General features: G+C 62.3%; 52 protein-coding genes, 1 tRNA gene and 1 pseudogene (2 of these 54 only partly in view). 16 read left to right on the forward strand and 38 right to left on the reverse strand.

The window, feature by feature from the left end; translation table 11 throughout:
• Positions 1-231: the final stretch of a SprT family zinc-dependent metalloprotease gene (locus tag AC19YR_RS06185; protein ID WP_500597585.1), read on the forward strand. The gene continues 264 nt to the left of window position 1, outside the view; only the last 231 of its 495 coding nucleotides appear in the window; its start codon lies off the left edge, out of view; it ends in the stop codon at positions 229-231.
• A 130-nt stretch (positions 232-361) separates the two neighbouring features.
• Here the strand turns inward: AC19YR_RS06185 and AC19YR_RS06190 are convergent, their stop codons facing one another.
• Together AC19YR_RS06190 and AC19YR_RS06195 are read right to left on the reverse strand one after the other, a co-directional pair.
• Positions 362-1543, reverse strand: a complete 1182-nt coding sequence (locus AC19YR_RS06190; protein ID WP_500597587.1) for a CaiB/BaiF CoA transferase family protein — start codon at positions 1541-1543, stop codon at positions 362-364.
• Between the two features lie 147 nt (positions 1544-1690).
• Positions 1691-3025, reverse strand: a complete 1335-nt coding sequence (locus AC19YR_RS06195; RefSeq protein WP_095106858.1) for a dicarboxylate/amino acid:cation symporter — start codon at positions 3023-3025, stop codon at positions 1691-1693.
• Positions 3026-3362: 337 nt separating this feature from the next.
• Between AC19YR_RS06195 and AC19YR_RS06200 the strand changes: the two genes are divergently transcribed.
• Entirely contained in the window at positions 3363-4358 is a 996-nt protein-coding gene (locus tag AC19YR_RS06200) for an AraC family transcriptional regulator (protein ID WP_500597589.1), read from the forward strand.
• A gap of 280 nt (positions 4359-4638) precedes the next feature.
• Here AC19YR_RS06200 and AC19YR_RS06205 read toward each other — a convergent pair whose 3' ends face one another.
• From AC19YR_RS06205 to AC19YR_RS06215, 3 genes are all read right to left on the reverse strand, one after another.
• Positions 4639-5985 (reverse strand): ATP-binding protein, encoded by a 1347-nt coding sequence (locus AC19YR_RS06205; RefSeq protein ID WP_095106854.1) that lies wholly within the window; start codon positions 5983-5985, stop codon positions 4639-4641.
• Positions 5982-6659 (reverse strand): response regulator, encoded by a 678-nt coding sequence (locus AC19YR_RS06210; RefSeq protein WP_095106852.1) that lies wholly within the window; start codon positions 6657-6659, stop codon positions 5982-5984. Before AC19YR_RS06210 ends, AC19YR_RS06205 begins: the two co-directional genes overlap by 4 nt.
• 75 nt (positions 6660-6734) lie before the next feature.
• Positions 6735-7337, reverse strand: coding sequence for a hypothetical protein (locus tag AC19YR_RS06215; protein ID WP_095106850.1), 603 nt, complete (start codon positions 7335-7337; stop codon positions 6735-6737).
• Positions 7338-7483: 146 nt separating this feature from the next.
• On the opposite strand from AC19YR_RS06215, the gene AC19YR_RS06220 reads away from it, so the two are divergent.
• Positions 7484-8209 carry a 4'-phosphopantetheinyl transferase family protein gene (locus AC19YR_RS06220; RefSeq protein WP_500597592.1) on the forward strand — a complete coding sequence of 242 codons (726 nt, stop codon included), beginning with the start codon at positions 7484-7486 and terminating at the stop codon, positions 8207-8209.
• A gap of 143 nt (positions 8210-8352) precedes the next feature.
• On the opposite strand, the gene AC19YR_RS06225 is transcribed toward AC19YR_RS06220, so the two are convergent.
• Positions 8353-9960: an ATP-binding protein gene (locus tag AC19YR_RS06225; protein WP_095106846.1), complete on the reverse strand. Its 1608-nt coding sequence runs from the start codon at positions 9958-9960 to the stop codon at positions 8353-8355.
• On the reverse strand, positions 9957-10682 hold the full coding sequence (locus tag AC19YR_RS06230; RefSeq protein ID WP_095106844.1) for a response regulator: 726 nt from the start codon (positions 10680-10682) through the stop codon (positions 9957-9959). The genes AC19YR_RS06225 and AC19YR_RS06230 overlap by 4 nt, the downstream gene beginning before the upstream one ends.
• A gap of 735 nt (positions 10683-11417) precedes the next feature.
• Between AC19YR_RS06230 and AC19YR_RS06235 the strand changes: the two genes are divergently transcribed.
• Positions 11418-14312 carry a ribonucleoside-diphosphate reductase subunit alpha gene (locus tag AC19YR_RS06235; RefSeq protein ID WP_500597594.1) on the forward strand — a complete coding sequence of 965 codons (2895 nt, stop codon included), beginning with the start codon at positions 11418-11420 and terminating at the stop codon, positions 14310-14312.
• A gap of 259 nt (positions 14313-14571) precedes the next feature.
• Here AC19YR_RS06235 and flgE read toward each other — a convergent pair whose 3' ends face one another.
• The 6 genes from flgE to AC19YR_RS06265 form a co-directional block, all read right to left on the reverse strand.
• Entirely contained in the window at positions 14572-15900 is a 1329-nt protein-coding gene (flgE, locus tag AC19YR_RS06240) for a flagellar hook protein FlgE (protein ID WP_095106840.1), read from the reverse strand.
• Between the two features lie 30 nt (positions 15901-15930).
• Positions 15931-16644, reverse strand: coding sequence for a flagellar hook assembly protein FlgD (gene flgD, locus AC19YR_RS06245; protein ID WP_095106838.1), 714 nt, complete (start codon positions 16642-16644; stop codon positions 15931-15933).
• Positions 16645-16659: 15 nt separating this feature from the next.
• A complete protein-coding gene (flgC, locus tag AC19YR_RS06250; RefSeq protein WP_095106836.1) occupies positions 16660-17103 on the reverse strand; it encodes a flagellar basal body rod protein FlgC in 444 nt (147 codons plus the stop codon).
• 2 nt (positions 17104-17105) lie between these two features.
• Positions 17106-17513 carry a flagellar basal body rod protein FlgB gene (gene flgB, locus AC19YR_RS06255; RefSeq protein WP_095107034.1) on the reverse strand — a complete coding sequence of 136 codons (408 nt, stop codon included), beginning with the start codon at positions 17511-17513 and terminating at the stop codon, positions 17106-17108.
• A gap of 313 nt (positions 17514-17826) precedes the next feature.
• Positions 17827-18654, reverse strand: a complete 828-nt coding sequence (gene cheR / locus AC19YR_RS06260) for a protein-glutamate O-methyltransferase CheR (RefSeq protein ID WP_095106835.1) — start codon at positions 18652-18654, stop codon at positions 17827-17829.
• 44 nt (positions 18655-18698) lie between these two features.
• On the reverse strand, positions 18699-19631 hold the full coding sequence (locus AC19YR_RS06265; protein ID WP_500597598.1) for a chemotaxis protein CheV: 933 nt from the start codon (positions 19629-19631) through the stop codon (positions 18699-18701).
• Positions 19632-19716: 85 nt separating this feature from the next.
• Between AC19YR_RS06265 and flgA the strand changes: the two genes are divergently transcribed.
• From flgA to AC19YR_RS06285, 4 genes are all read left to right on the forward strand, one after another.
• Positions 19717-20478, forward strand: coding sequence for a flagellar basal body P-ring formation chaperone FlgA (gene flgA / locus AC19YR_RS06270; protein WP_095106832.1), 762 nt, complete (start codon positions 19717-19719; stop codon positions 20476-20478).
• Between the two features lie 150 nt (positions 20479-20628).
• On the forward strand, positions 20629-20952 hold the full coding sequence (gene flgM / locus AC19YR_RS06275) for a flagellar biosynthesis anti-sigma factor FlgM (protein WP_095106831.1): 324 nt from the start codon (positions 20629-20631) through the stop codon (positions 20950-20952).
• A 48-nt stretch (positions 20953-21000) separates the two neighbouring features.
• Positions 21001-21468 (forward strand): flagella synthesis protein FlgN, encoded by a 468-nt coding sequence (locus tag AC19YR_RS06280; protein ID WP_095106830.1) that lies wholly within the window; start codon positions 21001-21003, stop codon positions 21466-21468.
• 93 nt (positions 21469-21561) lie between these two features.
• The gene (locus AC19YR_RS06285; protein WP_095106828.1) at positions 21562-22308 is read left to right on the forward strand and encodes a flagellar brake protein; all 747 of its coding nucleotides are present in this window, start codon (positions 21562-21564) and stop codon (positions 22306-22308) included.
• A gap of 54 nt (positions 22309-22362) precedes the next feature.
• On the opposite strand, the gene AC19YR_RS06290 is transcribed toward AC19YR_RS06285, so the two are convergent.
• The 5 genes from AC19YR_RS06290 to AC19YR_RS06310 all read right to left on the reverse strand — a co-directional run bounded on the left by AC19YR_RS06290 (position 22363) and on the right by AC19YR_RS06310 (position 28037).
• Positions 22363-23748: an MFS transporter gene (locus AC19YR_RS06290; RefSeq protein ID WP_095106827.1), complete on the reverse strand. Its 1386-nt coding sequence runs from the start codon at positions 23746-23748 to the stop codon at positions 22363-22365.
• 70 nt (positions 23749-23818) lie between these two features.
• Positions 23819-25060: a glutamine synthetase family protein gene (locus AC19YR_RS06295; protein ID WP_500597654.1), complete on the reverse strand. Its 1242-nt coding sequence runs from the start codon at positions 25058-25060 to the stop codon at positions 23819-23821.
• Between the two features lie 267 nt (positions 25061-25327).
• Positions 25328-26020, reverse strand: coding sequence for a sensor histidine kinase (locus AC19YR_RS06300; RefSeq protein ID WP_500597601.1), 693 nt, complete (start codon positions 26018-26020; stop codon positions 25328-25330).
• Positions 26017-27621 (reverse strand): response regulator, encoded by a 1605-nt coding sequence (locus AC19YR_RS06305; protein WP_500597603.1) that lies wholly within the window; start codon positions 27619-27621, stop codon positions 26017-26019. Before AC19YR_RS06305 ends, AC19YR_RS06300 begins: the two co-directional genes overlap by 4 nt.
• Positions 27622-27960: 339 nt before the next feature.
• Positions 27961-28037 (reverse strand) — tRNA-Arg (locus AC19YR_RS06310).
• A 120-nt stretch (positions 28038-28157) separates the two neighbouring features.
• On the opposite strand from AC19YR_RS06310, the gene AC19YR_RS06315 reads away from it, so the two are divergent.
• Both AC19YR_RS06315 and AC19YR_RS06320 read left to right on the forward strand, forming a co-directional pair.
• Complete coding sequence (locus AC19YR_RS06315) at positions 28158-28478, forward strand: hypothetical protein (protein ID WP_500597605.1); 321 nt, start codon at positions 28158-28160, stop codon at positions 28476-28478.
• 107 nt (positions 28479-28585) lie between these two features.
• Positions 28586-28765, forward strand: coding sequence for a PA3371 family protein (locus tag AC19YR_RS06320; RefSeq protein WP_095106796.1), 180 nt, complete (start codon positions 28586-28588; stop codon positions 28763-28765).
• On the opposite strand, the gene phnN is transcribed toward AC19YR_RS06320, so the two are convergent.
• On the reverse strand, positions 28740-29327 hold the full coding sequence (phnN, locus tag AC19YR_RS06325; RefSeq protein ID WP_500597656.1) for a phosphonate metabolism protein/1,5-bisphosphokinase (PRPP-forming) PhnN: 588 nt from the start codon (positions 29325-29327) through the stop codon (positions 28740-28742). The two genes, AC19YR_RS06320 and phnN, sit on opposite strands and share 26 nt — an antisense overlap.
• Before the next feature lie 379 nt (positions 29328-29706).
• On the opposite strand from phnN, the gene AC19YR_RS06330 reads away from it, so the two are divergent.
• Positions 29707-30033, forward strand: coding sequence for an Arc family DNA-binding protein (locus tag AC19YR_RS06330; RefSeq protein WP_095106787.1), 327 nt, complete (start codon positions 29707-29709; stop codon positions 30031-30033).
• Positions 30034-30155: 122 nt separating this feature from the next.
• On the opposite strand, the gene mgtE is transcribed toward AC19YR_RS06330, so the two are convergent.
• The 3 genes from mgtE to fadD2 all read right to left on the reverse strand — a co-directional run bounded on the left by mgtE (position 30156) and on the right by fadD2 (position 35644).
• Positions 30156-31598, reverse strand: coding sequence for a magnesium transporter (gene mgtE / locus AC19YR_RS06335; protein WP_095106784.1), 1443 nt, complete (start codon positions 31596-31598; stop codon positions 30156-30158).
• Positions 31599-31931: 333 nt separating this feature from the next.
• The gene (fadD1, locus tag AC19YR_RS06340) at positions 31932-33623 is read right to left on the reverse strand and encodes a long-chain-fatty-acid--CoA ligase FadD1 (protein ID WP_095106782.1); all 1692 of its coding nucleotides are present in this window, start codon (positions 33621-33623) and stop codon (positions 31932-31934) included.
• A 332-nt stretch (positions 33624-33955) separates the two neighbouring features.
• Entirely contained in the window at positions 33956-35644 is a 1689-nt protein-coding gene (gene fadD2, locus AC19YR_RS06345) for a long-chain-fatty-acid--CoA ligase FadD2 (RefSeq protein WP_095106781.1), read from the reverse strand.
• Between the two features lie 213 nt (positions 35645-35857).
• Between fadD2 and AC19YR_RS06350 the strand changes: the two genes are divergently transcribed.
• Both AC19YR_RS06350 and AC19YR_RS06355 read left to right on the forward strand, forming a co-directional pair.
• Positions 35858-36805 (forward strand): alpha/beta hydrolase, encoded by a 948-nt coding sequence (locus AC19YR_RS06350; RefSeq protein ID WP_500597606.1) that lies wholly within the window; start codon positions 35858-35860, stop codon positions 36803-36805.
• A 32-nt stretch (positions 36806-36837) separates the two neighbouring features.
• Positions 36838-37308 carry a MaoC family dehydratase gene (locus AC19YR_RS06355; protein ID WP_095106777.1) on the forward strand — a complete coding sequence of 157 codons (471 nt, stop codon included), beginning with the start codon at positions 36838-36840 and terminating at the stop codon, positions 37306-37308.
• Between the two features lie 18 nt (positions 37309-37326).
• Here the strand turns inward: AC19YR_RS06355 and AC19YR_RS06360 are convergent, their stop codons facing one another.
• The 4 genes from AC19YR_RS06360 to AC19YR_RS06375 all read right to left on the reverse strand — a co-directional run bounded on the left by AC19YR_RS06360 (position 37327) and on the right by AC19YR_RS06375 (position 41015).
• Positions 37327-38187: an efflux RND transporter periplasmic adaptor subunit gene (locus AC19YR_RS06360; RefSeq protein WP_095106775.1), complete on the reverse strand. Its 861-nt coding sequence runs from the start codon at positions 38185-38187 to the stop codon at positions 37327-37329.
• 10 nt (positions 38188-38197) lie between these two features.
• Complete coding sequence (locus AC19YR_RS06365) at positions 38198-38404, reverse strand: DUF1656 domain-containing protein (RefSeq protein WP_095106773.1); 207 nt, start codon at positions 38402-38404, stop codon at positions 38198-38200.
• On the reverse strand, positions 38391-40379 hold the full coding sequence (locus AC19YR_RS06370; protein WP_095106771.1) for an FUSC family protein: 1989 nt from the start codon (positions 40377-40379) through the stop codon (positions 38391-38393). Before AC19YR_RS06370 ends, AC19YR_RS06365 begins: the two co-directional genes overlap by 14 nt.
• 168 nt (positions 40380-40547) lie before the next feature.
• Positions 40548-41015 (reverse strand): ferritin-like domain-containing protein, encoded by a 468-nt coding sequence (locus tag AC19YR_RS06375; protein WP_095106769.1) that lies wholly within the window; start codon positions 41013-41015, stop codon positions 40548-40550.
• 201 nt (positions 41016-41216) lie between these two features.
• On the opposite strand from AC19YR_RS06375, the gene AC19YR_RS06380 reads away from it, so the two are divergent.
• On the forward strand, positions 41217-41453 hold the full coding sequence (locus tag AC19YR_RS06380; RefSeq protein ID WP_095106767.1) for a DUF3820 family protein: 237 nt from the start codon (positions 41217-41219) through the stop codon (positions 41451-41453).
• An 11-nt stretch (positions 41454-41464) separates the two neighbouring features.
• Complete coding sequence (locus AC19YR_RS06385; protein ID WP_500597607.1) at positions 41465-42646, forward strand: aminotransferase class V-fold PLP-dependent enzyme; 1182 nt, start codon at positions 41465-41467, stop codon at positions 42644-42646.
• A gap of 177 nt (positions 42647-42823) precedes the next feature.
• Here the strand turns inward: AC19YR_RS06385 and AC19YR_RS06390 are convergent, their stop codons facing one another.
• The 4 genes from AC19YR_RS06390 to zwf all read right to left on the reverse strand — a co-directional run bounded on the left by AC19YR_RS06390 (position 42824) and on the right by zwf (position 46614).
• Positions 42824-43567, reverse strand: a complete 744-nt coding sequence (locus AC19YR_RS06390; protein ID WP_500597608.1) for an intradiol ring-cleavage dioxygenase — start codon at positions 43565-43567, stop codon at positions 42824-42826.
• Positions 43568-43761: 194 nt separating this feature from the next.
• Complete coding sequence (locus AC19YR_RS06395) at positions 43762-44427, reverse strand: bifunctional 4-hydroxy-2-oxoglutarate aldolase/2-dehydro-3-deoxy-phosphogluconate aldolase (RefSeq protein WP_095106763.1); 666 nt, start codon at positions 44425-44427, stop codon at positions 43762-43764.
• Between the two features lie 17 nt (positions 44428-44444).
• Positions 44445-45158 carry a 6-phosphogluconolactonase gene (gene pgl, locus AC19YR_RS06400; RefSeq protein WP_095106761.1) on the reverse strand — a complete coding sequence of 238 codons (714 nt, stop codon included), beginning with the start codon at positions 45156-45158 and terminating at the stop codon, positions 44445-44447.
• Positions 45145-46614: a glucose-6-phosphate dehydrogenase gene (gene zwf, locus AC19YR_RS06405; protein ID WP_095106759.1), complete on the reverse strand. Its 1470-nt coding sequence runs from the start codon at positions 46612-46614 to the stop codon at positions 45145-45147. Before zwf ends, pgl begins: the two co-directional genes overlap by 14 nt.
• 209 nt (positions 46615-46823) lie before the next feature.
• On the opposite strand from zwf, the gene AC19YR_RS06410 reads away from it, so the two are divergent.
• Positions 46824-47684 carry a MurR/RpiR family transcriptional regulator gene (locus AC19YR_RS06410; RefSeq protein ID WP_176465039.1) on the forward strand — a complete coding sequence of 287 codons (861 nt, stop codon included), beginning with the start codon at positions 46824-46826 and terminating at the stop codon, positions 47682-47684.
• Positions 47685-47828: 144 nt separating this feature from the next.
• Here AC19YR_RS06410 and AC19YR_RS06415 read toward each other — a convergent pair.
• From AC19YR_RS06415 to AC19YR_RS06450, 8 genes and pseudogenes are all read right to left on the reverse strand, one after another.
• Positions 47829-48677: pseudogene (locus AC19YR_RS06415) on the reverse strand (D-hexose-6-phosphate mutarotase); the annotation flags it as partial.
• A gap of 157 nt (positions 48678-48834) precedes the next feature.
• Positions 48835-50190: a carbohydrate porin gene (locus AC19YR_RS06420; RefSeq protein WP_500597609.1), complete on the reverse strand. Its 1356-nt coding sequence runs from the start codon at positions 50188-50190 to the stop codon at positions 48835-48837.
• A 66-nt stretch (positions 50191-50256) separates the two neighbouring features.
• The gene (locus AC19YR_RS06425) at positions 50257-51408 is read right to left on the reverse strand and encodes an ABC transporter ATP-binding protein (protein WP_095106744.1); all 1152 of its coding nucleotides are present in this window, start codon (positions 51406-51408) and stop codon (positions 50257-50259) included.
• A 3-nt stretch (positions 51409-51411) separates the two neighbouring features.
• On the reverse strand, positions 51412-52248 hold the full coding sequence (locus AC19YR_RS06430) for a carbohydrate ABC transporter permease (RefSeq protein WP_095106742.1): 837 nt from the start codon (positions 52246-52248) through the stop codon (positions 51412-51414).
• Entirely contained in the window at positions 52241-53149 is a 909-nt protein-coding gene (locus AC19YR_RS06435) for a carbohydrate ABC transporter permease (protein WP_095106740.1), read from the reverse strand. The genes AC19YR_RS06430 and AC19YR_RS06435 overlap by 8 nt, the downstream gene beginning before the upstream one ends.
• Before the next feature lie 179 nt (positions 53150-53328).
• Complete coding sequence (locus AC19YR_RS06440) at positions 53329-54621, reverse strand: ABC transporter substrate-binding protein (RefSeq protein ID WP_500597611.1); 1293 nt, start codon at positions 54619-54621, stop codon at positions 53329-53331.
• A 105-nt stretch (positions 54622-54726) separates the two neighbouring features.
• Complete coding sequence (locus tag AC19YR_RS06445) at positions 54727-55995, reverse strand: D-mannose isomerase (protein WP_500597613.1); 1269 nt, start codon at positions 55993-55995, stop codon at positions 54727-54729.
• Between the two features lie 127 nt (positions 55996-56122).
• A protein-coding gene (locus AC19YR_RS06450; RefSeq protein WP_218192044.1) for an ATP-binding protein crosses the window boundary here: on the reverse strand, positions 56123-56572 show its end. It continues 978 nt past the right edge of the window; only the last 450 of its 1428 coding nucleotides appear in the window; the start codon falls outside the window, past its right edge; the stop codon is at positions 56123-56125.

Raw genomic sequence — 56572 nt, forward strand, 5'->3', positions numbered from 1 at the left:
GAGGAATGGCAGCTCATCATGCGCGGCGTGTATGAACTGCCGCCCAACCGTTGCCACACCTATGCCATCAAGCGCCGCAGCGCAACCCGCTACATCTACCGCTGCCCATGCGCCGACAGCGACTTCCCCTTCTCCGCCCAGCGCCACAGCCTGGTGCGCCAGGGCCGGCGCTATTTGTGCCGGCAGTGCCGGCAGACGTTGGTGTTCAGCGGGGAAACGCGGGTGGAGTGAAGCCCGCCCCCACCCTTGAAGGGTGGTGTGGGGGGCATTTTTCCGCTGTGGGAGCGCGCCTGCTCGCGATGGCGGCACTGAGTGGCGGTGGCCAATGGTTAGGGGTAAGACAGTTGCTCCTATATAGGCCCTACCCCACCACGTTGGCGGCCCTTAGCTGGGCGATGCGCTGTTCGCTCAGGCCCAGTTCCGCCAGCACTTGATCGCTATGGGCGCCCACTGCCACGCCGATGTGGCGGGGTTCGGGCAGGGGTTGGGAGAATTTCAGCGGGCAAGCCATTTGGGTTTGGGTGGTGCCATCGGCCCGGGGCACTTCGCAGGTCATTTGCCGGGCGCTGAATTGTGGGTGGGCGAAGGCTTCGCCCAGGCTCAGCACCGGTTCGACACAGGCGTCCACCGCGGCGAACCTTTCACACAACGCGGCGAAGTCGTGTTTTTCGAACTCGATCTGCAATTCGGCTTTCAGCGCCTGCTGCTGTTGCGGCTCGGGCGACAGGCCTCGGGCGGCCAGTTCCGGGCGCCCGAGGGCCACGCACAGTTGCTGCATAAAGGCCGGTTCCAGGCTGCCCACCGACAGCCAGCGGCCATCGCGGCTGCGGTAGTAGTCGTAGAAACTGCCGCCGTTAAGCATCTGCTGCTCCGGGCCCGGCTCCACGCCGCAGGCCAGGTAACCGGCGCCGGCCATGGCATTCAGGCTCATGGCGCAGTCACTCATGCTCACGTCCAGGTACTGGCCCACGCCGCTGTGCTGGCGCGCCACCACCGCCGCCAGCAGGCCAATCACCGCGTGCAGGGAGCCGCCGCCCACATCCGCCAGTTGCACCCCCAACGGCAGCGGCCCGCTGTCGCGCCGCCCGGTGTGGCTAGCGACACCGGCCAGGGCCAGGTAGTTGATGTCGTGGCCGGCGCGATCGCGGTACGGGCCGGTCTGGCCGTAGCCGGTGATCGACACGTAGATCAGCCGTGGGTTGAGGGCCTTCAACGCTTCGTAGCCCAGGCCCAGGCGTTCCATCACGCCGGGGCGGAACTGCTCGATCAGGATGTCGTGCTCGGCCACCAGTTGCCGCACCAGCTCCAGCGCCTCGGGTTGCTTGAGGTCCAGGGCCAGGCTGCGCTTGTTGCGGTTGAGATAGGCGTGGCTGGCAGAGACGCCGCGATCGTGAGGCGGCAGCACCCGCACCAGGTCAACGCGGCTGGGGGACTCGATGCGCAGCACCTGCGCGCCCATGTCCGCCAGCAGCAGCGAGGCGAACGGCCCCGGTAGCAGGGTCGAAAAATCCAGAACCTTGAGGGTTGCCAATGGGCCGGGCATAAGCGTTCTCCTTGAGCGATGCCCCCAAGCCTAGGCAGGCCCGGGCGCGGCGGCAATCACCGTTAACGTCAAGGGCGCTGACCTTTGCGCTCAATGGGCGGCCATGAAAAAACCCGCCGAAGCGGGTTTTTCATACAACCGGTGGGCTTATTTCACGCCACTTGGGGTTGGGCCTTCGGCCACGCCCAGGTCGTCTTCTTCACGGGTGTCGGAGATACCGCGGCCGCCACTAGCCAGTTCGGTTTGCAGCTTGTCGGTGTCCAGCTCCTTGACCCACTTGGCCACCACCAGGGTTGCCACGGCATTGCCCACCAGGTTGGTCAGGGCGCGGGCTTCGGACATGAAGCGGTCGATACCCAGGATCAGCGCCAGGCCCGCCACCGGCAGGTGGCCGACCGCCGACAGGGTGGCGGCCAATACGATGAAGCCGCTACCCGTCACGCCCGCAGCGCCTTTGGAGGACAGCAACAGCACCGCCAGCAGGGTGATCTGGTGGGTGATGTCCATGTGGGTGTCGGTCGCCTGGGCGATGAACACGGCCGCCATGGTCAGGTAGATCGAGGTGCCGTCGAGGTTGAACGAGTAACCGGTCGGAATGACCAGGCCCACCACCGACTTCTTGGCGCCCAGGCGTTCCATCTTGATGAGCATGCGCGGCAGCGCGGACTCGGAGGACGACGTACCCAGCACGATCAGCAGTTCTTCACGGATGTAGCGGATCAGTTTCAGCACGCTGAAGCCGTGGGCGCGGCAAATGGCGCCCAGCACCACTACCACGAACAGCACGCAGGTGATGTAGAAGCAGATCATCAACTGGCCCAGTTGCACCAGCGAGCCCACGCCGTAGGCGCCGATGGTGAACGCCATGGCGCCCAGGGCACCGATGGGGGCGAGCTTCATAATCATGTTGATGATGTTGAACATCACGTGGGCGAAGCGATCGATGAAGTCCAGCACCGGTTTGCCGTAGGCACCCAGGCGATGCAGGGCGAAACCGAAGATTACCGAGAACATCAACACTTGCAGGATGTCGCCGGTGGCGAAGGCGCCGACGATGGTCGATGGGATCACGTTGAGGATAAAGCCGACGATGCTCTGGTCAGCGCCTGCGGTCACGTAGGCCGCGACTTTGGAGGCATCCAGGGTCGAGGCATCGATGTGCATGCCGGCGCCCGGTTGCACCACGTTGACCACCACCAGGCCGATCAGCAGGGCGATGGTGGAGACGATCTCGAAGTACAGCAGCGCGTAGCCGCCGGTCTTGCCGACCGATTTCATGTTCTGCATGCCGGCGATACCGCTGACCACCGTACAGAAGATGATCGGGGCAATGACCATCTTGATGAGCTTGATGAACCCGTCGCCCAGCGGCTTGAGGGCGACGCCGGTCTGCGGATAGAAGTGACCCAGCAAAATACCGATGGTGATGGCTACGATCACCTGTACATACAGGGATTTGTAAAACGGCTGACGAGTCGTCATGGGAAAGATCCTCAACAGCGCCGCCCGGCAGTCATCCAACTGACGGCCACGACACCTAAAGTGCGAACCCTCCTGCACTGGAGGGATTTGTTTTGTCGAGCTGCGCGAAAGCAGACCTCTCACCCTTATCGCAAGCACCGTGCCACTATCGGTAAAACCACTGTAAGCCTTTTCCCACAAGGGTTTCAGGCTCTGAACCTTGACAAAATGCGCAGGCGACAATGGCGGATTTCCGCCCGCCACCCGGTTCTCGCCCTACAATTTGGCGGATTTCCGCCTTGTTCCTCGCGCCATGAGCTGGCTACTATCCGCCCCTCAATGGACGGACCTGCCCCCCATGCGCGAACGCACTATCGCCAGCCATTTCGCCCGCGCCGCCCTGTCCGGCGCACGCCGCCAGGGCCTGGACTGCAACGACCTGCTCCAGGAACTGGGCATCCACCCACAGTGGCTCGACGAGCCACGCGCGCGCATTGCCCCCCAACAGTTCACCGACCTGATCCAACGCCTGTGGCAACGCCTGGACGACGAATACCTGGGGTTCGCCCAGGTGCCGAGCAAACGCGGCACCTTCGCCATGATGTGCCACGCGCTGATCCACTGCCGTAACCTGGAAAAAGCCCTGCAACGTGGCCTGCTGTTCTACAGCCTGTTCCCCGCCGCGCCGCGCCTGCGGCTTGAGCGCGAGGGCGAATGGGTGTGCCTGAGCCTGGATGACCGCGACCTGCGCGACCCGGACCACTTCTTGAGCGAGTCGCTGCTGCTGATCTGGCACCGCTTGAGCAGTTGGCTGATCGGCCAGCGCATTCGCCTGGAACACACCACCTTCAGCTACCCGGCACCCGCCCACGCCAGCGAGTATGAGTTGCTGTTCCCCTGCCCCCACCGGTTCGCCAGCGGCTCCACCCGCCTGGTGTTCCACGGCCGCTACCTGGCGATGCCGCTGTTGCAGGACGAGCGCACCCTCAAGCATTTTCTCGAACGCTCGCCCGCCGACCTGCTGTCGCGCCCCGACGACGGTGACAGCCTGAGCAGCCAGTTGCGGCGCCTGCTCAGCCAGGACAGCCGCCGCTGGCCAGACCTTGAAGCCGTGGCCGCGCACCTGCACATCAGCCCACAGACCCTGCGCCGGCACCTGCGCGAAGAGGGTTCGAGTTTCCAGGCGTTGAAGGATCAGTTGCGCCGCGATATCGCCATCCACCACCTGCGCCGCGCCGACCTGTCGTTGCAACAGATCGCCGAGCATTTGGGGTTTTCCGAGCCGTCGGCGTTTCACCGGGCGTTCAAGAAATGGACCGGCCTGACCCCAGGCGCGTATCGCGAGCAGATGTAGCCAGCGGGTTCGCCCGCGCCGGGGTACGCAGCGGTCCTATCCGGCCGTGCCAGAGGCTTCGCCGCCGAGCGCCGGATCGCCATCGCGGGCAGGCCCGCTCCCACAGTTGAACGGTGGTGTGGGAGGGATGTTCTTTTTGCCTCTTCGGGCCTGCTCGCGATGGCGGCACGCAGTGGCGGTGGCGAGTGGTCGGGGTAAGACCGTTGCGCCTACAGGGAGGAGAGTTGTAACCCAGTTCTGTGCAGGCTGGCCCGCAATGAGGCCCGAAAGCCCCAGCCAATCAACCAACCGCAAAATGAACCCGAAACGCCGCCCCGCCCAGGGGCGAATCGTCCAGGGTCAGGCGCGCGCCGTAGCTTTGGATGATGTCCTGCACCACCGCCAGGCCAATGCCTTGGCCGGGGTGCTGGCGGTCCAGGCGTTCGCCGCGCTGGATCACCCGCGCGCGTTGGTTGGGCGGCACGCCGGGGCCGTCGTCTTCGACCCACAGCTCGGTGCCCGCGTGGGTGTGGCGCACGCTCACCCGCACCTGCGCCACGCAGAGGCGATAGGCGTTTTCCAGCAGGTTGCCGAGCATTTCCAGCAGCGCGCCCTCCTCGATAGGCATGAAACAGCGCTGCGGCAAATCGAAGGTGACGCGCACCGGTTTGTCGCGGTAGACCTTGGCCAGGGTGTCGCACAGGCTTTGCAGCACCGGGCGCAGGCGCACCTGATGGCGCACCAGGCCGCTTTTGCGCAGGCTGGCCCGTTGCAGTTGGTAGCTGATCTGCTGGCTCATGCGTTCGATCTGGCCTTGCAGCACCCGGGCCTGTTCGCGGTTTTGCGGGTGGCGGGCCAGGTCTTCGCTGACGCCTTGCAGCACCGCCAACGGGGTTTTCAGGCTATGGGCCAGGTCGTCGAGGGAATCGCGGTAACGGCTGCGTTGCTCGCGCTCGCTGTCCAGCAAACGGTTGAGGGAGCCGGTCAGGCGCAGCAATTCGCGGGGGTGTTCTTCGCTGAGGCTGTCGCGGGTGCCGCCCTCGATTTCGTCCAGTTCCTGGCTGAGCCGGCGCAGAGCCTTGAGGCCCCAGGTCAGGCCGATCCATAGCAGCGCCAGGAGCACCAGCAAAGCCGCGCCGAAACCCAGGTAGAGGTTCTCACGCAGGCCTTGCAGGGTCAGTTGGTATTCGCGCACCGGTTGCAGGGCAACGATGCTGAACGCCGCGCTCTTGCCGCCGAGCAACTGCACCTCGACGTCATAGACGAAGAATTCCTGGCCGCTGCTTTCGCGGATGCGCTCGAACTCGTTACCGCGCCCGTCGTAGCGCGGGGTGTAGTTGATGTTTTCTTCCTGGGTGGCCCGCGAGCGCCACACCAGGTGCCCCTCGCGGTCGTAGATGTAGCCCAGCAAGCGGCTGTCGGCCAGGTTGAAGCGCTCGTCGGGCAGTTGCGCAGGCATTTGCAGGTGGTTGTTTTCCACCCGCGCGGCGGAGATGAGCGTGGTCACGTCCGAGGCCAGGCGTTGTTCGATGGAGTCCTGCAAGGCCAGGCTGAACGCGCCCTGCATCGCCGGCAGCAAGGCCAGCATGAACAACACGGCCAGGGTGGTGGCCGCCAGCATCAGGCGCAGGCGTAGCGAGCGGATCATCGGCAGCGCTCGGTGAACAGGTAGCCCAGGCCGCGCACGGTGTCGATGGGTTTAAAGCCGTTGGGCGCCTCCAGTTTGCGGCGCAGGCGCCCCACCAGCACTTCGATGACATTGGGGTCGCGATCGTCGTCGTCCGGGTAGAGCTGCTCCATCAGGCGATCCTTGGCCACCACTTGCTGATGGTGGCGCATCAGGTATTCGAGGATGCGGTACTCGTAAGCGGTCAGGCCCAGGGGTTGGTCATCGAGGGATGCCTGCTTACGGTTGAGGTCCAGCAGCAGCGGCCCGGCGGTGATGGTGGATTGGGTAAAGCCGCTGGAGCGGCGCAGCAACGCATTGAGACGCGCCTCCAGCTCCTCGAACTGGAACGGCTTGACCAGGTAGTCGTCGGCCCCGGCGGCCAAGCCTTCGACCTTGTCCTGCCAGTTACCGCGGGCGGTGAGGATCAGGATCGGGAAGCTCTTGCCGGCCGCCCGCAACTGGCGGATCAGGTCCAACCCACCCAGGCCCGGCAGGCCGAGGTCGATCACCGCCAGGTCGTGGTTGAACTGCTCGATCTGGTACAGCGCCTCCTCGGCATTGGCCACGGCCTCGACCACATGGCCGCTGTCGCTGAGCCGGGTGTACAAATGATGGCGCAGCAGCGCTTCGTCTTCGACGACCAGCAGTTTCATGGGGGGCCTCACCTCTTGGACCGATGCACGGGCGCCGGGCGCAGGTGGCCCGGCGCCCGGCGTTGCGACCTGTACTTAGAATGCGTAGTTGGCCGACAGGTAGGTCTGCGCGCTGCTGGTCAGGCTCAGGGAGCCTTGTTTGCCCACGCCGCGCTCGCTCACTTCGGTGCTGGCATTGCTGCGCAGGTAACGGTAACCCAGTTCCACCGAGGTGTTTTGCGAAACTTGCTGCAAGACGCCGGCCTGCACGCCCACAGCGTAGCCGATGTCGCTGTCGCGGCTCATGCCGGGGGAATCCTGGGTCAGTTTGGTCAGGCCGGCGGTGGCGCCGCCGAACAATTGGGTGCTGGCGGTGACCGGCAGGAATTTGTCGTAACTGCCCAGCAGGTTTTCCTGGCGCAATTTCAGGCCATTGTGGGAGCCGGAGACGTTGTCGTAGGTGGCGTAGTAGCGGCCTTCGCTGTTCTGCTGACCGAGGCGCAGGCCCCAAGTGGTGTCCTTGCCGATCACGCCATCGGCGTTGGGGCTGCCCAGGTGGCGGTCCAGGGAGCCGGATTTCTTCACTTTGTCGCTGGTCTGGCCCAGGGTCAGGCTGGCGAAATTGCTGTCGCCAGCCTGGACCATGGCGCTGGCGCCCAGAACGGTGAAGGCCAGAATCAACTTCTTGAAAGTCGTCATAGTGGTTTTCCTGTTGCGCGGTGCGCTGTTTGGGGACGTCGCTACAGTAACCAACGGCCCCTGAACTGCCCCTGAACGCCTGCTGAACCTGGGCTGAACCAAACCTGCACTACCCAGCACCGGGGCAACCGGGGCAAAATGCCGCGATGAACGCCACCCACACCCTCCCCGCCTGCTGCTCCCCCCTCGACGACCATTGGCCGCTGCCCGTGCCCCTGGCGCACACCGTGCTGCTGAGCACCCGGTTCGACCCGGCGCACCTGGCCGGCGACGACTTCCAGCGCAGCGCCATCGCCGCGCCGCCGAACATCCAACGCTCGGTGGCCAAGCGCCAGGCCGAATTCCTCGCCGGGCGCCTGTGCGCCCGCGCCGCCCTGCACCGGCTCGACGGCCTCGACTGCGTGCCGGCCATTGGCGAGGACCGTGCCCCGGTGTGGCCGGCGCACCTGTGCGGCTCGATCACCCACGGCACGGGCCGGGCGGCAGCCATCGTCGCGCGCAAGGAACACTGGCAAGGCCTGGGCATGGACCTGGAAAACCTGCTGGACGAGGAACGGGCGCGACGCCTGGCCGGGGAAATCCTCACCGGTGAAGAACTCAAGCGCATGGCCGCCGGCCCCGCCGAGGATATCGCCCTGCTGGTGACCCTGACCTTCTCGGCCAAGGAAAGCCTGTTCAAGGCCCTCTACCCCATCGTGCGCCAGCGCTTCTACTTCGAGCATGCCCAAGTGCTGGCCTGGGACCGCAGCGGCCACGTGCGCCTGCGCCTGCTCACCGACCTGTCCGGCGACTGGCACCACGGCCGCGAACTGGACGGGCAGTTTTGTGTGGCGGATGGGCAGTTGCTGAGTTTGGTGGGGGTTGAGGCCTGACATCAGCCATGTGGTAGTGGGCTGAATGGGGGAACTGCTTTTGTGTGGCCTGAGCTGCGTTTATGGGGTGGAAACTATTTGTGTGGGAGCGGGCTCGCCCGCGAGGGCGATCTTGAGACCGCCATCGCTGGCAGGCCCGCTTGCTACTTCTCCTGATGCCGCGGCCAGCTCAGGCTGAAGCACGCGCCGCCGAGGCTTTTGCTTTTGCTGATTAGCGCCCGGCCGCCGTGCCAATGGATGATCCGGCGCACGATGGACAGGCCCAAGCCATGGCCGCCCGAGGCCCGGGTGCGGCTGTCGTCCAGGCGCAGGAACGGGGTGAAGATCCGCTCCCAGGCACTTTCCGGCACGCCCGGCCCGTCGTCTTCGACGTCGATGCGGCAGCGTTGCTGGCCCACCTGATAGCTGATGGACACCTGCCCCTCGGCATGGCGCATGGCGTTGCCCACCAGGTTCTGCAAGGCGCGGTGCAGGTAGCGCGGCTCGGCCTCGACCCAGGCGTCGTCGCAGTTGGCGGCCGACAGGCACAAGCCACGCCGGACCTTGACGTTGGCCCGCAGCGGCGCCAGTTCTTCGATCACCTGGTTGACCAGGGCATCGAGGTCCACTCGCTGGAAGTCGAGCACCGGCGAGCCCTGCTCCAGGCGCGCGTAGGTGAGCATTTCATCCACCAAGCGGTCCAGGTCCTGGATGTCGTTGTCCATGCCGTCCATGTACTTGTCGCGGGCCGCAGGCGTGGCGGCCGAGGCGATCATCTCCAGGCCGAAGCGCAAGCGCGCCACCGGGGTGCGCAACTCGTGGGACACCGCCCGCACCAGTTCACGCTGAATGGCCAGCAGGCGCTGCAAGTGCTCGGCCATGCCATTGAACGCCGCGGCCAGGCGCCCCACCGAGTCGGCGCCACGGGCCGGCACGCGGGTTTCCAGGCTGCCCTGGGCGATGCGCGTGGCCGCTGACTCCAGGCCACTGAGGCGGCGTTCCAACTGACGCACCAGCAGGTACACGATCAAGCCGATCAAGCTCAGGCCCAGGGCGGCAATCAGCACCAACCACTCCACCGGGTAGGGGTTCATCTGGTACAGCGGGCCGATTTCCAGTACCCAGGGCGTGCCGACCATGCCGGCGAACACGCGGATCGAATCGCCGCCCTTGCCCAGGGCCATCACCGTGTCGCCTTCGGCCACGCGGCGGCGCTGGTCTTCGTCCATGTCGGCCTGTTCCAGGTCAACCAGGTGCATGTCGAAGCCAAAGCCCTTGTCGCGTTTGAGGGCTGCCAGGCGCTGGGGCTGCTCGGCCACGGGGTAGCGCACCAGTTCATCGGCCAGCAGGTAGATGGTGGCCCGCGCCAGTTGCTCGCTGATCTGCAACACCTCGCCGGTGAGCACCAGTTGCTCCTTCTGGCTGACCAGCCGATAAACCCGCGCCGCGTGCGGCCCGGTTTGCTCCACCAGCGCCTGGCCGCGCAGGATACGGTTGCGCTGGCCGAGGTCCAGGTCGGTGTCGGCGAAGGTCTGCAACTTCAGCGGGATGCCCAACAGGCGCTCCCACATGGTCACGGCGCGGCGGCGCTCGAACTCGTTCATCGGTTGCAGGTTGTCGGCCATCAGGGAGAACGTGCCGTGGGCCAGGCGTTCGCGGTACTGCTCGCCGCGGGCCTGGTTGAGCAGGTGCAGCGCCAGCACGCCGAGCACCGCCACCAGGATCAGCGCCGCGCACATGCCGCCGTAGATGCGCAGGAAGATGGAGTTCACAGCGGCATGTCTACGCAGGCTTCGGGAACGAACAAGTAGCCTTTGCTGCGGATGGTCTTAATCAGCCGCGGGTGGATGGGGTCGTCGCCGATCTTGGGGCGGATGCGCGAGATGCGCACGTCGATGGAGCGGTCCTGGCCGTCATAGCCGATGCCGCGCAGGGCGGTGAAGATTTCCTCGCGCGAGAGGATGCGTCCGGCGTTGGCCACCAGCAGCCACAGCAGGTCGAACTCGGCGCTGGTCAATTCGATGCCGGCGTCGCTCAGCCAGGCCTCGCGCAAGGCGTGGTCCACCACCAACGGGCCGAATTGCAGGCGCCGGGGTTTTTCCGGGGCCGCCGGCTCCGGCGCTTCGCTGCGGCGCAGCAACGCCTGGATGCGCGCCAGCAACAAGCGCGGGCGCACGGGTTTGCACACGTAGTCGTCGGCACCCAGGTCCAGGCCCAGCACCTGGTCCATGTCGTCGGCACGGGCGGTGAGCATCAGGATCGGTCCTTCATAGCGGTCGCGCACCTTGCGGCAGATGCTCAGGCCATCCTCGCCGGGCAGCATCAGGTCGAGGATCACCAGGTCCGGTTGCTCGGCGATGATCCGGGCGGCGGCCAGGGCACCGTTGCCCTCGATGGCGACACGCAATCCATTGCTTTCCAGGTAATCACGGGTCAACTCAGCCAGACGCTGGTCGTCCTCGACAATCAATACCTGCCACGCTTCTTGCTCCACGGGGACCTCTGCTTGCCAAAAACACTGATAAAGGAAGGATCCGCCCGTCTTTTTGTAATGTTTGGGGCGGATAAGACAGCGAATCGAACGGGCGATTGTAGCAACGCCTGCGCGGCTAAAGACAAGCGGGCAAATGGGCTCGGTAAGTACCCTTTTTTGTGATAGGGTTCGCGCCCGCAAAAATCCGCCCAAGGCTATTTCCGGCGGTAAAAAACAGTGACAAACGGCGCAGTCCAGCAGCGACGCGGCCTACAGGACGAATACGTCTTTCATACACAATTTACGCACAGCTTTATCCACAGGTATCACGTTGCAATCATCCACCCAAACGCATTATCTTGTAGCTCGCGCGCCGAAAAACCCTACATATGGGGTTTCGAGACAAAAACCAAACACAGTTCAGACAAGAAACTCAAGTGCTTTTCTTGCTTGCGTTTGGTTGAACCAATCGTCATTTCAGAAGACCAAACCGCGTCTGCGGATGGCCACCGCTTTGCAGCCAACCACGGCCAAAGCGGTACGGGTGTTGCAGTAGAGAATCTGTCATCCATCGCAAAACGGTTTCGCGCCTTGCGGCTTGGAACCCAAGACTTCGGCATGGAAGCGACGCCCGCAAGAGCGCCTTCCTCCTGTCCCGAAGTGGTTATGCCCGGCCTCGCCGGTTGTAGTGCTTCAGGACGGAACGGTGGGCACCAAGACGGTGCCCCAACAAACATAGAGAACGTGGAGACACCCATGCAAACCGACACAACTCGCGAGAACCCGCAGGGCAATGTGCCGCAGGCCGCCGATTCCAACCAGGATCTGTCCGCCACCGCACCGGGCCAATTGCGAGTGATTAAGCGTAACGGCACTGTCGTTCCTTACACCGATGACAAGATCACCGTCGCCATCACCAAAGCGTTCCTCGCAGTTGAAGGCGGCACCGCTGCCGCCTCGTCGCGAATCCACGACACCGTGGCCCGCCTGACCGAACAAGTCACCGCGACCTTCAAGCGCCGCATGCCTTCGGGCGGCACCATCCATATCGAAGAAATCCAGGACCAGGTCGAACTGGCCCTGATGCGTGCCGGCGAGCAGAAAGTGGCCCGCGACTACGTGATCTACCGCGACGCCCGTTCCAAGGAACGCGCCACCCGCGCGCCGGCCGCCGACGCCGTGCAGGCTCACCCCTCGATCCGCATCACCCTGGCCGACGGCACCTTCGCGCCGCTGGACATGGGCCGCCTGAACACCATCGTCACCGAAGCCTGCGAAGGCCTGGAAGAAGTCGATGGCGACCTGATCCAGCGCGAAACCCTGAAGAACCTCTACGACGGCGTGGCCCTGAGCGACGTCAACACCGCCCTGGTGATGACCGCCCGTACCCTGGTCGAGCGCGAGCCGAACTACTCGTTCGTCACCGCCCGCCTGCTGATGGACACCCTGCGCGCCGAAGGCCTGGGCTTCCTGCAAGTGGCCCAGAGCGCCACTCACCACGAAATGGCCGAGCTGTACGCCAAGGCCCTGCCGGCCTACATCGCCAAGGGCATCGAGTTTGAGTTGCTGAACCCGGTACTGGCCGACTTCGACCTGGAAAAACTGGGCAAGGCGATCAACCACGAGCGTGACCAGCAGTTCACCTACCTGGGCCTGCAAACCCTGTACGACCGTTACTTCATCCACAAGGACGGTATCCGCTTCGAACTGCCGCAGATCTTCTTCATGCGCGTGGCCATGGGCCTGGCCATCGAAGAAAAGAACAAAGAAGACCGCGCCATCGAGTTCTACAACCTGTTGTCGTCCTTCGACTACATGTCCTCGACCCCGACCCTGTTCAACGCCGGTACCCTGCGCCCACAGCTGTCGAGCTGCTACCTGACCACCGTGCCGGACGACCTGTCGGGCATCTACCACGCGATCCACGACAACGCCATGTTGTCCAAATTCGCCGGCGGCCTGGGCAACGACTGGACCCCGGTGCGCGCACTGGGTTCGTACATCAAGGGCACCAACGGCAAGTCCCAGGGCGTCGTGCCGTTCCTCAAGGTCGTGAACGACACCGCCGTCGCCGTGAACCAGGGTGGCAAGCGCAAGGGCGCGGTCTGCGCCTACCTGGAAACCTGGCACATGGACATCGAAGAGTTCATCGAGCTGCGCAAGAACACCGGTGATGACCGTCGCCGCACCCACGACATGAACACCGCCAACTGGATCCCCGACCTGTTCATGAAGCGCGTCTTCGACGACGGCAAGTGGACCCTGTTCTCGCCATCGGAAGTGCCGGACCTGCACGACCTGACCGGCAAGGCCTTCGAAGAGCGCTACGAGTACTACGAAGCCCTCACCGAGTACCCGGGCAAGGTCAAGCTGTTCAAGACCATCCAGGCCAAAGACCTGTGGCGCAAGATGCTGTCCATGCTGTTTGAAACCGGCCATCCATGGCTGACCTTCAAGGACCCATGCAACCTGCGCAGCCCGCAGCAGCACGTGGGCGTGGTCCACAGCTCGAACCTGTGCACCGAGATCACCCTGAACACCAACAAGGACGAAATCGCGGTCTGCAACCTGGGCTCGATCAACCTGCCGAACCACATCGTGGGCGGCAAGCTCGACACCGCCAAGCTGGAACGCACCGTCAACACTGCGGTACGCATGCTCGACAACGTGATCGACATCAACTACTACTCGGTGCCGCAAGCGAAGAACTCCAACTTCAAGCACCGCCCGGTAGGCCTGGGCATCATGGGCTTCCAGGACGCTCTGTACCTGCAGCACATTCCCTACGGTTCGGATGCCGCGGTCGAGTTCGCCGACAAGTCCATGGAAGCGGTCAGCTACTACGCGATCCAGGCTTCCTGCGACCTGGCCGACGAGCGCGGCGCCTACGAGACGTTCCAGGGCTCGCTGTGGTCCAAAGGCATCCTGCCGCTGGACTCGCAGCAGATCCTGATCGAGCAGCGCGGCCAGAAGTACATCGACGTTGACCTCAACGAATCCCTGGACTGGGCACCGGTTCGTGCCCGCGTGCAGAAAGGCATTCGTAACTCCAACATCATGGCCATCGCACCGACCGCCACCATCGCCAACATCACCGGCGTCTCGCAGTCGATCGAACCGACCTATCAAAACCTCTATGTGAAATCCAACCTGTCGGGTGAGTTCACCGTCATCAACCCGTACCTGGTTCGCGACCTCAAGGCCCGCGACTTGTGGGACTCGGTGATGATTAACGACCTCAAGTACTACGACGGTTCGGTGCAGCAGATCGAGCGCATCCCGCAGGAACTCAAAGAGCTCTACGCCACCGCGTTCGAAGTGGACACCAAGTGGATCGTCGACGCCGCCAGCCGCCGCCAGAAGTGGATCGACCAGGCTCAGTCGCTGAACCTGTACATCGCCGGCGCCTCGGGCAAGAAATTGGACGTGACCTACCGCATGGCTTGGTACCGTGGCCTGAAAACCACTTACTACCTCCGTGCCCTGGCCGCCACCAGCACCGAGAAATCGACCATCAACACCGGCAAGCTGAACGCGGTATCCAGCGGCGGCAACCACGGCGACGACTCGGTCCTCGCCGCCCCTGCCGGCCCGGCCCCCGTGCCAAAAGCCTGCGCCATCGACGAGCCGGATTGCGAAGCCTGCCAATAAGCTGAGCCGTCCAGCCCCGCCAGGCGCTGACTGAAAAACCCCCGACAGACTTTTGGTTTGCCGGGGGTTTTCTTTTGTGTGGAGTAACCCGCTGGGGCCGCGGCAGATGAGCGGCGCAGTCGGGGGGCGCCATTGCGAACAGGCTTGCTCCCACAGAAATGCCCCGGTGAACGTGTTCCCAAAACTGTGCGGGCTTGCTCGCTCCCACACACAAAAAAGCCCCTCTTTCGAGGGGCTTTTGGTAGAGCGCGAACCGCTATCAGGTCATCTGGATGATGGTCTGCATGATGGTGCTCTGGGTGGAGATGGTCTTGGCGTTGGCCTGGTAGTTGCTCTGCGCCTTGATAAGGTCCACCAACTCGTTGGTCAGGTTGACGTTGGAGCCTTCCAGGTTACCGGCCACGATGGTGCCCAGGGTGCCGGTCTGCGGGGTGTCATAGCCTGGCTGGCCCGAGGCGAAGGTTTCTTTCCAGCTTGTGCCACCCGCCGGTTGCAGGCCTTGCTCGTTGTTGAAGCTGGCCAGGGCCAATTGGCCAATGGCCTTGCTTTGCTGGTTGCTGAAGTTGGCGAACATCACGCCATTGCCGTCGATTTTCAGCCCGGTGATTTCGCCGGTGGCGTAGCCGTCGGTGACCGGCGGGTTGCGGTAGGTCACCGAGTTGTACTGGGTGATGCTGGCCATGTTGATGGCAATGCCATCGGGGTTAGCGGCCGCGCCGTTGGGGGTCCACACACCGCCGACCATGACGCTGGGCACCCAGGCGCCGGTACCGGTACCCGGGATGGTCAGGGTGGTATTGGAGGCGGTGCTAGGTGGAGTGACGATGCCCGTCAGTTCGCCAGCGGTGTCGAAGGACATGGTCGAAGCCACCGGTGCCTGGGCGCCTGTGCCGGTCACCGGCGAGCCGTTAGGGTTGCGGCCATCGATCAGGGTGTAGGTCTTCCAGGTGTTGGAGCCGGTCTTGACCACGTACTGGTCCATCGGGTGGGAGTTACCCTGGGTGTCGTAGATGGTGGTGCTGAACTGCTCGGTGAAGGACTTGAGGTTACTCGGATCGAACGGAATGTCGGTCTGGTTGATGACGTCACTGGTGGACTTGAGGTTACTGGTGGAGTCGACTTTGCTCGACGCCTTGGGCGGCAGGTTGGCCTGGTCGATGCGCAGGTCAGTGAGAATACCCTTGACGACCTTGCCTTCGTCGTCCACGGCGTAGCCTTGCAGGCGGCCGGTACCGTCGGAGGTGGTGACGAAGCCTTCCTTGTCACGCTGGAACGTGCCGGCGCGGGTGTAGCTCAGCGAGCCGTTGGTGCTCAGGGTGAAGAAGCCGCCGCCCTGGATCGCCATGTCCAGCATGCCGCCGGAAGTGTTCACGTCGCCCTGGCTGAACTGCTGGGACACGTTAGCCAGGTTCACGCCGTTGCCGATGGTCTTGCTGCCGTTACCCAGGCGCAGGGCCGAGTAGACGTCCTGGAATTCCGCACGAGAGGACTTGAAACCAGTGGTCGCGACGTTGGCGATGTTGTTACCGGTGACGTCCAGTTGCTTGTTGGATGCATAGAGACCGCTGAGGCCAATGTTGAAAGACATATCTCACTCCTTGTGCCGCGTTATTCGGCTCTACAAACCAATCGTTTGGACTTTGGACAGGGCAACGGCGCCCAGGCCAGCGAGGTTAAGCATGATTTCGCCGCCGGTCTGGCTCAGCGTCACGCTGTTGACGGTCGCCGGCAGGGAGGTCAGCAGGGCAACGGTGCCATCGTCGGTCTTGGTGGTGGCTTTGAAGGAGTAGGTGCCCTTCTCGACTTTCTCACCGGCCGTGTTGGTACCGTCCCAGGTAAAGGTCGGGCTGCCAGCGACCTGGCTGCCCATGTCGATGGTCTTGACGACCTTGCCGTCCTTGTCGGTGACGGTGATGGTGGCGTTGCTGATCGGCTTGCTGACGACCAGAGAACCGGTGAGGCCTTTTTCCGGGTCGACCACCGACGTGTCGGTTTGCACGATCACCGAGCGGCCCACCAGCGACGAGGCCTGCAAGGCCTGGGACGACTTGTAGCTGGTGGACAGCGACGACACCGAGTCATTGAGGGTGGTGATGCCTTCCAGGCTGCTGAACTGCGCCAACTGGGCAACGAACGCGCCGTTGTCCTGGGGCTCCAGCGGGTTCTGGTTTTTCAATTGGGTGACCAGCAACTGCAAGAACGCATCCTTGCCCATGACGGTGCCGTCGGCAGCCTTCTTGGTCGTGTTGGCGCCGTCGGTGCCGCCGGTCTTCTTGACGTTGTTGACGACGTCATTGAAGGCGTTGGCGCTGGTGGTGTCCTTAACGCTCATAGGAGTAGCCCCTTATCACTGACCCAGGGTCAGGACCTTCTGCATCATGGTTTTGGCGGTATTCATCATTTCGGCGTTGGTCTGGAAGGACCGACTGGCGGAAATCATGTCAGCCATTTCCTCGACCACGTTGACGTTGGGGTAATAGACATAGCCCTTGGCGTCAGCGGACGGATGGTTGGGTTCGTAGCGTGCATCCAGGTTGCTCTGGTCTTCGACTACGCCGAGCACCTGCACGCCCTGGCCGGCAGCGTCCTGGTTCTGGAACAGCGAATCGCTGCCGCCGCTCTGGCCGCCCTGGAACATGGTGGCGAACACCGGGTGACGGGCGCGATAGGTCTGGTCGATGCTCGAGGAGACCGTCTCGGCGTTGGCGATGTTACTGGCGACGGTGTTCAGGCGCGTGGTCTGGGCACTCATGCCGGAACCTGCGATGTTAAAAACACTGGACAGGGACATGGTTACTCTCCGCGCAGGGCTGCGATCAACCCTTTGAATTTGCCATTGAGCAGCGTGAAGCTGGCCTGGAAGTTGACCGAGTTCTCGGCATAGTTCGACTGCTCGAGCTGGGCATCCACGGTGTTCTGGTCGATCGAGGGCTGCATCGGCGTGCGATACAGCAACGATTCGTCGCCATTGCCCAGGCCTTGCGCTTCGATATGACGGTTATTGGTCATATTCAAGGCGAAGGCGCCGCTCTTGGTCTTTTCGCTCTGCGCCGCCAGCACAGCCGAAAAGTCCAGATCCCGAGCCTTGTAGTTCGGGGTATCGGCGTTGGCGATGTTGTTGGCCAGGACTTCGGCACGCTTGGCGCGAAAGCCAAGAGCCTGTTCATGGATACCGAGCGCTTTGTCGAAGCTGATGCTCATGTCGGGAAACCTTTGGGTGACCGGTTTTTCGTAGCTGGAACTTAGCAAGCCGCGTGCCAACTGCATAACCCCCCGAAAACACGGGCTTTGCCGGCCCCGGCAAGGCACCGATGCCAGAAAAGCGGCAATGGGTTTCCGCTGGCCGCCGCTTTTCTGCCGCTTTGCGGGGGCGGCAGGTCAGCCACCGGCGCGACGGTAGCGACTCGCCCGCTAACGCGAGCAGGCTCGCTCCCACCGCAGGCCAGCCAACTACAGTGACGGCAAAAAAAACGGGAGCCGCTGAGGGCTCCCGTTTTTCGTTGTCGCCAGCCAATCACTTGGCCTGGTAGATAATGCCCGGGCTGCACTGGACCATCTGGTAGTGGTCCGGCAAGCCGTTCAAGGCTTCCGACGCGCCGAGAAACAGGTAACCGCCCGGTTTCAGGGTGCTGTGGATACGCAGCAGGATGTCTTTCTTCACCTCGGCGGAGAAGTAGATCAGCACGTTGCGGCAGAACACGATATCGAACTTGCCCAGGCTGGCGTAGCTGTCCAAGAGGTTGAACGAGCGAAACTCCACCCGGCTCTTGATCGGTGCCTTAACTGCCCAGCGCCCCGGCCCCTTGGGGTCGAAATAACGCTGCAAGCGCTCGGGCGACAAACCGCGGCCGATGGCCAGGCTGTCGTATTCGCCGGTCTTGCAGTTGTTCAACATGGTGCTCGACAGGTCGGTGGCAACAATCTGCACCCCCATCTTCAACTGCCCCATGTTGACCCGCTCGAACTCGTCGATGGCCATGGACAGGGAGTAAGGTTCCTGCCCCGACGAACAGGCCGCCGACCAGATGCGCAGCCGCTGGCCGGGGTTGGCCTTGATCGCCTGGGGCAGCACCTTGTTCTTGAGCACCTCAAAGGGGTAGGTATCACGAAACCACAGGGTTTCGTTGGTGGTCATGGCGTCCACCACCAACTCGCGCAAACCACTGCGCGGCTGGGTCTGGATACGCTGGACCAACTCCCCCAGGGACTTGATGCCCTGCTGTTCCATCAGTTTGTTGAGACGGCTCGACACCAGATACTGCTTGTTCTCACCGAGCAAAATGCCACAGGCTTTTTCCAGGAAGACCCGGAACTGTTCGAAATCCAAATTACCCGTAGACAAAGATACCGCCTCTAAAATCGTGTTGTTCGCCGGGGCAGGCGCCCCTAGCTGTGATCTGCTGCTTTGATCCGGTCAACGACCCGGGCTGCCAGGTCATCAGGACGGAATTTGGCCAGGAAGTCATCGGCACCGACTTTCTTGACCATCGCCTGATTGAACACTCCGGACAGCGAAGTATGCAGGATGATATGCAGTTTTTGCATGCGTGGATCGTTGCGTATCTCGGCCGTGAGAGTGTAGCCGTCCATTTCCGGCATCTCGATGTCGGAGATCATCATCAAAAATTCTTCTTCGGGCTTCTTGCCCTCGTCCACCAGTTTGCGCAGGTATTCGAACGCCTGGCGACCGTCATTGAGCGCCACCACCTCAACCCCAACGGTTTGCAGGCAACGCGAAACCTGTTTGCGCGCCACCGAGGAGTCATCCACCGTCAACACCCGCAGCGATATGGCCTTTTGCTGGGTTTCGGTGTCCACCACGCCAAAGGAAATCGACTCCGGCGTCGGCGCCACTTCAGCCAGCACCTTCTCTACGTCGATGATTTCCACCAACTGGTTATCGACCCGGGTAACGGCGGTCAGGTAGTGATCGCGCCCGGTGCCCTTGGGTGGCGGGTGGATCTCCTCCCAGTTCATGTTGACGATACGTTCCACCGAGCGCACCAGGAAACCCTGGGTCTTGGTGTTGTACTCCGTGATTATCACGAAGGGGTTGCTTTGGTCCTGCAAACCGCCCGACCCGGTGGCCATCGCCAAGTCCAGAATCGGAATGGTCGCACCGCGAATATTGGCGACACCGCACACGACAGGATGGGACTTAGGCAGCACCGTCAGTTTGGGGCATTGCAGCACCTCCCGAACCTTGAACACGTTGATCCCGTAAAGCTGCGTTCCGTCCAAGCGGAACAACAACAGCTCAAGGCGATTCTGCCCCACCAGTTGCGTGCGCTGGTTCACCGAATCCATTACACCAGCCATGCCCGACTCCCACTACACCCACACACTTGAAAAGATCCGACGCCCGTTCATTGCTAAACGGCACGGCGCTTGCTTTTTAACTCTTATGAACGCCAAAACGACATTTTCCCGACGCCTGACCTCAACCTACCGCAAAGGCCTGTGCGCCTGGTCGGCGCTGTGTTGCCTGGCCGTCGGCGGCCCGGCCCTGGCCGACTCGGTCACCTTGCCTGATCTGCTTATCGGCGTCACCCAAGGGTTTCTTGAATTCACCGTGGAAGACTACCTGGCCACCAGCCAGACCGAAGGACGCTACGAGATCCAGGTCAACCAGCTCGACCCGCGCCTGCGCCTGCCCCAGTGCGACAAGGAATTGACAGCGACCCTGGAGAGCCCCGCCGTGCCCCTGGGCCGTGTCACGGTGCGCGTGCGCTGTGATGGCGCTGCGCCCTGGACCGTGTTCGTACCCGCTCAAGTACGCCTGTTTCGCGAGATCGTGACCACCACCCGGCCGCTCAAGCGCACCGCCATCATCGGCCCCGAAGACGTCACCCTACGCGAGCGTGATATCAGCCTGATAACACAGAGTTACCTGACTTCCGTCGATCAGGCGATCGGGCAAAAACTTGTCCGACCAATGGTCAACGACCAAGTCATTACCCTGGTGCACATGGAGCAGGCCGAAGTGGTGCGCAAGGGCGACCAGGTGGTGATCTCGGCGCGCAGCGGCACCCTCAGCGTGCGGATGCCGGGGGAAGCCCTGTCCAATGGCGGCATGAGCGAACAGATCCGGGTCAAGAACCTCAACTCCCAACGGGTCATCAAGGCACGGGTGACCGCTCCGGGCCAGGTCGAGGTGGCCTTGTAGAGCACTGGCGCTTGCCTCAGTCGTTCCCTAGACTGTGCCAGTACGCCGCGTGGCCCTGGCGCGTTCGTCTACCGATAATTGAGCCTAAAGTTTTTCCGGGTATGGCCGAAAACATGGCAAGCGTCCAAATACCCAGAGGTTTTTTCCATCATGGTCATCGATTTCAGCCGATTAAACAGCTCCCCCTCATTGGCCACCGCCCGTAGCGGCGCCAACAAAGAAACCGGTGATGCCGGGCAGTCCGCGCCGGTCACTACCGCCGCCCAACAGCCCTCCGCCAGCAAAAGCGGGGAATCGGTACACCTGAGCAATGAGGCTCAACAGTTGCAGAAGGTCACCGACAAGCTGCGCGATCAGCCTGCCGTCGATAAGGCCCGCGTGGCCGAGTTGAAGCAAGCGATTGCCGATGGCAGCTATAAAGTCGACAGCAACCGTGTAGCCAGCAAGCTGCTCAATTTCGAAGCCCAGCGCTAGCCCAAGGCCTGCGCCAGGCTTTTGGACGCTTAGAACCCAAGGCCCGTCATGCACGACACCAACTTACTGCAACTGATTACCGACGACTTTGCTCCAGCTCAACAGTTGCTGGAGTTGCTGCAAACCGAGTCCCTGGCCCTCCACGGACGCGACATGCGGCTGCTCGAAGAAATCCTCGCGCAAAAACAGGCGTTAATCATTTTGCTGGAGCAGCATGGCCGCAAGCGCAGCGAAATCCTCGCCAGCCTCAACCTGCCCGCCAACCACAACGGTCTCGCGCAACTGGCCGAGCACTCAAGCATTGGCCCGCAATTGCTGGCGCAAAGCGAAGTCCTGAACCAAAAACTCGCCCAATGCCACGCCATCAACGAGCAGAACGGCCAGTCGATCCAACTGCAACAAGCCACCACCGCACACCAGTTGCGCATTCTCACAGGTGGCGAACCGCCTTCGCTCTACGATGCCCGCGGGTCAACCTCCAAGCTTGCGAAGCCACGCCCGCTCAGTCAGGCTTGAGCCCTTATGAGCGCGCCCTATGAAGCCGCGCCACATGCTGGCAAAATGCCGGATCTTGCGTGTAGTTGTATTTTGTCTGGAGATTGATGAACCGTGTCCAATGCCTTAAACGCGGAAGACGCTCCGCAGCCCCCCAAGGTGCTCACCACACCTCTGGAAATCGCCGCTAACCTGCGGTCGCTGCAAGAGAGCCACGATCCCCTGATTATTACGTTCCATGAACGCAGCCAGCGCTTTCAGAGCTATCTGGTGGAGGTCGACCGCGACAGCGGCATGATTGCCCTCGATGAAATGATCCCCCGCGACGGCGAGCGCTTCATGTTCGGCGGCGAGCCTTTTCGCGTCGAAGGCTTTCACGAAGGCGTGCGGATCGCTTGGGAAAGCAACGGCACCCCGACCCTCGATGAAACCAAGGATCACCGCTGCTACCGCACGGTCATGCCTACCGAAGTGGTCTACCACCAGCGGCGCAACGCCTTTCGCGCGGCCCTGAAACTGGCGCAACTGGTGGATATCGAGTTGGGCGGTGAGAAGCTCAAAGCCCCGGTCAAGGGCAAGCTGTTGGATATTTCCGCCACCGGCTGCAAGTTGCGCTTTGACGGCGACATCTCCGATCGCCTGCAACTGGGCGAGGTCTACGACCGTTTCGTCGCCGCCCTGCCCTTCGGCGCCATGACCGCGCCGGTGGAACTGCGCCACCTGCACCACGAAGAGCGCATCGACACCACGTTCGCCGGCGTGCGCTTTCACAACATGAGTGGCCTGGTACAGCGCCAGGTCGAGCGCTTCGTCTACCAGTTGCAACGCGAAGCGCGGCGCTTCGACAAAGACGACATGTAAATCCGCCAGCACACAAAAAACGGGCAGCTGCGTAAGGGCTGCCCGTTTTTTGTTTTAGGGCCTGGCACCGGTGAAGGTGTGGGGATGTTCGGGGTCTGCGTCGTCAGGCCCGCCGTTTTCGTCAGGCGCCGGTTGCGCATCCGCGTCAGGTTCCAGCTCCGGGTCGGGAGTGGCTGGACTCTGCTGCATCTGGTCTTGCACCACTTGCTCGTCCACCCGTGGGTCGAGGGCCGCCACCAGGGGCGAACTGGACATGCTGTCCGGCATCGCCACGTGGTGCAGCGGTGCATCGTCCACCTGATGCAGGTTGGTCACAGCCTTGGGCCGGATGCGCCAGACCAGGACCAGGGCAAAAAAACTGAAGAAGGCATAGAGCATCTGGCTGCCGAAGAACTTCATCAGCACCCCGGCCACCAGCGGCCCAATGCTGGCACCCACGCCGTAGGTCACCAGCAGCATTGCCGTCAGCGACACCCGACGATCGCTCTCCACATGGTCGTTGGAAAACGCCACCGCCAGCGGATACAGGCAGAACTGCACCAGCGAACAGAGGAACCCGGCAACAAACAACACCTCCAGCGGCACCGACGGCAGGATCGCCAAGGGCAGCGCCGCCACGGCGAGAAACCCGGCGAAGCAGCGGATCAGCAGCGCACGGTCATAGCGGTCCGATAACCAGCCCAACGGCCACTGCACCACCAGGCCTGCGAAGATGCAGCTACCCATGAACAGACCCACTTGCTCGGTCGAGAGCCCCTGCTGCGCGGCATACAGCGGCGCAAGGCCGTAGAACGAACCGACTATCAGGCCCGCCCCCAGCACCGTGCTCAACGACTGCGGCACGCGCTTGATAAAGAACCGCGGCTCCATCGGTGCCGGATGCAAGGGCGCGGGGTGAATGCGCCGGGTCATGGCCACCGGCACCAGGCACAGGGCGAAGCACAGCGCCACCAGCATCAGCAGTTCCAGGCCCAGTTGCGGGTGCATGACCAGAATCAGTTGCCCCAGCACCAAGCCCAGGTACGAGGCGATCATGTAGCCGCTGAACACCAGCCCTCGTTGCTTGGCTTCGGCCTGCTCGTTGAGCCAGCTCTCGATGACCATGTACTGGCACATCATGCCCAGGCCCACGATCACCCGCAGCACCAGCCATGCGGGTAGCCAGTCCACCAAGCCATGGCCCAGCACCGCGGCGCCGACAATGCCGGCGCAGGTGGCGTAGGCGCGAATATGCCCGACACGGGCGATCAGGCGATGGCCGATCTTGCCGCCCAGGACAAGACCGAAGTAGTTGGCGGCCATCAGCGCACCGATCCACAGACCATCGACGTGGTCCGCGGCCAGGCGCAAGGCCAGGTAAGTACTCAATAGGCCTGAGCCGATAAGCATCATCAGCGAGGCGAAATACAGCGCTCGAAAGGATTTCCAGATTTGGCGCATCGGCGTTCCGAGCGGCTCCTTGAAGTGAGGATCGGGCTATCGCTAACGATAGCCCGAAGGCGAGGGTCGGTTATGCCTGGGCCGCTAGAACACGACGCTCCCAGGGAGTTATTTCATCGAAGAAACTGGTCAACTCCATGGTTTTCGAGGCGATGTAGCCTTCGATGAACTCCTTGCCAAACAGTTCCTTCGCCAATGAACTGCGTTTGAGACGCTCAAGGGCGGCATGCAAGGTACAAGGCAGGGCCAAATGGTCCGGCACCTGGAACTCACCCTGGATCGCCGCACCAGGCTCCAACTCATGCTCGATGCCGTGCAAGCCGGCGGCCAGGCTGGCGGCAATCGCCAGGTAGGGGTTGGCATCGGCCCCCGGCAAACGGTTTTCGACCCGCCGCGCCACCGGCGAACTGGCTGGAATGCGCAGCCCAGCGGCGCGGTTGTCGTGGGACCAGCACGCATTGTTTGGCGACGCATAGGGGTGGCACAAACGTTGGTAGGAGTTCACGTTCGGTGCGAACAGTGCGGTGAAATCCGCCATCCCCGCTTGCTGCCCGCCGATGAAATGACGGAACGTCGCAGTCGGCTCCCCCGCCGAATCGCTGAACACATTACGCCCGCTGCCCAGCTCCACCACACTTTGGTGAATGTGCATCGAACTGCCCGGCGTGTGCGCCAGTGGCTTGGCCATGCACACCACGGTCAAGCCATGCTTGAGCGCCACTTCCTTGAGCAGGTGTTTGAAAAGGAAGGTCTGGTCGGCCAGCAACAGCGGGTCGCCGTGCAGCAGGTTGATCTCGAACTGGCTAACGCCCATTTCGTGCATGAAGGTGTCGCGAGGCAAACCCAGCGCGGCCATGCACTGATAGACCTCGGCAAAAAACGGCCGCAAGCCGTTGTTGGAGCTGACGCTGAACGCCGAGTGGCCGTCCTCGCGGCGCCCGTCCAGGCCCAGGGGCGGCTGGAAGGGTTGAGTCGGGTCGGTGTTGGGGGCGAAGACGAAGAACTCCAACTCGGTCGCCACCACCGGTGCCAAGCCACGCTCGGCGTAGCGGGCGATCACGGCCTTGAGCTGGCCGCGGGTGGAAAGCCGTGAGCTTTCGCCCGTCAGCTCATGGGCATCGCAAATGGCCAGGGCCCGCGGCTGGTCGCTCCAGGGCAAGCGGTGGATCTGCCCGGGGTCGGGGCACAACGCCAGGTCGCCGTCGTCGCTGCCATAAAATCGGGCCGGCGGATAACCGCCCATGATGCATTGCAGCAGCACCCCCCGCGCCATCTGCAACCGCCGCCCTTCCAGGAAACCCTCGGCAGTCATCACCTTGCCGCGAGGCACACCATTGAGGTCCGGCGTAACACATTCAATCTCATCAATGCCCGTCAATCGCTGTGCGAGTGAACTGTGGCCATCGGTCGTCATGACTCAATCCTTGTTGTTGTGCAAGCCGCGAACGGCGACCCGTACAAAATACGCATCACCTGTTCAGGATTTCAAGCACAGCGTCGCAAAACCCGGGGGCCGCGCCGCGAATAGATCATCACACCAAGGCTGAAACGATAATTTACGCCGTCCGCAGGCCCGAAACTACGGCAGATAGAGGCTGAACAATGCGCCGCCCAACGGCCCGCCATTGCTGATTGCGATACGCCCGCACACGCCGTTGCGCTGGTGCAGGCCGGCGATACGCGCGGCGAAATACAGGCCCAGGCCGGTGCTGCCGGTGACCTGGTTGATGCCCTGAAGGTAATCGGCCTGGTGCTCGATCATCTGCGCCGGGTAGCCGCCGCCGTCATCATTGATGGTCAACAGCAACTGCCCCGCCTCCTCGCGCACGCTAATCAGCAAGGCCCGGCGCGCGTAACGCAGCACATTGTTGATGATGTTGGAGACCACCGAACCGATCAGGCTGCGGTCGAAAAACCCCAACCCGCACAACTCATCGACCTCATAGCGAGCCTCGATGCCGCGTTGCTCGAACACCTCTTGATGGCAGGCCAATTGCGCTTCGAGGAAGTCGTCGAGCTCGTGGTAGCCGGGCTGCAAGGGCAACTGGTTGACCTGCAGTTTGTACAGGCCCAGCAACTGCACGAGCATGCCATTGAGGTGGGCGAACTCATACGCCATCACCGACTGCTCGGCCGTGTGCCGCTGCGCCTGGGGCAAGCGCTCCAGCCACTGGCTATGGGCCTGCATCAGCATGGCCAGGGAGTTCTTCATGTCATGGACGGTGGACGCAATCACCGTGGAAAAGTCCAGGCCCGGTTCGCTCTCGTTCATTGGTCAAACGCCTTGCTGCGCAGTTTTTGATAACGCGGATAACGCGCGTCGCTCTCGGGGATCATGCCGACCATTTTCAAGCAGGCGCGGCATTCGTCGAACAGCGGCGCGTCCGCCTTGGGGTCGGTGCCGTGGAGCAGGGACTGCGCCATGTTCAGCGCAATACTGATGTTCTTCGGTTGCAGCAACAGCGCGCCGCGGAACAGCTCCCGCGCTTCGGTCAAGCCACCTGCCTTGTAGGCACGCACGCCTTGGCGGTTGAGGTCCGCCGCAGCGTTGCCGGCGTTGAGGATGGCCGGGTCGTCGGTCAGCTTGGCGATGCCTTGCATCACCACCGGGTCGTCACCGTAAATCTCGGCGCAGTTCTTGAGCATCGAGGCGCCGGCCTCGGCCTGGCCCAATTGCTGCAACTGCTTGGCCACCAGCAACGCCGCCTCGGCGCTCATGAATTGCTCCATGCCGTCTAGGCGCGCCATGGCTTGCTCGGTGAGTTTTTCGGCGGTTTCCGCGTCGTTGATAAGCAGGCTGGTAGCCTTCATCAGCCGCGCCCGCACTTGCAGGCCCTGGTCGCCCGGGTTCTCCTTGGCCACCAGGCCTAGGGCATTGTTGATCTCCAGGCGCGTGCGGGTGTCCAGGCCCCGCTCGCTGCCCTTGCTAATCAAGGCTTGGGCCAGGCCAAGGTTACTTTCCGGGTCTTTGAAGCGTGACTGCTGCCCCTGGGCCACCGCATTGCGATAGGCCCGGGACGAGGTTTCAAAATCCTCGTTGGCCAAGGCCAATTTGCCCAACTGCGATTGCCGGCGCACCGCCAGCGGCGACAGGCGTACCGCCTCTTCCAGCACGCTTTGCGCACGTTTGGCATCGCCCTGAGCCACCAACACGTCCGCCAACCCGTCATACAAGGCCGGCATCATCGGGAACGCCTTGAGCGCCGTTTCGTACAAGCCTTGGGCGTGCTTGACCTGGCCGCGCTTGAACAGCAACCGGCCCAACATCGCGTAGGCCCATGGCAGCGGGCGGTCCGCCAGAATCGCATTGAGGAACTTCTCCAGCGCCTCATGCTGGTTCAGGTCGCGAAGGGCATCGGCGCGGTACTTGAGGCATAACGGCGTGAAACGCGGGTCTTGCTTGCACAACGCCGCACAGGCCGCCAACACCTCGGTGGGCTTGCCGCGATCCAGGGCCTGCATGATGGGCTTGAGTAAATTCTTGCGCTGCACCAACCGATCCAACCGCTGGGCCAGGCCTGAGCGGTTGAAGGGCTTGGTCAGATAGGCATCGGGCTCGTGCTCCAGGGCACTGAGCACCATCGCCTGGCTCGTCTCGGCGGTGACCATGACGAACACGCTCTCATGGCTAATCAACTTGTCGACCATCAGGTCTTCAAGCACCTGCTGGCCATTTTTCTTACCGTCGCCCAGGTGATAGTCCTGCAGGATAAAGTCGTAGCGCTTCTGCGCGCACATGCGCAGCGCCTGCTCTCCAGTGTCGGCGGTGTCGATATCCTTGACCCCCAGCTCACGCAGCATGGACCTGACGGAACTGCGAAAGTCAGAAAAATCATCGACGATCAAAAAGTTTTTCTGGTGATACGCCAACATCGGAGATTCCAGCCCAGTAAGAAGATGAACCCAAAAGCAAATGCAAGGACGAGCTCAGCTTCGCTGCACCTTTCGGCGCGCAGATAATAGCTAGCGGCAATAGGCTATCAAGCGACTTTACACAGCCTTACCCACGACGTTACCAACCGCACTCACCGCGCAGGCCCGCAAGGCCGCCTAGCACTAAAACCGCCAGGCAACACTGATGCTTGACGGGTTATCGGCCACTTTGGCCTTTCCCTTATAGAAAGCGGCGATTTAGTTACGACCTGGCAAAACCGACAGACAACAAAAAGCCCCGCCAGCAGGTTTCTGGACGGGGCCTTGGAGTGTCTGATGTGGTGTCCCAGGGCCGGTTCGAACGGCCAACCTTCCCCTTAGGAGGGGGATGCTCTATCCAATTGAGCTACTGGGACAAGGGCAGCGACATGAAAATACGCTGCGCAGGACGGCGTGCATGGTAACGGGCAAGGCTGCTTTTGTCATGTCGTCCGTGGGGCTTTTTCAGTGTAGGCCGCAGCAGACACGGGGCTTTCATGGCACTCATCGTGCAAATTGCATCACCGCAGAAAGCCATCATTGCAAAGTGCAATGCCGCGCCCTTAGAAGACCAACATAAGCTATTGTTTTATAAAGAATTTATTCAAATAAAAAGCTGGCACGGAGACTGCTTAATCCCCTATCAGAAGAACAACGGAGATAACGCCTGTGAACCGCGCCCTTTTACTGTTGAATGCCCTGGCCATGGTCACCCTGGTGGGTTTTCATTTTTTTCCAGCCGACGAGGCGGCTGCCACCGCACTGGCGCCCATCTCCTACTCGCCACGCCAAGCGCCGCAACTGGCGGTGATGAATGAAGCGCCGCCGCAAATGCTGGTCATAGCGGATGCCCCTCAACCCGCTACCCCGAGTGAAACGGGCACCGTGCGCTGGGTTTTTTGAACCTTTTTTTCAGGAGTTGGACATGTCCAAAGCAGCCGCTGTTTTTCTGATACTGGCCCTGGCCAGTGGTGTGCTTACTCTCAATCTGGCGCAAGAAACCGGCACTCTTTTGCCCGCGGTGGCCTGCGCAGTGTTCGCCAGCTTATTCGTGGCCGCGTTGGTGGTCGGGCGCAAGATCAAGTTCGACCCTGTTCTGCGCTGACGCCTGCACACCGCAACAACGCGATCAGGTTCGCCACCGTTGCCGCCAATGCCTGGGAGTTGTCCAAAGTCATCAGCGCAGTTGGGCTGGCGTCTAAGCCCGCAGCCGAGAGGCGGGCATTGCGTTGCAGGCGCGCTTCTATTTGCTCTGCATTTTCCCGACCCCGGCGTACCAACCGCTCACGCAGCACCTCGCTGCGCACCGTCAGCAATAGCGGCAGCAGATCCGGATAGCGCCGCTGCGCCTCGGCCAAGTAAGCCCTGGAACCATTGACCAGCACATTGCGCCCTGCCGCCAGCCAATCGTTGATCTGCACGGGAATGCCGTAGCTGAGGCCATTGGCCTGCCAGTCCAGGGCAAAGGCGCCCTCCCCCCGCCGCTGCTCGAACTGCGCCGGCGACAGACCGAGGGCCGCCTCACCCACAGATTCGGCAGAACGAGTGATGGCACGGCGTGCCACCTCGCAATTCAACTCTTGAAGAAGGCGCTGGCGCGCGGCGTCGATCAGGCTGTCCTTGCCCGACCCGGAAGGGCCCATCAGATAGATCAGCCGGCCTTGCATGCCATTCATACCTCTCGTCGCGTCACAGGCTAGTAAATCGGCCATTTGCCACTATTCTGTAGCCAAGGGAAAAGTGATCGAACACAGCTGGCCCCCTTGGGAGTATTCAGCGGTACCGGGTGGAGCAAAGGACGTGGGCAGAGAGGCAGGCTGGAGCATTCTTTTCAAACCAGTCGGCATTTCTGATAATTGGTGCTGGCATATCGCCTGTATCCAGTTCAATATTTGTCACAGAATTGACGCCAACGATCTGGCGATTTAGAGGCATGATGCGGGCCTCCTAAACAATTCAGGTTGAACATTTGGTTGCGAGCCTTGTCCTAATGACATCTTGCGGCCAATTCCGAAAACCGCTCCCCTGAACTAACCGGTTAAATATATGCGCCCATTGAAACAGGCAATCTATTCCAGCCGTACGGCTGACAAGTTCGTCGTGCGTCTGCCCGATGGTATGCGTGAACGCATCGCCGAGGTGGCTCGCAATCACCATCGCAGCATGAACTCTGAAATCATCGCCCGCATGGAGCAAAGCCTTATTCAGGAAGGTGCTCTTGGCGACGAGCCAAGCCTGCGCCTGGACAGCCCGGAGCTGTCGTTGCATGAGCGAGAGCTGTTGCAACGTTTCCGCCAACTGTCCCATCGTCAGCAGAACGCTCTGGTTTCGCTGATCGCCCATGATGCGGAAATGGCGGCCGACGCGTCCTGAGGCCACACCCGAATACTCAAGCCAGCCTATAGGCTGGCTTTTTTTGCCTGCGATTTATGGTTTTGGCCAAGCCAGAGAAGGTGCGCAACCCGCCATCAGGCCGGGCCGCGCTCAAAAGAAGGTCACAGCAGGAAGATCGTGGCCAACCCGAGAAAGATAAAGAAGCCACCACTGTCGGTCATGGCCGTAATCATCACACTGGCGCCCATGGCCGGGTCGCGCCCCAAGCGGGCCAGCGTCATAGGGATCAACACCCCCATCAGCGCTGCCAACAACAGGTTGAGGGTCATGGCCGCGGTCATTACCACCCCCAGCGACCAACTGCCATACAGCAGATAGGCCACCACACCAATCACCCCGCCCCATACCAAGCCGTTAATCAGGCCAACGGCCAACTCCTTGCGCATCAGGCGCGAGGTATTGCCGGTACTGACCTGGTCCAACGCCATGGCGCGCACGATCATGGTGATCGTCTGGTTGCCGGAGTTGCCGCCGATCCCGGCGACAATCGGCATCAACGCCGCCAAGGCCACCAGTTTTTCGATCGAGCCTTCAAACAGCCCGATCACCCGCGAGGCCACGAACGCGGTCACCAGGTTCACCGCCAGCCAGGCCCAACGGTTGCGAAGGGATTTCCACACGGAGGCGAAGATGTCTTCCTCTTCGCGCAGACCCGCCATGTTGAGCACTTCGTTCTCGCTCTCCTCACGGATCAGGTCGACCATTTCATCGATGGTCAAACGGCCGATGAGCTTGCCGTTCTTGTCCACCACCGGCGCGGAAATCAAGTCATAACGCTCGAACGCCTGGGCGGCGTCGTAGGCATCTTCGTCCGGGTGAAAGCTCACCGGATCACTGGCCATCACAGCGGCCACTTGCTTGTCCGGGTCGTTGACCAGTAAGCGCTTGATGGGCAACACGCCCTTGAGGATGCCTTCGTAGTCGACTACGAACAGTTTGTCGGTGTGACCCGGCAGTTCCTTGAGACGGCGCAGGTAGCGCAGGACCACTTCGAGGCTGACGTCCTCGCGGATGGTCACCATCTCGAAGTCCATCAGCGCGCCGACCTGCTCCTCGTCATAGGACAGGGCCGAGCGCACGCGCTCGCGCTGCTGGCCGTCGAGGGTTTCCATCAGTTCGTGGACAACGTCGCGCGGCAGTTCCGGCGCCAGGTCGGCGAGCTCGTCGGCGTCCATCTCCTTGGCGGCGGCCAGGAGCTCGTGATCGTCCATGTCGGCGATCAGGGTTTCACGCACCGAGTCGGATACTTCGAGAAGGATGTCGCCGTCGCGCTCGGCCTTGACCAATTGCCAGACCGTCAGGCGTTCTTCCAGCGGCAAGGCTTCAAGGATGTAGGCGACGTCCGCGGAGTGCAGGTCATCGAGCTTGCGCTGTAACTCGACGAGGTTCTGGCGGTGGACCAGGTTCTCGACCCGGTCCTGATGGTGGCCTTCCTGACGATGGGTCAGGTCTTCGACCACGCGCTGGCGATGCAGCAGCTCAACGACTTGAGCGAGGCGATCCTGCAGGCTTTCTTGCGTTTTTTTTACTTCTACTTCAGTCATAGGCGAACTCCACTCCCAGCAGCGGGGCACGCCGGAAGGATCAATCAGTCAATTCATGATTGGAAAAACGGGATACTGAGTAACTACTGGGTAAGTCCATGGAGGTATTCCACAAGCCCCGGCGGGGCTGACGGGCGCAATCATACACGGCTTGCCGTTTTTTAACGCCTTAATTCTTGGCCAGAACAAGTGCTTGCGGCATAAACCTGAGAACCTTGCGCGAGAATGCAATTGCGACGCCCCGAGGGCGCGAGAAAACACACGCCCGCACGGAAAACCAAACGCCAGATAGCAAAAAGCCCGCACTGGGCGGGCTTTCTTCAGGCAATGAAGTTACTTCTTCACGCCCAGTTTTTTCAGTTCCTCATCGCGCAATTCGCGACGTAGGATCTTGCCCACGTTAGTGGTCGGCAACGCGTCGCGGAACTCGACGGCCTTGGGCACTTTGTAGCCGGTGACATTGGCGCGCATATGCTCCATCACCTGTTCCTTGGTCAGGGTCACGCCCGGTTTAACGACGATGAAGATCTTGATCGCCTCCCCCGACTTGTCGTCCGGCACACCAATGGCCGCGCACTGCAACACGCCCGGCAGCATCACCAACACGTCTTCGAGTTCGTTGGGATAGACGTTGAAACCGGACACCAGAATCATGTCTTTCTTGCGGTCGACGATGCGCATGTAGCCGTTGGGCTGGATGATGGCGATATCGCCAGTCTTGAGCCAGCCGTCGCTGTCGAGGATCTCGTCGGTGGCGTCCTGGCGCTGCCAGTAACCTTTCATCACCTGCGGGCCCTTGACGCACAGTTCGCCGATTTCACCCAGCGCCAGCTCTTTGCCGTCGTCGTCGATCACCTTGCACAAGGTCGAAGGTAGCGGAATGCCGATGGTGCCGATCTGGATATTCTGGCTGGGATTGACGCTGACCACCGGGCTGGTTTCGGTCATGCCGTAGCCTTCGCAGATCGCGCAGCCGGTCACTTCCTTCCAACGCTCAGCGGCACTCAGTTGCAGCGCCATGCCACCGGACAGAGTCAGCTTGAGGGCCGAGAAGTCCAGTTTGCGGAACGCCTCGTTATGGCACAGGGCAACGAACAGGGTGTTGAGGCCGACGAACCCGGTGAACTTCCACTTCGACAGTTCTTTGACCATCGCCGTCAGGTCGCGCGGGTTGCTAATCAGGATGTTGTGGCCGCCGATCAGCATCATTGCCATGCAGTGAAAGGTGAACGCGTAGATGTGGTACAGCGGCAGCGGCGTAATCAGGATTTCGCAGCCTTCGTCCAGGTTCGAGCCCATCAGCGCCTTGCACTGCGCCATGTTCGCCGCCAGGTTGCGGTGAGTCAGCATCGCACCCTTGGCCACGCCCGTGGTGCCACCGGTGTATTGCAACACTGCCACGTCACCGCTGTCGGGGCTGGCATCGGCTACTGGCTGGCCACGGCCCTTGCGCAGCACATCGTTGAACTTGATGGCAGCGGGCAGGTGATAGGCCGGCACCATTTTCTTCACGTACTTGATGACGCTGTTTATCAGCAGGCGCTTGACCGGGGGCAGCAGGTCCGCCACCTCGGTGACGATCACGTACTTGACCGATGTCTTGGGCACGACGATTTGTGCCAGGTGCGCCATGTTGGCCAGGCACACCAGGGCCTTGGCGCCGGAATCTTTGAACTGGTGTTCCATTTCCCGCGCGGTGTACAGCGGGTTGGTGTTGACCACCGTCAGGCCAGCGCGCAGGGCACCGAATACGGCAATCGGGTATTGCAGCAGGTTGGGCAATTGCACGGCGATTCGATCGCCCGGCTTCAAGTCGGTATGCTGTTGCAGGTACGCGGCAAAAGCGCCCGACAATTCATACAGCTCACCGTAAGTAAGCGTCTTGCCCAGGCTGCTGAATGCCGGGTTGTCGGCAAAGCGTTGGCAGGATTGCTTCAACACTGCCTGAATATTCGGATACTCGTCGGGATTGATATTGGCAGCTATCCCGGCAGGGTACTTATCGTTCCAAAAGTCTTGGATCATGGAAGCCCACTCCTCAGCAACGCGAATTCATCAGCGCAGTTGATGCGATTATTATTGGTGTGTGTTTTTTATAGGTGAATCTGGCTTTTACTTAAGGCCGAGAAGTCACAAAGCGCGCCGAGAGTAGCAGCTTTGCAAAGGCCCTACTAGAGCCAATGAACGCCTGAACGGTCACACTTGCGACTCATGACACTTAAATAGTCATTTTTAGAGTAAAAATTCTATTCCTGCAAAGATGGCTCTAGAACAGGGTTTACAGCGTTTATAAAAAGCAGCGCGGGCGCCACCAGCTCCTACAACAAGCCAGGGGTGCCCGCGAGAGGAGGTAGGGGTTAGGCGATGTCGCGAAGTTCGCGGCGCAGGATCTTGCCCACCGGCGTCATGGGCAATGAATCACGCAGCACGATATGTTTAGGGACTTTATAAGCCGTGAAGTTCTCCTTGCAGTAAGCCTTCAACTCTTCAAGGCTGACCCCCGACTCACGCGGCACCACAAACAACTTCACCGCCTCGCCGGAACGCTCGTCCGGTACACCAATAACCGCGCAATTGGCCACTTTCGGGTGAGCCATCACCACATCTTCGATCTCGTTGGGATACACGTTGAAACCCGAGACGATAATCATGTCTTTCTTTCGGTCGACAATGCGCACAAAGCCGTCGGCTTCAATCACCGCCACGTCCCCGGTCTTGAACCAGCCCTCGGCATCCATCACTTCGGCGGTGGCTTCGGGTTTGTTCCAATAGCCCTTCATTACCTGCGGGCCCTTGATGCACAACTCGCCCCGCTCGCCCAACGGCTGCTCCACGCCCTCGTCGTCGATGACCTTGAGCAACGTGCCGGGAATCGGCATGCCCACGGTGCCCAGGCGCGATTGATTGCCGTAGGGGTTGGTGCAGGCCACGGGTGAGGTTTCGGTCAGGCCATAACCCTCGGTGATCCGGCAACCGGTCATTTGCTCCCAACGCTCGGCCGTCGCCTTGACCAGCGCGGTGCCGCCGGAGTTGGTGAGCTTGAGCCCGGAAAAATCCAGGGTCTTGAAATCCGGATGCTCCATCAGCGCCACAAACAGGGTGTTAAGCCCCAGCAGCGCCGAGAAGCGCCAGTTTTTCAGCTCTTTGATGAACGCGCCGATGTCCCGCGGGTTGGTGATAAGGACGTTGTGGTTACCGGTCACCATCATGCACATGCAGTTCGCGGTGAAGGCATAGATGTGATAGAGCGGCAGCGGCGCGATCATCACCTCCTTGCCCTCTTTGAGCAGTGGGTGGCCGTCGTCGCCGAGCTGCCCCAGGCACGCCCGGGCCTGCTGCATGTTGGCCACCAGGTTGGCGTGGGTGAGCATCGCGCCCTTGGCCAGGCCCGTGGTGCCGCCGGTGTATTGCAGTACTGCAACATCGTCCAGGCTGACGTCCAGTGGTTTGATGTCATGACCACGCCCCAGGCGCAGAGTGCTCTTGAACGGCACGGCCTGAGGCAGCTTGTAGGCCGGGACCATTTTCTTCACTTTGTCGACCAGGGTGTTGACCAGCCACCCCTTGGCCGTGGGCATCAGGTCGCCCATTTTCGCTTCGATCAGGTATTGGATGTCGGTGTCGGCCAGCACTTCCTCGACCCGCGCCCCGAACATGTTCAGGTACACCAGGGCGCGGGCACCGGAATCCTTGAACTGGTGGCGCATTTCCCGCGGGGTGTACAGCGGGTTGGTGTTGACCACAATCAGCCCGGCGCGCAAGGCACCGAACACGGCAATCGGGTATTGCAGAACGTTGGGCATCTGCACCGCGATGCGGTCGCCCGGCAGCAGGTCGGTGTGGGCTTGCAGGTAGCCGGCGAAGGCCGCGCTGTAGCGCTCCAGCTCGGCATAGGTCAGGGTGATGCCCATGTTGCTGAACGCCGGGCGGTCAGCGAACTTTTTGCAGGAACGCTCAAAGACTTCGATGACCGATTTGTAGGCCCCCAGGTCAATCTCGTTGGGCACACCGGCCGGGCGTTTGTCATTCCAGAAATCAGGTTGCATTGTTCTTGTCCTCGTTACCTGAGCGTGTTCCGTGCCGCGTCGCGGTACCTGTGCAAAGCGGGGCTCTGGGGACGTTAGCAGTTATGGCGTTTGAGGCAAATATGCGCAGCAGTGTCATTGATACCGTGAATCTTGCTGCCAACGCGCCAGTCCGGCGGCCAGCTAACCTTCAATGAGCGATACAATCGCCCCACCCCGCGCAAAGGAATCGCCATGACCCACGAACCGTTCTGGCTGGCCGCAAGCGACCGCAGCCGCCTGTATGTCAACCAATGGTTGCCACCAACCCCACCCCGGGCGGTGATCTTGCTGGCCCACGGCATGGCCGAACACAGTGGCCGCTACGCGCGCCTGGCCCAGGCCCTCACCGCCGCCGGCCATGGCCTCTATGCCCCTGACCTGCGCGGCCACGGCAAGACCGCCGAACAGGGCGGCGTGCTGGGGCACTACGCCGACCAGGACGGCTGGCGCAAAGTGGTCGGCGACTTGGCCAGCCTGAACCAGCACATCGGCCAGCAGCACCCGGGCACGCCCATCGTGCTGTTGGGCCACAGCATGGGCAGCTACATCGCCCAGGCATACCTGCTGCACCACAGCGCCAGCCTGCAAGGGGCGATCCTCAGCGGCTCGAATTTCCAACCGGTGGCGCTGTACCGCGCCGCGCGCCTGATCGCCCGCTTCGAACGCCTGCGCCAAGGCGCCACCGGGCGCAGCGGGCTGATCGACTGGCTGTCGTTCGGCTCGTTCAACAAGGCGTTCAAGCCCAACCGCACCGCGTTCGACTGGCTCAGCCGCGACCCGGCCGAGGTCGATTTGTACGTCAACGACCCGCTGTGCGGCTTTCGCTGCACCAACCAATTGTGGGTCGATATGCTCGGCGGCTTGCAGCAAATCAGCAAAGCGTCCAACCTCGCCCAGATCGATCCGGGCCTGCCGCTGCTGGTGATGGGCGGTGAATGTGATCCGGTGAGCAATGGCGTGCGTCTCACCCACCTGGCCGACGCCCTGCGCACGGCCGGCAGCCAACGCCTGCAATTGAATATCTACCCCCAGGCGCGCCACGAACTGTTCAACGAAACCAACCGCGATGCCGTGACCGGCGACGTGCTGGCCTGGCTCGACCAGGTGCTCCAGCAGCCCAGGCCGCCGCGCAGCGAATGACGCGAGCCATTTTTCAACCCAGGATTTTCTCGATGACCCAGGTAACCAACACCCCGTACGAAGCCCTTGAAGTCGGCCAGACCGCCAGCTACAGCAAGACCGTGGAAGAACGCGACATCCAGCTGTTCGCCGCCATGTCCGGGGACTTCAACCCAGTGCACCTGGACGCTGAATACGCCGCCGGCACCATGTTCAAGGAGCGTATCGCCCACGGCATGTTCAGCGGCGCCCTTATCAGCGCGGCCGTGGCCTGCGAGCTACCTGGGCCGGGCACCATCTACCTGGGCCAGCAAATGAGCTTCCAGAAACCGGTCAAGCTGGGCGACACCCTCACCGTACGCCTGGAAATCCTCGAAAAACTGCCCAAGTTCCGCGTGCGCATTGCCACCCGCGTGTTCAACCAGCGCGATGAGCTGGTGGTGGACGGCGAAGCCGAGATCCTCGCCCCGCGCAAGGCCCAAACCGTGACCTTGACCACCCTGGGGCCCATCAGCTTCGGCTGATCGCCCCGCCCGGGAGCCTTACGGGGCTTCCTGCACCTGCACACTGGCGGTCATCCCGGAACTGAGGGTGACGCCGTCGGGCAAAGCGTCCAACTTGATCCGCACCGGAATCCGCTGCGCCAGGCGCACCCAGTTGAACGTCGGCTCGACCTGGGCCAGTAATTGCCCGTCGGGCGTGGCGTTGCGGTCGGTGATGCCGCGGCTGATGCTTTCGACATGGCCGTGCAACGCCTCCCCGGCGCTCATCAGCCACACCTTGACCGGGTCGCCGACGCGGATGCGCGGCAACTTGGTTTCCTCGAAATACGCCTGCACGTAAAAGGTCGAATCATCCACCAGCGCCATCACCGGTTGCCCGGCATTGACGAAGTTGCCCTCGGCCAGGCGCAGGTTAGTGATGTGCCCGCTGCGCGGCGCATGCACCTGGCTGCGGGCCAGGTTGAGTTCGGCGACCTTGGCTTCGGCCTGGGCCTGGCGCAACTCGCCACGGGCGATACCGGCGTTGATCTGGGCGTTCTCGCGCAACTCGGCACTGATGGCCTGGGGCCCCAGGCTGGCGCGGCGGCTGGCTTCGTGCTCGCGCAGGCTCAGTTGCTGCTGGCGGGTCTGCACCACCGCTTGCGCTTTCTCCACTGCCGCCTCGAAGCGTTCACGGTCGATGCTCAACAGCAAGTCGCCGGCCTTGACCGGTTGGTTGTCGGCCACCTTGAGCTGGCGCACCCACCCGGACACGTCCGGCGCGACCACCACCACGTCGGCGCGGATGCGCGCATCGCGGGTCCAGGGCGTGAGCATGTAGTACTGCCACAAGTGGAAACCGGCGAACACCGCCACGGCCACCAGGCACAGGGTAATAGCGACACGTACGGATGTACGCATGGGTAACTCCTTATAAAGGTCCGAGGACAACGGTGACCAGGGTCAGGACGCACACGTACAACGCGCAGTCGAACAAAGCTTCATGCCAGATCCAGCCGCCCAACGGGGTCAAGCGCAGCAACAGCCGCAGCGCCCCCGTGAGCAGCAGCGCCAGCAGCACATAAATCAAAAACGGGCTGAGCAAAATGCCGCCCATCGACCACTCACGCAGCCCCATGATGTTCCTCCTGTTGGCGGCACCAGGTGCGCCAGCTCTGTTGCAGTTGCACCACCGCGCCTTGCGCCAGTTTTAGCGCCTCGCTGGGCGGCAGGGCTTGCAGGCTGCCCAGGAACGCGGCGCTGGGGGCGGCCAGGGCCTCGGCGCGGCTGCCGGCCGGGCCTTGCTCCAGCACATGTTGCAAGTGCGAAAAATAAGCCCGCTGCGCGGCATCCACCGGCACTTGCGCCCCTGCCAGGCTCAGGCGCAGGTGCAGCAATTCATCGCCCACATCCAGGCCCAGCAAACCGTCATCCCAACGGCTGCGGGCTTGCTGCGGCAGCTCCGGGTAATGCCGGGCCAATTGCAGCAAACGGTCGGCCATGCGCCCGCCGAACCAACTCTCGGCGCCGCGCAGGTTGCGCCGGGTCAGGCGCACCAGGTCGTGCAGCGTCGCCGCGAGCAAGCGCCGGCCGTGCCAGGCCGGGTTGCGCAGAATCAGCAAATGGAAGGCCAGCACCGCCGCGCCCACGCCGATCATCATGGCCTGGGCACTGTTGAAGAAATAGGCGACGTCGTACTGCATGGCGTTGAGCGGGGCGATCAACACAATGAAGTGCAGGCAGAAGGACGTGGCCGTCGCGCCAATCTGCGGCTTGGCCATGCCCAAAGCGCCGAAAAACAACGGCCCGGCCATCACCAGGCACATCATGGCGAAACTGCTCAGTTGTGGCAGCAGGATCTCGCCCACCAAAAACGCCACCGGCACCGCCAGCAGGATGCCGCGTAAAAAGCTCATGCCGATCTGCGCGCCGTTCTCCCGGCTGGCAAACAGGCTGCACACCACGCACGTCAGCAGCATCGCGCCGGACGCCGCGGGCCAAGCCGTGGCCATCCAGAAGCACGCCACCGCGAGAAACGCCAAGGCGCTGCGCGCGCCGAACACCAGGGCCAGGGACAGATCGCGGTGCGGGGCCAGGGTGGCGGGGGCTTGCACCGGGTCCCTGCCCTCCTTCACCGCGTCCAGGGCGGTGGCCGCCGCCAAAGCGGTATCGAGCAGCAAGGCAAAACGCGCCAGACAATAGCTTTGCGCGGCGCTGATGGCCGGGTCGTGGGACGCGTCCAGCAACCGCGGGCGCAAGTCCTGCAAGGTCGCCACATCGCACACTTGCAACGCTTGCTGTACCGCCTCCATCCACGGCTGCAACTGCGTCACTTCGGGCTCTTCCAGTTGCCGCCACTGGCGCCGCACCGAGCGCGACATGCGCAGCAGCATCAGCAACTTCTGGCTCAGGCCGCTGATGGCCCGCGCCCGCTGGCGCCCCAACCCCCCCTCAAACCAGGCGTGTTCGCGCTGGGCGTCAACGGCGACGATGCGCCCAAGAATCTCCAGCAAGCCCTTGCGCGCCAGAGCATCGCCGGCCAGCGTGGCGCGCGCCGCTTGCATAGCGCTTTGCCATGCGGCCTGGGCCTGGTCGGCCAATTGCCGCTCTACCCGCATCGGCCACAGCAGTGCACTGCTGGCCGTGGCACAAAGGATGCCCAAGCTGATTTCTGTACAACGTGCCACCGCTTGGTCGAACACCGACAACGGATGGCTCAAGGCCGGCAAGGCGATGATGGCTACGGTGTAGCCGGCCAGCACGAAGGCGTACGACCAGGCGCTGCGCAACAGGGTGGAAAACGCCGTGCACAGGCCCAGCCACAGCGCCAGGGCGAGCAGGAACAACCACGGCGTCTGGGCGAACAGGCCCATGAACACCACCGACATGATGGTCCCCACCAGCGTGCCCACCAGCCGCGCCAGCCCCTTCTGCGCCACCATGCCCGACAGCGGCTGAGCGACGATAAACGCCGTCATCAACGCCCACGCCGGTTGCTCCAGGCCCCAGCGCAGCGCCAGCCACAAGGCCAGCCCGCCGCCGAGCAGGGTCTTGGTCGCAAATTGCACAGCGCGAAAATCGGGCGCCAACAAGGCCCGCAAAGTTATAAGCACGAAGAACACTCAGAAGAGAACAGGCTAACGATAGTCGCGATACACGAAAGGACAGTGCCAGAGCGGCCGGCAAATTATTAGCTAGCTATCTATATCCGTCCAGCGTTAAATCCAAGGCACAAAAAAACGCCAGTTGAACTGGCGTTTTTGACAAGCTTTCAGAGCAACTTACGAGTGGGCGCGGGCCTGGTTACGCAGGGCCTTGACCTGGTCATGGTTGCGTTGCACACCGTGGTACTGGCGCTCAACCAGGTCACGAATGCCCACTAGGTTGTGTTTGGTGATTTTTTCCAGGGCTTCCTTATAGGCCTTCAGCGCATGGTCTTCGCCGCGCTCGGCTTCGTTAAGCACCGCTTCTTCGTCCTTACCGGTGACCAGGGACTTGAGGTCGACCCAACGACGGTGCAAATCGCCCGCCACGCTGGTGCTGGTTTCTGGGTCGCCGCCCAGGGCACGCACGGCGCTCTGCAACTCGGCCGCGGCGCTGGCGCAATCGGCCGAACGCTTCTGGAACAGCGCCTTGAGCTCAGGGTGTTTGATGTCTTCGGCACAGGTCTTGAATCCTTCCTGGCCGTCCTTGCTGGTTTCGATCAGGTCGTTAAGTACAGAGATCGATTCTTTATTTACGTCAGTCATTTTCCAATTCCTTGCGGGTTGAGGATCGTGCAATAGGTATTGCACCCTGCGTGCCAGCTTGGCGATTAAAAAATTAACCTTAATTTTCAATAACTTATGAATTAAGCAAAAATTCTTACCCGCGCTATTTGCATGATCTGTCAATTGGCCTGCATGCAGAATGCCTGTATTTTCCAAGGGTTGAATTCATACGGCCGCGCCATGAACCCCGAAAAACTCGAATTGCTGGTCACCCGGCAAATGCCCTTTGGCAAATACAAAGGTCGCATCCTCGCCGACCTGCCCGGCCAGTACCTGAACTGGTTCGCCCGTGAAGGCTTCCCCCACGGTGAATTGGGCGGCTTACTGGCCCTAATGCAGGAAATCGACCATAACGGTTTGTCCGACTTGCTTGACCCCTTGCGGGAAAAGCACGGCAAGCCCAAACCTCGCCACTGACCGAGCGCCCCATGCCCGAGCACAACTATCACGCCTACGATGAAGCCTTCTGGCAGACCTTCGCTGCGCGCTATGAAACCGAGCCCGGGCCCATCAACCTGGAAAATGGCTACTTCGGCCGCATGACTGACACGGTACTGGACGAGTACCAGCGCAATATCGCCTTTATCAACCGCAGCAACTCGCTGTATGCGCGCCAGCGTTTCGAGCAGGCCCAGAGCACCGAGATCCACCGCCAGGTGGCCGACCTCTTGCAAGCCCCTGCCGAAGCCGTAGCCCTCACCCATAGCGCCACCGACGCTTTGCAGTCGCTGATTCGCAACTACAACCGCCTGCAACCGGGCGACCAGGTGTTGTTCTGCGACCTGGAGTACGACACGGTCAAAGGCGCGATGCAGTGGCTGGGCCGGCACCGGGGCGTGGAGGTGATCCAGATCGAGCACCCGCACCCTGCCAGTTTCGACAGCCTGGTAGGCGCCTATCGCGAGGCGTTCGCCCGCCATCCACGGCTTAAATTAATGGCCCTGACCCACGTCACCCACCGCACCGGCCTGGTGATGCCGGTGGCCGCTATTGCTGCCGCCGCCCGAGAACACGGGATCGACGTGATCCTCGACGGCGCCCACGCCCTGGGCCAGATCGAGTTCAACCTGGCGTACCTGGGTATCGCCTTTGCCGGCTTCAACTTGCATAAATGGATCGGCGCGCCGCTGACCCAGGGCGTGCTCTACATCGACCCCCAACGCCTGGCGGACATTGACCCGGACATGGGCGAGAGCCACTACCCAGCCACCGATGTGCGTGCCCGCACGCCCTATGCCACGCCCAATATTCCAGCGCTGTTGACCTTGCCCCTGGTACTCGAAGAACACCGCAACCTGGGCGGCGCGGCCACCAAGGGCGCGCGGCTCAAGTACCTGCGCAACCTGTGGGTGCGGCAAGTGCAGGATATAGAAGACATCGAAATCATGATCCCGGACGATCCGCGCCTGTATGGCGGCATCACCTCGTTGCGGTTCGTCGGCCGCGACCAGCAAGACATGGCCGAGCGCCTGCTGCGCGACTACAACCTGTTCACCGTGGTGCGCAGCGGCTCGGCCTGCGGACCGTGCATCCGCATCACCCCGGGGTTCGCCACCTCGGCGGCAGATATGCACCGATTTGCCAAGGCCCTGCGTGAACTGAGCCTCTGAGCGCAATGTGTCCCAGGGGGAATGAATCATCTCTGTGCAAGCGGGCTCGTGTGGGAGCGGGCCCGCCCGCGAAGAGGCCGGGCCTGCACCTCTTTACGGCCTGACCCACCACTATCGCGGGCAAGCCCACTCCCACAGCCTCTGGCGGCAGGCGCCACCTATGCCTTGGCGTGGGGTTCAAACCGTAGGCTTATCGAAGTCTTCAGGTTTTATATGCTGGGAAAAAGCCTCAGGATCGATACCAATAACGGCACTTGCCAATAGACGCTCATCTTTGGAACCACGGTTAATCCAGCCAACGTCCATTAAAGTTCCATAACCATCCATTTCACTGTAAATCTCATCCTTGGCATTAGTCAGACGCGATATTTTCCTACCGGCATAATCTGGAAGTTCATTAATCTGCGAGGAAATTAGTTCCGGAAAGTACAACTGCCCCACGTAGGCAACATGCCGATCATGGTCGTGCTCCAGAACTTTCCTTACTGCAACATGCACATGAATGGCGCGTCCGGCATAGAAGCCCGGAAATATCGTCAGAAACTCACGCCGACCATGACGGTCGGTAAAACCGCAGCCACGCAGGTAAGTGTCTTCATCAGTACGGGCAATGGCACCGATCTCCCCCGAAGGAGCCTCCTGATCCGGGTCGACCGCACTCCAGCCTGAGTAGCGGCCCTGGGCATTGCAGTGCCAAACATCCACCAGCACCCCCTCGACAGGTTCGCCAGTACAGGCATGGAGCACTTTTAAGTTCAATTGCAATGGCACGCCCGCCGCCCCTTCTGTGATATCGAAGCGTTCGAGCCGGTCATTCTTGAAGTAAGGCCCGGCGATTTGCTCGGGGGAGAATAGACACATGGGACTATTCACACTGGCGGCCTTATCTAAGACCGACGGGTTGATAGGAGTTTTCTTCATAAACACATCCATATGTTTAGTTTTAGTGGTCCTGTTGCGCACAGGAACTTGACTGAGCGTAGATAGCGCTCTTGGAAATCTCCACATCAATAATCCGTGAAGTCTTTGCAAAAAATGACCATGCAAAAAAAAAACGGCGCACTGACCAAGTGCGCCGTAAAGCCGTAGAACAACTACCTAACGTTTGAAAACAATTAATCGAGCAAGGCGAGCGCCTGGGCGGTGCATTCCTGGATACGCGCCCAGTCGCCGTTTTTCACCCACTCGGGGTCGAGCATCCAACTGCCGCCCACGCACATCACATTTTTGAGGGCCATGTAGCTCTTGATGTTGGCCGGGCCGACACCGCCGGTGGGGCAGAATTTCACCTCGCCAAACGGGCCGCCCAGGGCCTTGATCGCCGCCACGCCGCCGCTGACTTCGGCCGGGAACAGCTTGAAGCGGCGATAGCCCAGCGCGTAGCCCTCCATGATCCCCGAAGCATTGCTGATGCCCGGCAACAGCGGGATGGCGCTATCGACGCTGGCTTCCAGCAGGTCACGGGTAATGCCCGGGGTGACGATGAACTGCGAACCCGCCGCTTCGGCCGCCGCCAGGCTGGTGCGATCCAGCACCGTGCCGGCACCGGTTACCAGTTCCGGGCGTTGCTCGCGCAGCACCTGAATGGCGCGCAGGCCGAACTGCGAACGCAGGGTCACTTCCAGGGCGCTCAAACCGCCCGCCGCCAGGGCATCGGCGAGGGGCAGGATGTCCTGCTCGCGGGCGATGGTGATGACCGGCAGGATCCGCGCCTTGGCGCAGAGGCTGTCGATCAGGGCAGTCTTGGCCGCCATGGAAACGGTAGGCTGTGGGGTTTTCATCGCGGCTGATCCTTGGCTCATGGGCACCAGTAAATCTCTAACGGAGGTTGCAAGAAGGCACGAATCGGCATCTCGGCGAGATCGCCACCGGCCAGTGCGGCATTAAGGGTGTGCAGTTTCGATTGGCCGCTGATCGACAGCGCGGTAAAGCGCGCCGAGGCCAGCAAGGCGCGGCTCATGCTCAAGCGCTGATGAGGCACGCTGGGCGCTAGCATCGGCCAGCAACGGCGCTCGCCATCAGGCTTGAGAGCCTCGACCAGGTTCGGGCTGCTGGGGAACAACGACGCGGTGTGGCCGTCGTCGCCCATGCCCAGCACCAATACGTCGATGCCCGGCAGTTCGGCCAGTAGGCGATCGGCGTGGGCCGCCGCTTCCTCCAGGTTGGCGCTGGCGCTGTACAGGCTCAGGAACCGGGCGTTGGCCGCCGGCCCCTGCAACAGGTAGCGCTTGAGCAGGCCGGCATTGCTGTCGGCATGTTCCACCGGCACCCAGCGCTCATCGGCCAGGGTCACCAGCACCTTGGACCAATCCAGCGCCTGCTTGGCCAGGTGCTGGAAAAACGCCACCGGGCTGCGCCCGCCCGACACCACCAACACCGCCGTGCCACGGGCGGCGATAGCCACGCGCAGGTGTTCGGCCACGTTCAGCGCCAAACCCTCGGCCAGCAGCACGGGGCTGCGCAGCTCATGGGCCTGCACGCCGGCCGGCAGTTTCAATTCAGATATCGCCATACCAAGATCTCCCGTCTCGTGTGATGAGGGCAATGGAACTCATCGGCCCCCAGGACCCAGCCGCGTAGGGCTTGGGTGCGTCGCCGGATTTTTTCCAACCCGCGATCAGTTGGTCACACCACTTCCACGCCGCTTCGATTTCGTCTTTGCGCACAAACAGGTTCTGGTTGCCGCGCATCACTTCCAGCAGCAACCGTTCGTAGGCATCGGGAATCCGCGCGCTGCGGTAGGTGTCGGAAAAATTCAGCTGCAAAGGCCCGCTGCGCAGCTGCATGCCCTTGTCCAGGCCCTGCTCCTTGGTCATCACCCGCAGGGAAATGCCCTCGTCCGGTTGCAGGCGAATAATCAGTTTGTTGCTGATTTGCAGGCGCTGCTCGGGGGCGAAGATGTAGTGCGACGGCTCTTTGAAGTGGATGACGATCTGCGACAGCTTTTGCGGCATGCGCTTGCCGGTGCGCAAGTAGAACGGCACCCCGGCCCAGCGCCAGTTGCGGATGTCGGCGCGCAGGGCAACGAAGGTTTCGGTGTCGCTCTGGGTGTTGGAGTTGGGCTCTTCCAAGTAGCCGGGCACCGGTTTGCCTTCGCTGTAGCCGGCGATGTACTGGCCGCGCACCACTTGGGTGGTCAGGCCTTCCGGGCTGATGGGCGCCAGGGCCTTGAGCACCTTGACCTTCTCGTCGCGGATGCTGTCGGCGGAGAGGTCCGCCGGCGGGTCCATGGCGATCAGGCAGAGCAGTTGCAGCAAGTGGTTCTGGATCATGTCGCGCAGTTGCCCGGCCTTGTCGAAATAGCCCCAGCGGCCTTCGATGCCGACCTTCTCGGCCACGGTGATTTCCACATGGGAGATGTAGTGCTGGTTCCACTGGGTTTCAAACAGGCTGTTGGCAAAGCGCAGGGCGATGAGGTTCTGCACCGTCTCTTTGCCCAGGTAGTGGTCGATGCGGTAGATGCGGTTCTCAGGGAAGAACTGCGCCACGGCGTCGTTGACCTTGCGCGAGGACTCCAAGTCCGAACCGATGGGTTTTTCCAGCACCACCCGGGTGTTTTCCACCAGGCCCACGCTGGCCAGGTGCTCGCAGATCGCGCCGTACACCGCCGCCGGCGTGGCGAAATAGGCAATCAGGCGTGGGCCGCTGCCCGCCATCTCGGCCAGGGCCGGGTAGTCCTCAGCCCTGAGGAAATCCACGTGCAAATAGCTCAGGCGTGCAAGAAAACGCTCGAGCACCGCCTCGTCCAGCGCCTGGGCGCCGACGTAGCGGCGCAACTCGGCGGCGATAAACGCCAAATGCTCGGCTTCGCTGCCGGGCTCGCGGGCCAGGGCAATGATGCGCGTGTCGTCATGCAGCAGGCCGGCGCCATCGAGTTGATACAAGGCTGGGAACAACTTGCGAAGGGCCAGGTCGCCGAGGGCGCCGAACAAGGCAAAGGTGCACGGTTCAACCGTTATCGAGGGCATGATGTTGGTTCTTTTATCAAGTTAAGCTACAAATACCTTTTTTCAAGGCATCGCTCAAGGAAAAATGTAGTAATAACCACAACATTTTTTCAGAATACAGAATCCCAGTGGTGGATGGCCGGAGCCATCAGTAGGATAGGCCACCGCCGAAGCCCGGATAAGTCCGACTTCCATTTGCATTGCCGACCTAGGAAACCTGAATGGACCGCGTGCGAAATCTCCTGGAACAGATCCAGAAACGCCTCGAAGAACTGAACAAAGCTGAACGCAAGGTCGCCGAAGTGATCCTGCTCAACCCCCAGCAGGCCACCCGTTTCAGCATTGCCGCCCTCGCCCAGGCCGCTTCGGTCAGCGAGCCAACGGTCAACCGCTTCTGCCGCTCGTTCGGCGTCAGCGGCTACCCGGAGCTCAAGCTGCAACTGGCCCAGAGCCTGGCCAGCGGCGCGGCCTATGTCAGCCGCGCGGTGGAGGCCGACGACAACCCCGAGGCCTACACCCAAAAGATCTTCGGCAGCGCCATCGCCTCGCTGGACAGTGCCTGCCAGGCCCTGGACCCGAACCTGGTCAGCCGCGCTGTCGACCTGCTGATCCAGGCCCGCCAGATCCACTTCTTCGGCCTTGGCGCCTCGGCCCCGGTGGCCCTGGACGCGCAGCACAAATTCTTCCGCTTCAACCTGGCCGTCACCGCCCACGCCGACGTGCTGATGCAGCGCATGATTGCCTCGGTGGCCCACACGGGGGAGCTGTTCGTGATTATTTCCTACACCGGGCGCACCCGCGAACTGGTGGAAGTGGCGCGCATCGCCCGGGAAAACGGCGCTTCGGTGCTGGGCCTGACCGCCGCCGGCTCGCCTCTGGCCAAGGCCAGCACCCTGAGCCTGAACATCCCGCTGCCCGAAGACACCGACATCTATATGCCCATGACCTCGCGCATCATCCAGCTCACCGTGCTCGACGTGCTGGCCACCGGCATGACCCTGCGCCGTGGCGTGGATTTTCAGCCACACCTGCGCAAGATCAAAGAAAGCCTCAATGCCAGCCGTTATCCGGTGGGGGATGATCTGGACTGAAAAACTGCGGTGGAATCGAAGCCTTTATCGCGCAACCCTCTACGACAGAGGTACTCGGCTAACGGCGGGCGGGGCGGGCGCACCGCTATCGCGAGCAGGCTCGCTCCCACCAGAACCTAGCCTCACACCCCCCCTGCAATCGCCCCCCGCCCGCGCCTGCAAACTCAAGTGCGCCGTCTCCCCCGGTGCCAGGCTCTGGCGAGTGGTGCAGCCGCTGGCCGCTTCGACGCAGACGAACTGCGCCACCTCGTTCCAGCTCACGCCCAACAGCGGCCGAGTGCCCGGGTGCCAAACCACCGTGTCCGCCGCGTGCCCGGTGTCGATGCACAGTTCGCGCTGCCAGGCGCGGTCCTTGAGCTGCAACTCGCCGTCGTGGCGGAACACCCGTTGGCAGCCGCCCACCACGCTCAACTCGCCGCTATGCCGGTACTTGGTGCGGTTGAGTGGGTCGTAGCCTTCGGCGTCCTCCAGCCCAGACAGCGCTGTCTCGGCAGCGTCGCCAACGCGCCAGTAGGCATGCAAGGCCTGGCTCAAATGGCAGGGTTCGCTGTCTTGGTGCTCGGTGCTCAGGCGCAGGTCCATGCGTTCGCCCAGGTGGGCGTGCAGGTCCACTTGCCAGTCGCACAGCTGCAAGCGCCAGTGCAAGCGCACACCGTCGACGCCAGCGTGGCTGGCCAACAGCTTCCAGTCGATCAGCCGCGCCCACCCGTGGGACGGCCAGGCGTTTTCGCTAGGATGGCGGCCGTACCAGGGCCAGCACACCGGCACCCCACCGCGGATGGCACCCACCTGCGGCCACTTCGCCGCGCACCACAGCCAGGGCTTTTGCCCGGTGGGCTGGAAGTGCAGGAGTTGCGCGCCCTGGCGGCTGAACACCGCTTGGCAGCGTGGGTGGTCGATCACCAGCACATCGCGCCGTTGATAGCGCTCCCACCCGAAGGTAGGGCGTTCGCGCAGGGATCGGAAAAAGCGTTGTAGCGGGTGCTCGTGCATGTACCGCAGTCCTGAAAAACGATGGCTGCCCTGGGTGGGAACGGGCCCGCCCGCGATGGCGACGGTACAACCCTGTACCGGCCTCATCGCGGGCGAGCCCACTCCCACAGGGTCCCCAGGTGAGGTGCTGGAGCAGCGGAGCTTAGCGCAGCCGTTGTCAGAACACCGACTGAATTTTCAACCCGGCCACCAATGCGTCATCCACTTTGTCCACGCCGCCGGGGTGCTTCACGTATTGCAGGTTGGGGCGCACGGTCAGCCAGTTGGTGACATGGAAGCCGTAGTTGATCTCGGCGTTGTATTCGGTGTCCTGGATGGGCAGGAACCCGGCCTGGTAGTCGTTGAACCCGTTGCCGGCGTTAATCAGCTTGCGGTTTTTCTGCACATCTTCGTTGACGTGGATGCGCGCGATGCCGATGCCCACGTCGTCCTTGGGCCGGGCGTTGAACGGGCCTTTGTAGGTCAGCATCAGTTGCTGGTAGTTGTCGACGGTGTTGGTGTCCTTGTCGTGGAACGTGGCGTTGGCTGCGATGTGCAGGCCGCGGTTCTTGTCACCGTTATGGTCGGTCAGTTGCTGCTGGGCCACGAACCAGTAGCCGGACTTGCTGCTGTGGCTGCGATACGCGTCGCCACTGACGGCGGCGTACTGGCCGTTGGCGTCCTTCAACACGTCATCAGCCTTGGCAGTGCTTTTGTAGTAGCCCACGCGGTACTCGCCCGGCAGGCCATCGACCTTAGGCGACCAGACCAATTCCACCGGCAGGATGGTGCCCTTGGTGCCGCTGCCGCTGAGCTTGAAGCCGTTGCCGGTTTCCAGTTGCGAGGGGTTCTGGTTGTAGGCGCCGATTTGCGCGTAGAGCTCGGGGGTGAGGTTGTACTTGACACGGATCGCCGCTTGGCTGACCGGCCAGTTGTACCAGATGCCACCGACCCAGTTACCCACTTGCGAGCCGCAGAACGCCAGGTTCTGGAAGTCGCAGGGGAAGGTGTTGAAGTCTTCGCCTTCGCCGAAATAGCCGGCCTTCACGTCGAGCTTGCCGTCGAAGTACTTCTGCTTGATCCACAACTGGGTCAGGCGCCAGGTCTGGCCACGGCCCCAGACTTCCTGGGACGAACTGAACGTGCCGGCGCGAGGGTCGCCGATGCGGTCGTTGGAGATGTTGCGCCCGCTGCGCTCGGTGATCGCCAGTTTGAACTCGGCGTCTTTCCAGCCGAAAATTTTCTCCAGGTCCAGCTTGGCCCCCAGGCCGAACTGGTGGCTATAGCGCGCCGTGGTGTCGTCGTTGTAGCCGCCACTGAGGTTGGAACCGACCTCGCCCACGTAGTCGAGGGTGAAGTCATAACCCTGCTCGATCAACCGCGTGCGCTCGCCGCCCCAGTCGCCAGTCATCCACGGCGATTCGGCGCTGAACGCCTCGGCGCCCTCGGCCGCTTGCGCACTGGCGACCAGCATCATCGCCGCCAATGCCGAAACACGGCCGGCAAAGCGAGCGTTGGTGGTGTTGTTTTTCATCCCTACATCCTCGTTCTTGTTATTGGAATTGCTTGCTGTTGGGGTGGCTGCGGCTGCGCCCGCCCCTCACCGGCTCTTGAACTGCGCCACATTCGCCTTGCGGGTTGCGCTGGGGGCGATGCCCAGGCGTTCGCCGGTCTTGGCGTCGAACAGCAGCACCTTGGCCGGGTCCAGTTGCAGGGTCAGGGTCTCGCCCACCTGGGGCGCGAGGTCGGGCGCGAGGCGGCAGCAGACCTTGGTCTGGTTGAGCTCGACGAACACCAGGGTGTCCGGCCCCGTGGGCTCGGTGACCTGGACTTCGGCGCGGATGCTGGGCAAGCCATTGGCGTCGCCGCTCGCCAAGGCAATCTGCTCCGGGCGCATGCCAAGGATCACTTCGCGGTCCGCCAACGCCATATCCTCTGTGCCCAACGCCAGCACGCAACGCGCCTGGCCGCTGTCGAGCAATGCCACCAGGCGGCCCTCCTGGCGGTGCAGGCGCAGGGGGATGAAGTTCATGGGCGGCGAGCCGATAAAACTGGCCACGAACAGGTTGGCCGGGTCGTTGTAGATCTCTTTGGGCGTGCCGAACTGCTGGATGATGCCGTCCTTCATTACCGCCACTTTGTCGCCCAGGGTCATGGCCTCGATCTGGTCGTGGGTGACGTAGACGGTGGTGGTCTTGAGGCGCTGGTGCATCAGTTTCATTTCGGTGCGCATCTCGACCCGCAGCTTGGCGTCGAGGTTGGACAGCGGTTCGTCGAACAAATAGATCTTGGGCCGGCGCGCCAGGGCCCGGCCCATGGCCACGCGCTGCTGCTGGCCGCCGGAGAGCTGGCCGGGCTTGCGCCCCAGCAGGTGTTCGATCTGCAGCAGCTTGGCCACCCGCGCCACTTCTTCGTCAATTTGCGCCGTGGGCATTTTGCGGATCTTCAGGCCAAAGGCGATGTTGTCGCGCACGGTCATGGTCGGGTACAGCGCATAGGACTGGAACACCATGGCGATGTCCCGGTCCTTGGGGCTCATGCCGCTGATGTCGGCATCGTCCACCAGGATCGCGCCGCCGCTGATGGTTTCCAGCCCCGCGATGCAGTTCATCAGGGTGGATTTACCGCACCCGGAAGGGCCGACCAGGATCAGGAACTCCCCGTCCTCGATCTTCAGTTCGATGTTCTTGAGGGTGTCCGGCAACCCGGCGCCGTAGGTTTTGTTGACGTTGCGTAATTCGAGCGTTGCCATGTGCTACCCCTTGACCGCGCCGGACGTCAGCCCACGCAGGAAATACTTGCCAGCGAATATGTAGACCAACAGTGTCGGCAGCCCGGCGATCATCGCCGCTGCCATATCAACGTTGTATTCCTTGGCCCCGGTGCTGGTGTTGACCAGGTTGTTGAGGGCCACGGTGATCGGTTGCGCGTCGCCACTGGCGAACACCACGCCGAACAGAAAGTCGTTCCAGATCTGGGTGAACTGCCAGATCAGGCAGACCATCACGATGGGGATCGACATCGGCAGCAGGATCTTGCCGAAAATCGTGAAGAACCCCGCCCCGTCCAGGCGCGCGGCCTTGACCAGGGCATCGGGAATGCTCACGTAGTAGTTGCGGAAAAACAGCGTGGTGAAGGCCAGGCCATAGACCACATGCACCAGCACCAGGCCGGTGGTGGTGTTGGCCAGCCCCAGTTTGCCCAGGGTGAAGGACGCGGGCAGCAGCACGGTTTGGAACGGCAGGAAGCAGCCGAACAACAGCAGGCCGAAGAACAATTGCGAGCCGCGAAAGCGCCACATCGACAGCACGTAGCCGTTCATCGCGCCGAGGAAGGTGGAAATCAGCACCGCCGGCACGGTGATTTTCACCGAGTTCCAAAAGTAGCCACCCACTGCGTCCCAGGCCTTGATCCAACCGATGCCGTCGATCACCTGGGGCCAGCTCAGCAGGTTGCCGGTGCGGATGTCTTCGGGGGTCTTGAAACTGGTGAGCAGCATCACCACCAGCGGTACCAGGTACACCGCCGCCGCCAGCAGCAGGGTGGCGTAGATCGCCACGCGGCTGGCGCTCAAGCGTGGTTGGTCAGTCATGGCGTTTGCCTCGCAACTCGGAGTACAGGTACGGCACCAGAATCGTCAGCACCGCGCCGAGCATCAGCATGGCGCTGGCCGACCCGATGCCCATCTGCCCGCGGCTGAAGGTGAAGGAATACATGAACATCGCCGGCAGGTCCGAGGAGTAGCCCGGCCCTCCCGCCGTCATGGCGGCCACCAGGTCAAAACTCTTGATCGCGATGTGGGCGAGGATCATGAAGGCGCTGAAAAACACCGGGCGCAGGCTCGGCAGCACGATACGCAGGTAGATGGTGGGCAGGCTCGCGCCGTCCACCTGGGCGGCGCGGATGATCGACTGGTCGACACCGCGCAACCCCGCCAGGAACATCGCCATGACAAAGCCCGAGGCTTGCCACACGGCGGCGATCACCAAGCAGTAGACGACGCGGTCCTGGTCTACCAGCCAGTCCAGGCGAAAGCCTTCCCAGCCCCAGTCGCGCAGCATCTTGTCCAGGCCCAGGCCGGGGTTGAGCAGCCACTTCCACGCGGTGCCGGTGACGATCATCGACAGCGCCATGGGGTACAGGTACACGGTGCGGATAAAGCCTTCCTTGCGGATGCGCTGGTCCAGCAGTACCGCCAGCAACACGCCCAGCACCAGGCTGATGCCGATGAACATGCCGCCGAACAACGCCAGGTTCTTGCTCGCTACCCACCAGCGGTCGTTGTCCAGCAGCCGTGCGTACTGTTGCAGGCCGACCCACTTGTAGCTGGGCATGAAGCTGGAGTTGGTGAACGACAGCACGAAGGTCCAGAGGATGTAACCGTAAAACCCCACCAGCACGATCACCATGCTGGGCGCCAGCACCAGTTTCGGCAGCCAGCGTTGCAAGGCGTCCAAGGGTGACGCCTTGTTGAAAACCGCCACAGAGCTCATCGCAGTAGTCCGTACAAAGGTGAATGTTGGGCAGCCGCGCCCCTTGGGCCGGGCGCCCCTGTGGGAGCGGGCTCCCCCGAGATAGCGGCAGTCCTGTCATAAAGAGATGCGGTGGCTGTACCGGCCTCATCGCGGGCAGGCCCGCTCCCACAAAGGCTCGCGCTCGCCCAGAAAGCGCGCTACTGCGCGGCTTTGACCGCCGAGGCGAGTTGGGCGCTGGCCTTGGCCGGGTCGGCGTCCTTGTCGTTCATAAAGTTGGTCACCACATCGAAGATCGCGCCTTGCACGGCCAGGGTGGTGGCCATGTTGTGGGCCATGCTCGGTTGCAAACCGCCGCTCTGGGCGTCGGCGAGGAAGTCCTTGGCCGAGGTCTGGGCGCAGCTATCGAAACCCTGGGCCGCCATGTCGTTGAGCATGTCGTTACGCACCGGGATCGAGCCTTTGTTGATGCTGAAAATTTTCTGGAAGTCCTTGCCCAGGGCGACCTTGGCCAGGTCCTGCTGGGCGGCGATGTCGCCGATGCGATCGGCCTTGAGCTTGAACACCGCCAACGAATCGATGTTGTAGGTGAAGGCCTTTTCGGTGCCCGGGAAGGCCACGCACTGGTAGTCCTGGCCGGCGATTTTCTTCGCCGCGGTCCATTCGCTCTTGGCCCAGTCGCCCATCATCTGCATGCCGGCGCGGCCGTTGATGACGTCGGCGGCGGCGATGTTCCAGTCGCGCCCGGCGCGGTTGGGGTCCATGTAGGCGGTGATTTTTTTCAGCTCGGTAAAAGCCTGGGTCATCTGCGCCCCGGCCAGGGTGTTCTGGTCCAGGTCCACCAGGGCTTTCTTGTAGCCCTCGACACCCATCACCGAGAGCACCACGTCTTCAAACACGGTGCTGTCCTGCCAGGGTTGGCCACCGTGGGCTAGGGCGATGAAACCGGCGGCCTTGAGCTTGTCGCCGGCGGCGTAGAACTCTTGCAGGGTGGTCGGGGCCTTGTCGATGCCAGCCTTCTTGAACACCTGCGGGTTGATCCACAGCCAGTTGACGCGGTGGATGTTCACCGGCACGGCCACGTAGTCGCCCTCGTACTTGACGGTGTCGGAGACCTGCGGCGCCAGCAGGCCATCCCAGTTCTCGGCCTTGGCCACGCCCTTTAGGGCTTCGGTGCTGAGCAGCCCGGTGCTGCCCCATTCCTGGATGTCAGGGCCTTTGATCTGCGCCACGCCCGGCGGGTTGCCGGCCACTGCACGGCTCTTGAGCACGGTCATGGCCGTCGCCCCGCCGCCACCGGCCACGGCACCGTCCTTCCAGGTGAAACCGTCTTTTTCGACCTGGGCCTTGAGTACGTCGACGGCGGCTTTTTCGCCCCCCGAGGTCCACCAATGCACGACTTCCACCGCACCTTTGCTGTCGGCGGCCAGGGCATGGAGGGGAAACAACGAGGCGAGGGAAATGACTGTAGCCAGGCGGGAAATGCCATTCATCTGAAGTACCTTTCTTGTTGTTATGCGTGCAAGTCTGCTGCTTGCGTTGCGAACGAGTTTAAACAGCGTTGTACCTGTGCCAGGTAACGAAGGGACGGGCAAATGTCACACCCCCGTGACATTCGCCCCGCGCCCTTGTTGGGCCAGGGCCGTGGCCAGGCTCGGGGCCAGGGGCAGGCGCGGGATCAGCAGCGCTTGCCAGGCGTGATAGAGGTCAGGCTTGCCCGGCCAGATCTCCCCGCCCGGGTGATTGTTGGGGTCGAGTTCGTGGTGCCAACTGCCCTCGCGCAGGTCCAGCAAGTACTGCTCGCAGTAGGCCCAGAACAGGCGATACCAGTCTTCATAGCGGCGCTCGGCGGTGCGTTGGATCAGGGCACTGGCGGCGGCGATCGCCTCGCAGTGCACCCAGTGCAGGCGCTGGCGCATCAGCGGGCGGTTGTGCCAATCCAGCGTGTAGACGATGCCCGGCGCGCCATCGACCACCCAACCATGGCGGCAATTGGCGTCGAACAATTGCCGCGCATCCTCCAGCAACCACGGCGGCGCCGGCAAAGTAGCCTTGCGCAGCGCCGCCTCCAGGTGCAGCAGCAGGCGCGCCCACTCAAAACCATGGCCGGGCGTGGTGCCGTAGGGGCGAAAACCGTCCGCCGGGTTGGCCTGGTTGTAATCGCGCAGCGGCTGCCAGTGGCGGTCGAAATGCTCGATGACCATAAAGCCGTTGGCCGCCGCGTGCTGGTGAATCACCCGCTCAACGATGCGCAGCGCCCGCTTGAGCCACAGTGCGTCGCCGGTAGCGTCGGCCAGGGCCAGGAACGCCTCGGTGGCGTGCATGTTGCTGTTGGCGCCGCGATAGGCTTCGGCCTCGCTCCAGTGGCGGTTGAAGGATTCGCGCAGGGCGCCCTCCTCCTCGCTCCAGAAATACCGCTCGATGATCTCGATGGCCTCGTCCAGCAGGGCCTGGGCACCGGGGCGGCCGGCCACCTGGGCAGAACTGGCGGCCAGAGCGACGAAGGCGTGCAGGTACGCGCTCTTGCGGCAGTTGTCGGGCCGTGGGTCGGCGCAGGCCAGCCAACCGCCGTGCTCGGCATCGCGCAACGGCCCGGCCAGGGCCTGCACGCCGTGGCTGGTGTACTGGCAAGCACCGCCGATGCCTTGCAGGTGGGCCAGGGCAAAACTGTGGGTCATGCGCGCAGTAATCAGGGTGTCGGGGCGGCTCCCGGCGCCCAAGCGGCCCTGGGCATCGAGGGCGCCGAAGCCGATGTCGAGCCGCGAACCCCGGGCGAACTCCAGCAGGCGCAAACCCTCTGCGGCGAGCCAGGACTGATGGGCTGGGGCGGTCAACCAACTGCTGAACGGCAACGGATCGAGGGTCATGGCGAGCCTTTTATTGTTGTTATGACGAGGCAAAGTCTACTCAACGCCAGGTTGGGCGCAGGTAACGAAGGCGCAGGGGAATGTCACGGGACGGTGACATTCACACGGCCCGTAGCAAGCGGGGGGTTTACTCGGTGCTGCGCGGCAAATGCAGGGTCACGCGCAAACCGCCTTCACGCAGGTTTTGCAGGCTCACTTCGCCGCCGTGGCTGTGGGCGATGTTGCGTGCGATGCCCAGGCCCAGGCCGTAACCCTGCTGCTTGCCGGCCAGGCGAAAGTGCGGCTCGAAGCACTGCTCCAGGCGTTGCTGGGGCACGCCAGGGCCTTCGTCGTCAACGTGGAGGATGAACGCCGTGTCGTCGTCATCGATATGCAGGTGGGCCCGTTGCCCGTACTTGAGGGCGTTGTCGATCAGGTTGCCAATGCAGCGCTTGAGGGCCAGGGGTTTGCCCGGATACGGCGCCGCCGCCCGCCCCTGCTGGGTCACGCGGCCATTGCCGGTGGGCGCCAGGTAGGGCTCGACCAGGCAGTCGAGCACTTGGTTGAGGTCCACCGGCTCGATGTTTTCGTGGATGTC

It is taken from the genome of Pseudomonas sp. MF08817 (genome assembly GCF_059862705.1).

Excerpts from the sequence above, each read along its gene's own strand:
- AC19YR_RS06190 (WP_500597587.1), bottom strand. The coding sequence starts at position 1,543 with ATGCCCGGCCCATTGGCAACCCTCAAGGTTCTGGATTTTTCGACCCTG.
- AC19YR_RS06195 (WP_095106858.1), bottom strand. The coding sequence starts at position 3,025 with ATGACGACTCGTCAGCCGTTTTACAAATCCCTGTATGTACAGGTGATC.
- AC19YR_RS06200 (WP_500597589.1), top strand. The coding sequence starts at position 3,363 with ATGCGCGAACGCACTATCGCCAGCCATTTCGCCCGCGCCGCCCTGTCC.
- AC19YR_RS06205 (WP_095106854.1), bottom strand. The coding sequence starts at position 5,985 with ATGATCCGCTCGCTACGCCTGCGCCTGATGCTGGCGGCCACCACCCTG.
- AC19YR_RS06210 (WP_095106852.1), bottom strand. The coding sequence starts at position 6,659 with ATGAAACTGCTGGTCGTCGAAGACGAAGCGCTGCTGCGCCATCATTTG.
- AC19YR_RS06215 (WP_095106850.1), bottom strand. The coding sequence starts at position 7,337 with ATGACGACTTTCAAGAAGTTGATTCTGGCCTTCACCGTTCTGGGCGCC.
- AC19YR_RS06220 (WP_500597592.1), top strand. The coding sequence starts at position 7,484 with ATGAACGCCACCCACACCCTCCCCGCCTGCTGCTCCCCCCTCGACGAC.
- AC19YR_RS06235 (WP_500597594.1), top strand. The coding sequence starts at position 11,418 with ATGCAAACCGACACAACTCGCGAGAACCCGCAGGGCAATGTGCCGCAG.
- flgE (WP_095106840.1), bottom strand. The coding sequence starts at position 15,900 with ATGTCTTTCAACATTGGCCTCAGCGGTCTCTATGCATCCAACAAGCAA.
- flgD (WP_095106838.1), bottom strand. The coding sequence starts at position 16,644 with ATGAGCGTTAAGGACACCACCAGCGCCAACGCCTTCAATGACGTCGTC.
- flgC (WP_095106836.1), bottom strand. The coding sequence starts at position 17,103 with ATGTCCCTGTCCAGTGTTTTTAACATCGCAGGTTCCGGCATGAGTGCC.
- flgB (WP_095107034.1), bottom strand. The coding sequence starts at position 17,513 with ATGAGCATCAGCTTCGACAAAGCGCTCGGTATCCATGAACAGGCTCTT.
- AC19YR_RS06265 (WP_500597598.1), bottom strand. The coding sequence starts at position 19,631 with ATGGCTGGTGTAATGGATTCGGTGAACCAGCGCACGCAACTGGTGGGG.
- flgA (WP_095106832.1), top strand. The coding sequence starts at position 19,717 with ATGAACGCCAAAACGACATTTTCCCGACGCCTGACCTCAACCTACCGC.
- flgM (WP_095106831.1), top strand. The coding sequence starts at position 20,629 with ATGGTCATCGATTTCAGCCGATTAAACAGCTCCCCCTCATTGGCCACC.
- AC19YR_RS06280 (WP_095106830.1), top strand. The coding sequence starts at position 21,001 with ATGCACGACACCAACTTACTGCAACTGATTACCGACGACTTTGCTCCA.
- AC19YR_RS06290 (WP_095106827.1), bottom strand. The coding sequence starts at position 23,748 with ATGCGCCAAATCTGGAAATCCTTTCGAGCGCTGTATTTCGCCTCGCTG.
- AC19YR_RS06295 (WP_500597654.1), bottom strand. The coding sequence starts at position 25,060 with ATGACTGCCGAGGGTTTCCTGGAAGGGCGGCGGTTGCAGATGGCGCGG.
- AC19YR_RS06300 (WP_500597601.1), bottom strand. The coding sequence starts at position 26,020 with ATGAACGAGAGCGAACCGGGCCTGGACTTTTCCACGGTGATTGCGTCC.
- AC19YR_RS06305 (WP_500597603.1), bottom strand. The coding sequence starts at position 27,621 with ATGTTGGCGTATCACCAGAAAAACTTTTTGATCGTCGATGATTTTTCT.
- AC19YR_RS06315 (WP_500597605.1), top strand. The coding sequence starts at position 28,158 with ATGGCACTCATCGTGCAAATTGCATCACCGCAGAAAGCCATCATTGCA.
- AC19YR_RS06320 (WP_095106796.1), top strand. The coding sequence starts at position 28,586 with ATGTCCAAAGCAGCCGCTGTTTTTCTGATACTGGCCCTGGCCAGTGGT.
- phnN (WP_500597656.1), bottom strand. The coding sequence starts at position 29,327 with ATGCAAGGCCGGCTGATCTATCTGATGGGCCCTTCCGGGTCGGGCAAG.
- AC19YR_RS06330 (WP_095106787.1), top strand. The coding sequence starts at position 29,707 with ATGCGCCCATTGAAACAGGCAATCTATTCCAGCCGTACGGCTGACAAG.
- mgtE (WP_095106784.1), bottom strand. The coding sequence starts at position 31,598 with ATGACTGAAGTAGAAGTAAAAAAAACGCAAGAAAGCCTGCAGGATCGC.
- fadD1 (WP_095106782.1), bottom strand. The coding sequence starts at position 33,623 with ATGATCCAAGACTTTTGGAACGATAAGTACCCTGCCGGGATAGCTGCC.
- fadD2 (WP_095106781.1), bottom strand. The coding sequence starts at position 35,644 with ATGCAACCTGATTTCTGGAATGACAAACGCCCGGCCGGTGTGCCCAAC.
- AC19YR_RS06350 (WP_500597606.1), top strand. The coding sequence starts at position 35,858 with ATGACCCACGAACCGTTCTGGCTGGCCGCAAGCGACCGCAGCCGCCTG.
- AC19YR_RS06355 (WP_095106777.1), top strand. The coding sequence starts at position 36,838 with ATGACCCAGGTAACCAACACCCCGTACGAAGCCCTTGAAGTCGGCCAG.
- AC19YR_RS06360 (WP_095106775.1), bottom strand. The coding sequence starts at position 38,187 with ATGCGTACATCCGTACGTGTCGCTATTACCCTGTGCCTGGTGGCCGTG.
- AC19YR_RS06365 (WP_095106773.1), bottom strand. The coding sequence starts at position 38,404 with ATGGGGCTGCGTGAGTGGTCGATGGGCGGCATTTTGCTCAGCCCGTTT.
- AC19YR_RS06375 (WP_095106769.1), bottom strand. The coding sequence starts at position 41,015 with ATGACTGACGTAAATAAAGAATCGATCTCTGTACTTAACGACCTGATC.
- AC19YR_RS06380 (WP_095106767.1), top strand. The coding sequence starts at position 41,217 with ATGAACCCCGAAAAACTCGAATTGCTGGTCACCCGGCAAATGCCCTTT.
- AC19YR_RS06385 (WP_500597607.1), top strand. The coding sequence starts at position 41,465 with ATGCCCGAGCACAACTATCACGCCTACGATGAAGCCTTCTGGCAGACC.
- AC19YR_RS06390 (WP_500597608.1), bottom strand. The coding sequence starts at position 43,567 with ATGAAGAAAACTCCTATCAACCCGTCGGTCTTAGATAAGGCCGCCAGT.
- AC19YR_RS06395 (WP_095106763.1), bottom strand. The coding sequence starts at position 44,427 with ATGAAAACCCCACAGCCTACCGTTTCCATGGCGGCCAAGACTGCCCTG.
- pgl (WP_095106761.1), bottom strand. The coding sequence starts at position 45,158 with ATGGCGATATCTGAATTGAAACTGCCGGCCGGCGTGCAGGCCCATGAG.
- zwf (WP_095106759.1), bottom strand. The coding sequence starts at position 46,614 with ATGCCCTCGATAACGGTTGAACCGTGCACCTTTGCCTTGTTCGGCGCC.
- AC19YR_RS06420 (WP_500597609.1), bottom strand. The coding sequence starts at position 50,190 with ATGAAAAACAACACCACCAACGCTCGCTTTGCCGGCCGTGTTTCGGCA.
- AC19YR_RS06425 (WP_095106744.1), bottom strand. The coding sequence starts at position 51,408 with ATGGCAACGCTCGAATTACGCAACGTCAACAAAACCTACGGCGCCGGG.
- AC19YR_RS06430 (WP_095106742.1), bottom strand. The coding sequence starts at position 52,248 with ATGACTGACCAACCACGCTTGAGCGCCAGCCGCGTGGCGATCTACGCC.
- AC19YR_RS06435 (WP_095106740.1), bottom strand. The coding sequence starts at position 53,149 with ATGAGCTCTGTGGCGGTTTTCAACAAGGCGTCACCCTTGGACGCCTTG.
- AC19YR_RS06440 (WP_500597611.1), bottom strand. The coding sequence starts at position 54,621 with ATGAATGGCATTTCCCGCCTGGCTACAGTCATTTCCCTCGCCTCGTTG.
- AC19YR_RS06445 (WP_500597613.1), bottom strand. The coding sequence starts at position 55,995 with ATGACCCTCGATCCGTTGCCGTTCAGCAGTTGGTTGACCGCCCCAGCC.